The organism is Pseudomonas syringae pv. tomato str. DC3000, from assembly GCF_000007805.1.
GTDB lineage: Bacteria > Pseudomonadota > Gammaproteobacteria > Pseudomonadales > Pseudomonadaceae > Aquipseudomonas > Aquipseudomonas avellanae.
Genome location: NC_004578.1, coordinates 2,734,192 through 2,791,290, shown reverse-complemented (window position 1 = coordinate 2,791,290; position 57,099 = coordinate 2,734,192). Strand labels below are relative to the sequence as shown.

Here is a 57,099-nt window from a genome sequence, read left to right as displayed (position 1 = left end):
GGCCTTACGACCTGATCATCGTCGACCCGCCCTCCTTCCAGAAAGGCAGTTTTATGCTCGACAAGGACTACCAACGGGTCCTGCGTCGCCTGCCCGAATTGCTTGAAGAGGACGGGCAGGTGCTGGCGTGCATGAACGACCCCGCGTTGGGGCCGGACTTTCTGATTCAGCACACCGCAATCGAAGCGCCCTGCCTGCGCTTTGAGCAACGCCTCGAAAACCCGCCGGAATTTCCGGATGCACGAGTCGACGGCGGCTTGAAGGCGCTGGTGTTCAAGGCTGAAGGCTTGAGTCGCACCGGCTGGGCTTAAGCCCCGTAGCAATGTTCAAGCCTTCAAGCCGGCTCTGATCATGCGACAACCTGTGCGTATTTAGCAGATCACGCACTCAGGCGCGAGATCACATCGTTGAGGCCCGCTGAAAGCCCTTTCAGTTCATGGCTGGCGTTCTGCGTGCGTTTGACGTTGTCCTGATTGGTCACGGCAATGGCGGTGATTTCAGTCAGGTTGCGCGAGATGTCTTCTGCCACAGAGGTCTGCTCTTCGGCAGCCGTGGCGATCTGGCGATTCATGTCGCGGATGTTTTCCACTGCCACGGTAATGCGCTGCAGCGTTGCGCCTGCATGGGTGACCTGCTCGACACTTTCTTCGCTGCGCGCCTGACCGCCCTGAATGGCCTGCACCGCATCGCTGGCACCGGTCTGCACTGAACTGATGATCTGATTGATCTCGGCCGTGGACACCGCAGTACGCTGTGCCAATGTGCGGACTTCATCCGCCACCACAGCAAAACCGCGCCCGGCATCACCTGCTCGTGCAGCTTCGATGGCAGCGTTGAGCGCCAGCAGGTTGGTCTGATCAGCGATACCGCGAATCACTTCCAGCACCTTGCCGATGCGACCGCTGTCTGTTTCCAGGCGTTGAATGACGTTGGCGGTAGAGGAAATTTCGCTGCGCATCCGGGTGATGGTGTCGATGGTCGACTGCATGACCCTCTCGCCGTCCTGCGCGCTTTGGTCTGCTTCATCCGCAGCACGTGCGGCGTGTGCAGCATGGCGAGCCACTTCCTGAGCCGTGGCGGACATCTCGGTCATGGCGGTAGCCACCTGATCGGTACGCTCGAATTGCTCGTGAGTGCCTTGGGCCATCAATTCGGCAATGGCATTCAACTCGCCGCCGGCGGTGTCGAGGTCGGTGGTGCTGCGCTTCAGGCGGCTGAAGGTATCGGCGAGAAAGTCACGCAGCGTGTTCGCTGCAACGGCCAGGCGGCCAAGTTCGTCCTGGCGCGTCACGTCGACCCGCGCAGCAAACTTGCCTTCACTTAACTGGGCGACGTATTCGATAAGCATGCGAATCGGCGCAACCAGGTTGCGGTTGACAATCCACAGCGCCAACAAGCCGACCAGCAGCGCGGAGACCAGCATCACCACGGTGCCAGTCAGGATCGTCCGGTCCGCTTGCTGGCTGATCGCAATCGACTGAGCATCGCTGGCCCTGTGCAACTCACCGACCAGCCTGGCCATCTGCTCGCTGGTTGGCCGGTCTACCCCTTTGACCGCGGCATCACCAACGGTGGCATCGTTGCCCGCCGCGATGAACACATCACGGCCGCTGCGATAGGCCGTGCCCAGCGTGCGGTGTGCCTGTTGCAAAGCCTGTACTTCATTTTTCAGCGATGCGTCGGCGCCTTCCAGATCGGCCAAAAGGCCCAACGTGCCTTGGACCTTGCGCTCCTGCTCCTCGAACTTCGCCCAGAACGTGTCCCGATCCGCCGGGGCCTTGCCGCGCAGCAGAACGTTTTTCCACTCCTGAACCTGAACCTTGAACTCCAGGTTGGCTTCATCGATCAACTGCGATGCACGGACCGGACCTTCAATGAGGCTGCGATAGGACTGCACGTTGCCGGAAAGAAAGTTGAAGCAGGCCAGCGCAATAATCAGCACCAGCACAAGGCTGCCGCCGAGCAAGCCCAGGATTTGAAGCCTCAGGGATTTGGACATCGTGATGATCTCTGGAGAAAAACGGGTCTGCGCCAGCGCGCAGAATATGACAAGCCTCATCTCTTACGACCGAGCTAGACAGCTCGGCATGTATGGCTCTATGAGATCATCATCGGCTTCCGCCAATTTTTCTTTAAGAACAGCGACGATCGGTAGAGATGTCAGAGATACGTCAAAAAAACGCCAAAGAAAGAGTAAAGCCCCTAGCCCGCCTGCCCGAACACCTGGCTGGGCCTTCGCAGCAACGGATCAAACGGGTTGATCTTCGCTCCGATCGCCGTTGCCTCGCGCTTGAGCAGTTCTACCACGGTCATCAGGCGGTCAGACCCTAACCGGTCGGTGATGGTCGCGACGCTGAGCGCCGCCACGGCACGACCGTTGCGGTCAAGGATCGGCACCGCCAGCCCGGCCATGCCTGGCAGCGCGCCGGTGTTGCGCCCCGCATAACCGAGACGTCGCACATTCTCGACCTCAGAGCGCAGAAACACCTCGTCATACAGATGAAAATCCTTGAGCCGTGGCAGGTTGTAAGCGATGACCGTTTCGCGTTCGTCCTCTGGCAGAAACGCAAGAATCGCCAGGCTGCCCTGCCCCACACCCAGTGCGACTCGGCCACCGATGTCGCCGGTAAAGGTGCGGATCGGGTATGGGCCTTCGCTGCGGTCCAGGCAAATGGCATCAAAACCACTGCGCGCGAGCAGAAACAGCGAGTCGCCCAGCGATGCCGACAGACGCAACAGGCTGGGCCGCACCACGTCGCGCAGGTTGCCGGTATTGCCCGCGCGCGCCGCCAAAGCGAAGAACTCGATGCTCAAGCGATAGCGCTTGCTGAGCAGGTCCTGCTCGACCATGCCTTCGTCCATGAGGCTGCGCAGCAAACGATGTGTGGTGGGTTGTGACAGACCGACCCGCTGGGCCAGTTGCGTAACCCGCTCGCCACCTTCGCCGCACTCGCCCAGGCAGCGCAGTACGGCAAACAGGCGCGAAACAGCCCCGACACCCACCTCTGCAGGCGCACTATTCCGATCAGCGGAATTATTCATGGCTATACCTCATTAACTTTCCACTCATAGAACTAATTAAAAGAAAGATGTTATTCAGTGAAATTCCTTGTTGAGCCCACCTTAGCCTTCGTCCTACTCTCAGTCCACAGGGGCGATTTGAACAATCATCGGTAGCCGACTCAGAGCGAGCACCAACGTCCACAGAACTGCATGACTTCATTTCGCATCTGCCCATGACAAACGCGTGCTTCGGCGCGCATGCACAAAGGTGGAAGCAGGCATGGCATTTCTGCAGCTCGAAGGTCTCTCCAAACGCTATGGCTCTATAGACGCTGTGGTTGCCACCCACCTGAGTGTGGACAAGGGCGAATTCGTTTCACTGCTCGGCCCTTCCGGCTGTGGCAAAACCACCACGTTGCAAATGATCGCAGGCTTCGTTGAGGTCAGTGACGGGCGCATCGTGCTCGACGGCCGTGACATCACTCATGCCAAACCGAGCAGCCGAGGGCTTGGCGTGGTGTTTCAGAGTTATGCGCTGTTCCCGCACATGACCGTGGCCGACAACGTGGCGTTCGGCCTGCGTATGCGCAAGGTCGCCAAAGCAGAATTGCAACAACGGGTCAGCAAGGTACTCGCGCTGGTGCGTCTTGATCAGCACGCCGAGCGCTACCCCCGCGAGCTGTCAGGCGGACAACGGCAGCGGGTCGCGCTGGCCCGGGCGTTGGTGATCGAGCCGCCGGTGTTGCTGCTGGATGAGCCACTGTCGAACCTGGATGCCAACCTGCGCGAAGAAATGCAGTTCGAGATTCGCCGTATTCAGAACGAAGTGGGCATTACCACGCTGATGGTCACCCACGATCAGGCCGAAGCCCTGTCGATCAGCGACCGGGTGGTAGTCATGCAGGCCGGGCGCATCACTCAGATCGACGCGCCTTACACGCTTTACGAGCACCCGCGCACGCGCTTTATCTCGGGCTTTGTCGGCAAGGCCAACATGGTGCAAGGCGATCTGGACAGCAGCGGCACCCCGCAGATTCGCCAGTTGCCCGGTGACGGCGCGCTGACCCTGAGCCTGCGCCCGGAGAAAATCGACCTGGTCGCACCCGGTTGCGGGCGTCTGTCAGGCCGTATCACCACGCGCTACTTCCTCGGCAGCCAATGGCTGTATCGCATTCAGACCGGCATCGGTGAACTGACCGTGGTGCGTCGCAACGACGGGCAAGCCCCGCTGGAGCAAGGCGCAGCAGTCGGCATGGACTGGCCGGCCGAGTTGCTGCGTGTACTGGATGCCGACGAGGTGCGTGCATGAGTCTGTTGACCGAAATGCGTCAGGGCGGTCGCGGCTACTGGCTGTCAGCCCCGGCACTGGCGCTGTACATCGGCCTGCTGGTATTGCCGCTGGGCCTGACCCTGCTGCTGTCATTCAACGTGTTCGACTATCAGGTCGGGGTGAAAAGCGACGCCTACACGTTGGCCAATTACACGGCGGTGCTTACCGATTCGTATTTCTATGAAATCTTCCTGCGCACCTTCTGGATCAGTGCGCTGGTCACGCTGCTGTGCGTGCTGATAGGCGTACCGGAAGCCTACATTCTGAGCCGTATGGGCGCCCCGTGGCGCTCGATTTTCCTGATTCTGATCCTCACGCCATTATTGATTTCAGTGGTGGTCCGGGCCTTTGGCTGGAGCCTGTTGCTGGGCGCTGACGGTCTGATCAATCAGGCCATCCAGTTCATGGGCGGTCGCCCGGTGAAACTGCTTTACACGCCTTTCGCGGTGATCATCGCGCTGGTGCACGTGATGCTGCCGTTCATGATCATTCCGGTCTGGACCTCGCTGCAGAAGCTCGACCCCACCGCCGAGCAGGCCGCGCTGTCACTGGGGGCCAGTCAGGCCAAGGTGATGCGCCTGATCGTCCTGCCACAGGTCATGCCCGGTGTGTTGTCCGGCTCGTTGATTGTCTTCGGCCTGGCGGCCAGTTCGTTTGCCATTCCCGGCCTGCTCGGCGGTCGACGCCTGAAGATGGTCGCCACGGTGATCTACGACCAATACCTCTCGGAACTCAACTGGCCGATGGGCGCGACCCTGGCGGTGGCGCTGCTGCTGGTCAATCTGCTAGTGATGCTGTCCTGGAACCGCATGCTCGAAGGCCGTTACAAGAAAACCCTGGGGGAATGATCCATGTCCAAGAACGGTCCGTTGGCCCTGTCGTTTCATGCCTTGGTGGTGATCTTCATGATGGCCCCGCTGGTCGTGGTGTGCCTGGTGGCGTTTACCCCGGAAAACACCCTGAGCCTGCCCACCACCGACTTCTCGCTGCGCTGGTTCAAGGCAGTGTTCGAGCGGGCCGACTTTATCGACTCGTTCTACAACAGCCTGTTGCTGGCGTTCGTGTCGGCGACCCTGGCCACGCTGATCGCCGTGCCCGCTGCGCTGGCAATCACCCGGCATACATTTCCGGGGCGTAACTTCTTCAATGCCCTGTTTCTTTCGCCAATCATCATTCCGCACCTGGTGCTGGGCGTGGCAATGCTGCGCCTGTTCGCGCTGATGGGCGTGAACGGCAGCTTTACCTGGCTGATCTTCGCCCACGTGCTGGTGATCACGCCCTACGTGTTGCGTCTGGTACTGGCAGCGGCAATCGGCATCGACCGCAGCGCCGAACAGGCTGCCGAGTCGCTGGGTGCAAGCCGCTTCACGCTGTTTCGGCAGATCACCCTGCCGATGATCCTGCCCGGCGTGGCTGGCGGCTGGTTGCTGGCGTTCATCAACAGTTTCGATGAAGTCACGTTGTCGATCTTCGTCACCTCACCTGCGACGCAGACCCTGCCGGTGCGCATGTACGTCTACGCCACCGAATCCATCGACCCGATGATGGCCGCCGTGTCGGCGCTGGTCATCGCCCTCACCGCCGCCACCATGATCCTGCTTGATCGGGTCTATGGGCTGGATCGTGTGCTGGTCGGCAAACACTAACCCGGAGCTCGGTTATGGCATTGCTCAAGCGACTGGTCGAACGCGACCGCCCGGCCCTCTCTTTCACCCTCGATGGGATGCCTGCCAGTGGCCTGCTGGGTGACACCTTGCTAACGGCAGTGCTGACCGCCAGCGAGCACCTGCGTGGCAGTGATTTCAGCGCTGAACCGCGCGCCGGGTTCTGCATGATGGGTGCCTGCCAGGACTGCTGGGTGCGGCTGGGTGATGGCCAGCGGGTACGTGCCTGCTCGACGTTGCTGGAGGCCGGTCAGGCAGTGATTCGCGAACCGGGGCGACGGGCATGAGCGCCGGCAACGTTGCGATCATCGGCGCAGGCCCGGCAGGCATTCGCGCCGCGCAAACGCTGCTGGCTCAAGGCATCAAGGCGTGCCTGATCGATGAAGGCCTGCGCGGTGGCGGGCAGATCTATCGCCGCCAGCCGGAAAACTTCCAGCGTTCGGCCAAGGCACTTTACGGCCTTGAAAGTGCCAAGGCTGTCGCGGTCCACCAGACCCTTGATACGCTGGCAGAGCAGATTGACTACCGCCCGCAAACGCTGGTCTGGAACGCTGAAGACCACCGACTCGATACGCTGCGCAACGGCATGGCCGACAGCATTGATTTCAGCCGACTGATCGTCGCCACCGGTGCCACCGACCGCATTCTGCCGGTTCCAGGCTGGACCCTGCCCGGTGTTTACAGCCTGGGGGCGGCGCAGATCGCCTTGAAATATCAGGGCTGCGCGATTGGCGAAAGCGTAGTGTTCTGCGGCAGCGGCCCGCTGTTGTATCTGGTGGCCTATCAATACGCAAAGGCTGGCGCGAACGTGGTGGCGGTGCTCGACAGCGCGCCGTTTTCGGCCCAGTGCAAGGCGCTGCCTGCGCTGCTGGGCCAACCGGCGACGCTGGCCAAGGGCGTGTATTACCGCGCTTGGCTGAGCGCCCGGGGCATCCCGGTTCATCAGAATGCGCAACTGACGCGCATAGAGGGCGAACAGCGCGTAAACGGCATCCACTGGGCGCGCAACGGCACGCCAGGCCACCTGACCTGCGATGCGGTGGCGTTTGCCCATGCGCTGCGCAGCGAGACCCAACTGGCCGATCTGCTGGGTTGCGAATTCAGTTGGAGCCCTTTGAACCGTGCCTGGCTGCCTACCCGCGATGACTGCGGGCGCAGCAGCGTGGCAGGCGTGTACCTGGCAGGCGATGGCGCCGGAATCATGGGCGCCGATGCGGCGGAAATGGCCGGAGAGCTGGCCGCTCTTGGCCTGCTGCAGGACTGCGGTGTCGAGGTGGACGGCCTGCGTGTCAATGAGCTGAAAGCCGGATTGCGGCGCATCGAACGCTTTCGTCATGGCCTGGAAACAGCGTTTCCGTTTCCCGAAGACTGGGCCGCCAAGGTGCCGGATGAAACCGTGGTGTGTCGCTGCGAAGAAGTGACCGCAGGCGAGATTCGCAGCACCGTGCAAGACGGTCACTGGCAGATCAATCGGGTCAAGGCCATGTGCCGGGTCGGCATGGGCCGCTGCCAGGGCCGCATGTGTGGCCTGGCAGCGGTCGAGATCATTGCGCGTGAGAGCGGACGCCCGGTACAGCAGGTCGGTCGCTTGCGCGGCCAGGCCCCTATCAAACCGCTGCCGTTCGGCGTGGAGGTGCAGTCAGTGGACAGGCAGTCCGTGGAGAGGCAACCATGAGCTCGCTGATTGAAACCGATGTGGTTGTCATCGGCGGCGGCATTGTCGGCTCGTCGGCAGCCCTGAGCCTCGCACTCAAAGGCCAGTGCGTTGCCCTGCTGGAGCGTGATTTCTGTGGCTCGCACTCCAGCGGCGTCAACTACGGCGGCGTGCGCCGTCAGGGTCGGCCCCTGTCGCAGTTGCCCCTGTCTCAACGGGCGCACCAGATCTGGGGCGGCCTGCGTGAGTTGATCGGCATCGACGGTGAATACCAGCGCTCCGGCCATCTCAAGCTGGCGCGCAGCGAACACGACATGAATGCCTTGCGTGCCTATGCGCAAGCCAGTCAGGGTTTTGGCCTGGACCTGCAATTGCTGGATCGCGAGCAACTACGCGCCCGTTACCCCTGGGCGGGCGATGTAGCCGTCGGTGCGTCGCTGTGTGCTGACGACGGACACGCCAATCCGCGTCTGGTATCGCCCGCCTTTGCCCGCGCCGCTCGCCAGGCAGGAGCGCAAGTGTTCGAGCAAGCAGCGGTGAGCGAGGTCAGCCATGACGGCAGCGCTTTTATCGTCAGTACTGCCGATGGCCTGAAGGTGCGGGCACCCTGGCTGCTCAACTGCGCAGGTGCCTGGGCTGGCGCGCTGGCGGCGCAGTTCAACGAACCGGTGCCAATGTATTCGGGGCATCCAGCAATGCTGGTCACCGAACCGCTGCCAATGTTCATGGACGTCAGCACCGGGGTCGAAGGCGGCGGCATCTACGCCCGGCAAGTGGCGCGCGGCAATTGCGTGCTCGGCGGTGGTCAGGGCTTCGCGATTGACCCGGCACGCGCCAGACCCGGCCAGGCAGCGGTGCTCGACATCCTGCGCAATGCCGTCGAGCTTTACCCGCCGCTGGCCGGTGCCCAGGCCATCCGCACCTGGAGCGGCACCGAAGGCTACTTGCCGGATCGCGAACCGGTACTTGGGCCAAGCCTGACCCAGCCCGGTCTGTTGCACGGTTTCGGTTTTGCCGGAGCAGGTTTCCAGATCGGCCCGGCGGCAGGCGAAGCGCTGGCCGAATGGGTCTGCACGGGCGCGTCGCTGATCTCGCTTGAGACTTTTTCGATTGGCCGGTTCCGGCAACCACCCATTCCACTCACCGCTAATGCACCCGTTTCGAACGTCATCCCATTGCACAGAGGAAGGTCGTCCCTATGAAAAGCACCAAACGTCTCGCCCTCACCGGAGTGTCTTGCCTGCCATTGGCAGCCGCCCTGTTCTGTATGCCTGCTCAGGCCGAAACCACGTTGTACCTGGGCATGAACGGCGGGACCATGGAGCGGCTGTATGCCGATCAGGTGCTACCCGCGTTCGAGAAAGCCAACAACGTCAAGGTGGTCATCGTGCCCGGCACCTCGGCCGACATCCTCGCCAAGGTCCAGGCCAGCAAGGACAACCCGCAGATGCATGTGATCTTTCTCGACGACGGCATCATGTATCGGGCCATTTCCATGGGGCTGTGCGACACCCTGCAACCCAGCGACAGCCTTGCCGACCTGCCGGCAAAAGCCAAAATCAAGGAACAGGCCGCGGCCGTCAGCCTGGGCGTGACCGGCCTGGCCTATAACACGCGCATGTTCAAGGAAAAGGGCTGGAGCGCGCCGACCTCGTGGATGGACCTGGCGGATAAACGCTTCAAGGACAAGGTGGTGTTCCAGTCGCTGGCCTCGTCGACCTTCGGCCTGCACGGTTTTCTGATGTTCAACCGCATTCAGGGCGGCAGCGAGAAAGACGTCGAGCCGGGTTTCAAGGCCTGGCCAAAGACCGTCGGCCCGAACGTGCTGGAATACATTGCCAGTTCGGCGAAGATCTCCGAGATGGTGCAGACCGACGAAGCCGCGCTGTTCCCGTTGACGCCCACTCAAGTGACCGCTTTGAAGATCAAGGGCGTGCCGGTGGAATACGCCTCTCCCAAGGAGGGCGGCGTGGTCTTGAACGTGGCTGAATGCGCAATCGCCAAGAACAATCAGCCTGAGCTGGCGCAAAAGCTCGCGGCGTATCTGCTGACCCCGCAAGCGCAGGCACCGGCGCTGGAGTTCGGCGACCAGATCCCGTCCAACCCGAAAACCCCGACCACCGACAAGACCCGCCCTCAGGTCGAGGCGATGGAAAAGTACCTGGAAACGGCGGTGACTATCGACTGGGATCAGGTCAATCAGATCCGTCCGGAGTGGAATGCGCGCTGGAGCCGCAGCATCGAGCGATAGGAAGTTGCTGACCTGAGCGCCGCTCGGCAAATTATTTCAACTTATTACTGCATAGGGGAGTCCCACCGTTACGCCCTCTTCTCAAGGCGCATTCAACGATGGTTCTTTCTCTATGAGTTTTATTGTCTGCATGAGCGTGCTGGGCGTGCTGTTGATGCTGCTGGCGCTCACCTCGTCCTATCTGCGCTGGATGCCGGTCACCACCTCGGCGGTGTGCCTGGCCTTCGGCTTCGGTATCGGCCCGCTGGGGCTGGATATCATCAACCTGGACTTCAAGCAATCCCGCGAGTGGCTGGAATGCCTGACCGAAGTCGCGGTGCTGTTTTCGCTGTTCGGGACCGGCATCAAGTTGCGCCTGCCGCTGAACTGCAAAGCCTGGCATTCGGCGTACTGGCTGGCCGGCCCGGTGATGCTGGCGACCATTGCCGGCGTCAGCGTTGCGGCACATTACATTTTCGCTATTGATTGGGGCGTGGCGCTGCTGCTCGGCGCGATGCTGTCGCCGACCGACCCGGTGCTGGCCGGGATGGTGCAGGTCAACAGCGCGCAGGATCAGGACCGCTTGCGCTTTGGCTTGTCCGGCGAAGCGGGTCTCAACGATGGCACAGCATTTCCGTTCGTGATCTTTGCCATGCTTTACCTGAGTTCAGGCGGCGTGACGGGCGACTGGGCGCAGCACTGGTTGCTCAAGGACCTGATCTGGGCGGTTCCGGCCGGGTTGCTGATTGGTTTTGGCATGGGTCGCGGCGTCGGGCACCTGATGATTTTCCTGCGCATCAAAAATGCCGACAGCACCACCTCGCCCAATGACTTTCTGGCACTGGCGCTCATCGCACTGGCCTATGTGGTTGCCGAGGGCTTCGGTGCCTTTGGCTTTCTCTCGGTGTTTGCCGCAGGCTTCGGCTTGCGCCAGGCCGAAATGCGCGTCACCCGCTCCGAGTTGCCTTCGGAGCACGTCGCCCAGCCTGTGCTCGGCCACATGACCGCCGCGTTGGACCAAGGCACCGTTGCCAAGGCCGATGACCTGAGCGATTCGCAACTGGCCGCCGGGGTGATGATGGGCGATATGCTGGCGTTCGGCAGCCTGGTGGAGCGCGCAATGGAAGTGTTGCTGATTACCTTGCTGGGCGCGGCCTTGGCATCTTACTGGGACTGGCGCGCCATCGGCCTTGGGCTGGCGCTGTTCTGCGTTATTCGCCCGGCAAGTGTGTGGCTGCTGGTCAGTCAAAAGTTGCTCAATGCCAGACAAAAGGCGTTGGTGGGCTGGTTCGGCATTCGCGGCATCGGCAGCCTGTATTACCTGTGCTTTGCCCTGTCACATGGCCTGGCCGACGATGTCGGCAACGTCGTGATCGGCATGACGCTGTCGGTGGTGGCGCTGAGTATTCTGCTGCACGGCATCAGTATTCAGCCGCTGCTGGAGCGTTACGAGCGCAGCACAGCGGCCAATCCGGACAAATGAACGCCGCTGAAGCAAAGTGCCATAGAGCAGGTCGATGAGCGTATTGGAACAAGCAATTGGACTGCGACATTTCGACTCGGTTAGCGTGGCGGCATGCTGCGGATACAGGCTGACTGTGCAAACCATGAGGCGTGCAGCTAATATATCGATCAATCGAGGCATTCTGCCAGCCAACTCGAGCAGCGCCAGGCAAAAGAGCTGAACCCTTGTAGCGCGCTGGCCTCCAAACCCCGAACGCAGCTCTCCAACGATTAGAAGGTGAAATGTCAGAACCCGTCCTGATGGACCGCTTTGCACGCAAGGTCGATTATCTGCGCATGTCGGTGACCGACCGGTGCGATTTTCGCTGCGTGTACTGCATGGCCGAAGAGATGACGTTTCTGCCTCGGCAACAGATCCTTTCACTGGAAGAAATCCACCAGGTGGCCGAGCGTTTCGTGGCGCTGGGCACGCGCAAGATTCGCCTCACCGGCGGGGAACCGCTGGTGCGTGCCGGCGTGGTCGGGCTTTGCGAGAAAATCGCCGCCCTGCCTGGCCTGCGCGAACTGTGCATGACTACCAACGGTTCGCAACTGGACAAGCTGGCCGCCCCCCTGTTCAAGGCCGGCGTCACCCGACTGAACATCAGCCTGGACAGCCTGGACCCGCAGCGCTTTCGTGAGCTGACCCGCACGGGTGATCTGCACAAGGTCATTGCCGGGATCGATGCCGCCAACGCAGCGGGCTTCGTGCACACCAAGCTCAACTGCGTGGTCATGCACGGGCGCAATGACCACGAGATCAACGACTTGCTGGCCTTTGCCATCGATCGCAATCTGGATGTCTCGTTCATCGAAGAAATGCCGCTGGGCATCATCAGCGAGCACAGCCGTGCCGAGTCTTTCTATTCAAGCGATCAGGTTCGCGAGCGCATCGCCGAGCGCTACACGCTTATCCCGTCCACCGACTCGACTCAGGGGCCATCGCGCTACTGGCGTCTGGCGCAAGCGCCGGGCATACGCATCGGGTTTATCTCGCCGCACAGCCACAACTTCTGCGGCACCTGCAACCGCGTGCGACTGACCGTCGAAGGTCGGCTGCTGCTGTGCCTGGGCAACGAACATTCGGTGGACTTGAAAGCGGTACTGCGCGCCACCCCCGGCCAGCCGGAGAAACTCGAAAAAGCCATCATCGACGCCATGCAGTTGAAGCCCTGGAGCCACAACTTCACCCATGACGACGGCGTACAGGTGGTGCGTTTCATGAACATGACGGGCGGCTGATCAGCGCGCCCTGCCTGTGCGTCCGGTTATTTGCCGGTCTTGCGAAAGAACAGCGTGATCTGCCCGACTTCAACGCCCAGCTTGGTCATCGATGAACGATTGGCCAGCGTCTGCTCGTCGATCATGTACATCCAGTCGTCCAGGCTGACGTCGTACACGGTGCCGTCCACCGGCAACCTGAGCACATAATTCCAGTGGAAGCTGTTGCCCGCCACCTCGCCATACGCCTCACCGACAACATCGCCCGCCGTACCCTTCCAGCGTCCCGGACCGTCAGGTCGCAAGCGCCATTCGCGAACCTGTTTAGTGCCATCGCTGTAGCTGAACGCCTCGTGCATGACCAGCACTTCGCCTTCACTGTGCCCGTCGATCACCACGGTGAAGCGCTTGGTCACTTCGCCGGAACGCTTCTGGAACATCCCCCAGGCCTCGACGCGCCCGGTAAAGTATTTGCGCAGGTCCAGCTTCGGCGTTTCCTGGCTGTAATGACTCACCGGCACACCACCACAGCCGCTCAGCACAAGGCCCACACACAGCATCAACATCCACTTTTTAAGCATGCGCCCTCCTCGATGGGTCATGAGCCGGTACTGCCGAGCAACTGCTCGCGCAGTTCGGGGTTACGGGTTTTGGGGTCAAGCCAGATAGAAAAGAACGCCTTGGCGAACTGGCTGTCGGGCACCACATGCTGGAGTTTGTCGCCGACATAGAACCGCGCTTCGCGGCCCGGCAGATAAACACCGGTAATCTTCATGCCCGGCTGAACGTCGACAAATGACTGATTCATTTGCTCACGCCATGCCGCCAGTTGCTCGGTAGTCACGCGTGCCCCGGAGATGCGCTTGATTTCATCGATACTGGCATCGACCAGATCTTCCCGGTCGATGTTGCGATGGTAGGTCAGTTCAAGCGCCATCGGGGCATCTGCCACGAAAGGTTTGGCCGGGCTGAGCAGCCTGGCGGTGTACACACGAAAGCCGAACAGGGTCAGCTCGCCGCCACCGACAACCTGGGCATTGGGCAACACCTCACGCCAGTCCGCCGCAGCGCTGCCGCTGAGCAGTATCACCAACCATAACCATCGTGGCGCACGCATCGGCAACCTCTATACAGGCGCTGCCATGACATCAATGGCAGGCAGGGAACGGGAAGCCAGACGCGCTGACTCATGGCCTGAATCTATACCAGCAAAATCACTTTGTGCAACCGGCATGGCGGCGGCCCTTCTCGACGCTGAAAAACGAAAAAACCCGTTCCCGATCAGAGTCGGGAACGGGCCTGAAGATTCAAACTCAGTTCGATTTAAACCCAAATGGCTCAAGCGACCTGATGGGACGGCGCATGACGCCGGGTCTTCTGCCATTCGCCTTGCAGCGCCTGCAGCGTGTTTTCCATGAACGTGCGATCAGCGGCGGCTTTCTTGCCAACATAACCCTGACCGCGACGGAACATCTTCAACGCAGTGCGCATCTGCGGGTGAGCGTCACGGAATTCACTTTCCTGAGTGAATGGCGACATGGCGTCGACATGAACTTCACCCGAATCGGCAATCCATACAATGTGGTTGTCCAGCGTATCCTTGCGCGCGGCAAACAGACGAGCCAGTTCAGCAATAGTCGGTTGTTTGTTGATATTCATGTTGATGCTCCTTCGCTCGTAGGCTGTTCAATAATTGATACATCAAGTTCACATGCCAGACGCTTATCCACACAACACGATTGAGTGTTCTTCGAAGACAGTTCCAGCCCTCAAGGACATGCAGGTAGCCTTGATGAAAAGCCGCTACACAACGGCATCAGTGTAGAGAGAAACAGCGAGAAGACATCACGAAACCCAAAGACCTGGCCCAGGATCATCAATCGATCCATTACAAGCATCATGAGGACATTTCGCCAGCTTCTCGCCCCTATCGACGACAAATGCCAGTTCAGCTCCATCAATCTGCCTTGTGGGCAGCCTACATCCGGGAACATCTCGACGGCTTGCCGAGCCTGTTCAGTACCTCTTTGCAGCGCTCCCGATCAGGGAGACAGCTGCATAATGCAAGGGCAAATGCAGCGCGTCAACGATTATGTAGTGATTATTTTTAGTCACTACATAATCGTATGCGGGGCTGGGGGTTAGGTGAAAAGGTGACTGGAGGGTCACGATCACAGGACGACATTTCGAGACTTTGGCAGTGGATCTGCTCACGAAAAGCCTGATGGAACGTCAAGATCATTCGGCTGAAATGTGGCTTTCGCGAGCAAGCTCACTCCCACCATGATCATTATTTAGTGAACACACAAAAAAGCCTGAAAGCTCACGCTCCCAGGCCTTTGAACATCAAGCAAAACCCTATCGTCAGCTCACCCTGAACCGTCCCACCAACCCCTGCTGCTGCTCCGCCAATCGAGCCAGTTCGCGACTGGTCACGGCGGTCTGCTCGGCACCCGCACTCACTTGAATGACCAGCGAGTTGATGTCGTCGACGTTGCGGTGGATTTCTTCGGCCACCAGGCTTTGTTCTTCGGCGGCCGAAGCAACCTGGATGTTGCGGTCGCTGATGCTGGCGATGCCTTCGGCGATTTCTTCCAGCAGTTCGCCGGCGCGCACTACGCTACTGGCACCCGCCTGCGCTTTACCCAGGGTTTCCTGCATGGACGTAGCGGCGCGTTCGGAGCCGGACTGCAGGTTGGCGATCATGTTCTGAATGCTGACCGTAGACTCCTGCGTTTTTTTCGCAAGGTTGCGCACTTCGTCGGCAACCACAGCGAACCCACGCCCCTGCTCGCCTGCGCGCGCGGCTTCGATGGCTGCGTTGAGTGCCAGCAGGTTGGTCTGGTCGGCGACACCACGAATCACATCGAGCACCGAGGAGATGGCGTTGCTCTCGCCCTTGAGCTCGCCAATGATCTGCGAGGTCTGCTCTGCCTGAAGCGACAGCCCTTGAATCAGGCTGATGGTGTTTTCGATCTCGGCCTTGCCCTGCACCGTGCTGGTGTTGACCCGCTGCGACATCGCGGCAGCGTCGGTGGTGCTGCGTGCAACGTCTTTGACGGTAGCGCTCATCTCGCTGATTGCAGTGGCGACCTGATCAGTGCCCTGGCGTTGTTGCGCCACGTTCTGGCTGGTCTGCAAAGCGACCGATGAAGACTGCTCGGCGGCGGTGGCGACCTGTGCGGTGGCGCTGCCGATTTCGCCGATGACTTCGCTGATCTGTTGCGCCATGTTGTCCAGGTTGCGCGAGATCTCGCCGAACTCGTCCTTGCCGGTGTAACAGGTTCTGGCGGTGAGGTCACGGGTGGATAGCGCAATCAACGTACGGTTGACATCGACAACGGCGATCTTGATGTTGCGGATGATCACCGAGGCCAGCCAAAGCACTGCGATCAGCATCGCGATAACCGTGGCGATCGCTACGTAAAGGCTGCTTTCCGCCGTGCTGCGTGCGTCACTGGCCAGGCCCACAACGGTCTGACCCAGTTCGGCTTCAACCTTGGCCATCAGGTCTATGCGGCTGGTGGACAGGTTGAACCAGTCTTCAGGTTTGATATTGAGCGGATCGCCCAGCGGCGTATCAAAACCCAGGCGTTGCAGGCGCGCCACTTCAAGTGATCCCGGCTGTTGCAGAACATCGTTCAACCTGGTCTTGAAAGCTTCCGGTGACCAGCGTTGAAAGGCTTCGTAGTAACCTGAGAACTCCCCCAGGTTACGGCTGAAGCGCGACAACAGCGCGGCGTCGAATCGATTCTGGTTGAATGCCAGGCCGAGCAATACACGCTCGCGCCCGGCGCGCTCTTTCATGTCGACAAACTGGTTGAGAGAACTCAAGGCACGCAGTATTTGCGGGTCTTCAATACTGGCTTCCAGCGAATAGTTATAGCCGATAAGCGTTTTGATGATATCGGTGAAACGGGTGCCGGACTCGGTATTGTTGATCGCCAGCCCATCCACCTTGAGGCGCAGCGCGATCACGTCATCCAGTGCACGCAGCACGTTGGCCGTGCCTGGAATATCCTGGGTCGATTGCGCCCGCATCTCGCCCATCGCCTTGTCTGTTTCTTGGCGAAAGGTTTTCAGCTTGTCTTGCATGGACTTGCCGCCGCTGCCCAGAAACACGCCACTGGCCCCGCGCTCGCGCTGCAGGGTGGTGACGACATCACTCAATTTCTGTGCTGCGTTGGTGGCGGTGACGGCGAGACTGTTCTCGCCGAACGTCTCGCTTTTGTCGGCCACGAAGATACCTGCAAAGGCCAGAAAGCCCAACAGGGGAAACATTAAAATCAGCAGTAATTTAATACTCAAAGGAGCATTTCTAAGCATTACAGACCTCAGGACTCGCAGACTTTCTATAAAAACGATCTGTGACTTAACGTTCTATATCAATCGACGTTTTTTATAGCCAGAGATGATTCAGTAATTAGCCTGCCGTAGCCTGTATTGCTTCCGTCCAACTGTGTCGGCTGCGATGTGCCAAGCTTTACCCGTTATTTATCTGGATGACTATTACTCAGCAGGACGGTATGAATGCGTTTGATGAGGGACCGATACCTGAGCCCGGCCCCTCATCATTTGTGGTCCATTAACGCAAGTTTGTCTTCGCCAACTCCAGCACTTCACTGCCGCGCCCGCTCATGATCGCGCGCATCATGTACAAGCTGAAGCCTTTGGCTTGAGCCAGTTTGATTTTCGGCGGGATGCCCAGCTCTTGCTTGGCGGTAACAACATCGATCAGCACCGGGCCGGGATGATCGAACGCCTTGCGCAAGGCAGCAGGCAACTCTTCGGCGTTCTCCACGCGTAGGCCGAGAATGCCTGCGCCCAAGGCGATGCCGGCAAAGTTGGTTTCATGCAGGTCGGTGCCGTGGGGCACGTAGCCGCTGGCTTTCATTTCCATGTCGACGAAGCCCAGCGAGCTGTTGTTGAACACCACCATTTTGATCGGCAGATTCAACTGGCGAATGCTCAGCAGGTCGCCCAGCAGCATCGACAGGCCGCCATCGCCGCACAACGCGACCACTTGGCGGTCCGGGTGCTCGGCCTTGGCGCCTAGCGCCTGAGGCAAGGCGTTGGCCATCGAGCCGTGGTTGAACGAGCCCAGCAGGCTGCGCTTGCCGTTCATGTGCAGGTAGCGCGCGGCCCATAGGGTTGGCGTGCCGACATCGACGGTGAAGATTGCGTCGGCGTCGGCCTGTTCATCGACCAAGCGCGTGAGGTATTGCGGGTGAATCGGCGTGCCGTTGGGGGTCGGCGTAGCCAGTTCGTCGAGGTCTTCACGGGCCTTGGCGTAATGCTTGAGGGCTTTGTCGAGGAAACGGCGGTCGGTGTGCGGCTTGAGTTTTGGTTGGAGAGCGTCGAGGGTTTCCCGCACGCCACCGACCAGACCGAGCGCCACAGGCGTGCGCCGGCCCAACTGCGTGGGGTCGAGGTCGATCTGGATGATGTTGGCTTTTTCGGGGTAGAAATTGCGGTACGGAAAGCTGCTGCCGAGGATCACCAGCGTGTCGCAGGACAGCATGGCGTGGTAACCGGAGCTGAAACCGATCAGGCCGGTCATGCCGACATCGAACGGGTTGTCGTATTCGACGTGCTGCTTGCCGCGCAAGGCATGAACAATGGGTGCGCCCAGCGTGTCAGCCAGCGCGAGGATCTGCTCGTGAGCGCCCGCGCAGCCTGCGCCGCACAGCAAGGTTACGGCCTTTGAGTCATTGAGCATGTTGGCCATCGACTGCAAGTCGGTGTCCGCCGGGACGACAACAGGCGGCGTGGCCTCGACCCATTTCGCGGGTACATCAGGTGATTCGCTGAGCGCTACATCACCGGGTAGCACGATCACGGCAACGCCCTTCTGGCTGATCGCCGCACGCATGGCACGCTCCAGCACCCGAGGGAACTGTTCGGGGTTGCTGACCAGTTCAACAAAGTGGCTGCATTCCTTGAAAAGCTCCTGCGGGTGGGTTTCCTGAAAGTAATCGAGGCCGATTTCCGAAGACGGAATATGCGCTGCAATCGCCAGCACCGGCACGCGATTGCGATGGCAATCGTACAGGCCGTTGATCAGGTGCAGATTGCCCGGCCCGCAGCTGCCTGCGCAGACCGCCAGCTTGCCACTGGACGCCGCTTGGGCACCGGCAGCGAAGGCTGCAACTTCTTCGTGGCGGGTGTGCATCCAGTTGATCGAGTCGATGCGCTCCAGGCTGTCGGTCAAACCGTTGAGGCTGTCACCAGACACCCCCCAGATGTGGGAAACACCTGCCGCTGCGAGGGTTTGCGCAAGATGGTCGGCGATGGTCTTGGACATTTGGGGTTCCTTGTCGAGGCAATAAAAGGTTCAGATATACACGCGCAGCGCTCTGCCACGCCTGTTGTGGTCGACCCGATGATTTCTCGACAGTTCAGAAAACCTGAGCCCTGTTCAGGGCTCGGTCAGGCAGCCTGCGCCGCAGACTACGGTTGGCAGACGGCTCAGGCGTGCGGGTTGCCCGTTGCCTTGGCGGGGACTGCATATTGCGGCTTGAGCTTGCCCTCGCTGTCGAGCAGCCAGGCGTCGAGAATTTCCCGAACCACTGGCCCTGCGACACGACCACCCGCCTCGCCGTTCTCGATGGTCACCGACACCACGATTTTCGGATGATCAGCCGGGGCAAAACCGACGAACAAGGCGTTGTCGCGGTTACGCTCCAGCGTCTTCAGACGGTTGTAACGCTCGCCCTGCTTGATCGCGACCACCTGCGCCGTACCGCTCTTGCCGGCGATGCGGTATTGCGCGCCCTTTGCGGCGTCACGGGCGATGCCGCGCGGGTCGTGCATGACCATCTGCATGCCGGTATTGACCTGATTCCATTCGTTGGGGTCGCGCAGCACGATGTTTGGCATCGGGTGCTCATCGACAGGCACCTCGTGGCCCACTTCCATTGCCAGGTGCGGACGGTGCCAGACACCTTTACTGGCGATCAATGAGGTGGCCTGCGCCAGTTGCAACGGCGTGACCTGCATGTAGCCCTGGCCGATACCGAGGATCACGGTTTCGCCGGGGAACCACGCCTGGCGCCGCGTCGCGCGCTTCCACTCGCGGGACGGCATCAGCCCGGCGGACTCCTCGAACATGTCCAGCGAAACCTTCTGGCCGATGCCGAACATGGTCATGTAGTCATGCAGGCGATCAATGCCCAGCTTATGCGCCACGGTGTAGAAGTAGGTGTCGTTGGAGCGCATGATCGCGGTGTCCATGTCCACCCAGCCATCACCACTGTGGTTCCAGTTGCGGTACTTGTGATCGAAGTCCGGCAGCTGGAAATAGCCCGGATCGAAAACCTTGGTCGATGCATTGACCACGCCGCTGTCCAGGCCGGCAATCGCGACTTCAGGCTTGACTGTCGAGCCCGGTGCATAAAGGCCGCGCAGCACCCGGTTGAACAGCGGCCGGTCGATGGAATCGCGCAGCGCGGCGTACTGCTTGAAGCTGATACCGGTGACGAACAGGTTGGGGTCGAAGCTCGGTTTGCTGACCATCGCCAGCACTTCGCCGGTTTCCGGGTCCAGTGCAACCACCGAACCGCGCCGGTCACCCAGCGCGTTTTCCGCCGCAGCCTGCAAGTGCGCATCCAGGCTCAGCGTGATGTTCTTGCCCGGTATCGGATCAGTGTGTTTCAGCACCCGCAACACACGGCCTTGCGCGTTGGTTTCAACTTCTTCGTAGCCTACATGGCCATGCAGTTCGGACTCGTAGAAGCGTTCGATGCCGGTCTTGCCGATGGATTGCGTGCCGCGGTATTCGTTGTCGAGGTGCGACGCCTCTTTTTCGTTGATGCGCCCGACATAGCCAATCGAATGGGCAAAATGATCGCCCAGCGGATAGTGCCGAACGAACTGCGCCGCCACGTCTACGCCCGGCAGCAGGTATTGATTGACCGCCAATATGGCGATCTGCTGTTCGGTCAGTTCATACAGCAGGGTCGCGGGCTCGAACGGGTGGCGAACTTGCTTGAGTTCCTTGTCGAACAGAATCCGGTCCTCGTCGGGCAGTTCCAGCAGGGTCATCAGCTCATCAATCACCTTGTGCCAGTCCCCGGCGCGCTCGCGGGTCAGGGTCAGGTTGAAACTGGGGCGGTTGTCGGCCAGTACCTCGCCGTTACGGTCGAAGATCAAACCGCGCTCGGGCGGGATCGGCAGCACGTGCACCCGGTTGTTTTCAGAGATGGTCGAGTGGTAGTCAAACTCGGTGACTTGCAGAAAGTACATGCGTGCGATCAGGCAGGCAGCCAGCACAGCGACCAGTACCGCACAGGCGATCAGACGCTGGTTGACCAGCCGCGTCTCTTTTTCGTGGTCTTTCAGGGGGATTGGATTGGGCATTTCTACAGCTTCTCGGTGAAGGGCAAACAGCACAAACGAACGTGTAAATGAATATTTCGGCGCGCACCATAGCAAGAAGCGGCTGATTGCAGGCGATTGAGCCGACAATCGCCGGATGAAAAATCTGTCAGAAACGGCTCACGCAGGCGTGGTCTGTGCAGTGTTGGAGGCTTCGCGGGCCTGCATGATGCGTGGCAGATTGGTCTCGATCCAGGTCGCCAGGGTTTCGACCTGCAAGGCGACTTCTTCGCCCATCGGCGTGAGCCGGTACTGCACGTGCGGCGGCACCACGGGCAGCGACTTGCGACTGACGAAACCGTCCTGTTCCAGGTGTTGCAGGGTTTGCGCGAGCATTTTCTCGCTGACCCCGCCGATCTTGCGCCGTACCTCGCTGAAGCGATGCATGCCACCGCGCAAAACCACCAGCACTAGCACGCCCCAACGGCTGCAAACGTGGTTGAGCACAATCCTTGAAGGGCAATCGTTGGCCAGCACTTGCCCCTGACGAACGAACGCCAGCATGGACTCGACCGTTTCAGACTGTGGATGCGAGGCAGACTCACTCATGACACTTACCTTTTTGTACGTACTTACGAAAGGTAAGCATCATGACTATGCTGACGCTTCCTTTCAACCTGATTCAGGAGTCATTCCATGATCGTTGTCACCGGTGCCACTGGCCAGCTTGGCCGTCTCGTCATTGAACAACTGCTGGCGCGTGTCCCTGCCGAGCAGATCGTTGCCGCAGTCCGCAGCCCGGAAAAGGCCACTGACCTTTCGGCAAAAGGCGTTCAGGTTCGTCACGCCGACTATTCGCAGCCTGCAACGCTGGACAGCGCGTTTGCCGGTGCCGACAAGGTGCTGCTGATTTCATCCAGCGAAATAGGCCAGCGCTTTTCTCAGCATAAAGCGGTCATTGATGCGGCCAAGCGCTCCGGGGTCAAACTGCTCGCCTACACCAGCGTTCTGCATGCCGAGGCCTCGACGCTGGGCCTGGCCAAAGAGCATGTCGAAACCGAAGCTTACCTGCGCGCCAGCGGCCTGCCGTTCGCCCTGTTGCGCAATGGCTGGTACACCGAGAACTACACCGCCGGGGTGCCTGGGGCGCTGGCACATGGCGCCGTGATGGGCTGCGCCGATGAGGGCCGTATCAGCTCGGCTTCGCGCCTTGATTACGCTGAAGCTGCGGCGGTGCTGCTGACCTCCGGAGAGGATCAAAGCGGTCGCGTGTACGAACTGGCAGGTGACGAGTCCTACACCCTCGCAGAATTTGCGGCTGAGCTTTCAAAGCAGGCCGGCAAGACCCTGCCCTACGTCAACCTGACGCAAGCCGAGTTTGAAGCGGCATTGATTCAGGCAGGTCTGCCCGATTTTGTCGCCCGCTTGCTGGCCGATTCCGATGCGGCAGCCGCCAAGGGCGCGCTGTTCGATGACAGCCGTCAGTTGAGCAAACTGATCGGCCGCCCTGCCACACCGCTGTCAGCAACCATCGCCGAGGCAGTGCGGGGCTGAGCGATGTAAACCTGATCGAATGATTTCAAACGGTGAAGGTCCCAGTTATGACCAAAGGCATCAAGCCTGAACCAAAGACTGGGAGTCTTCACATGAACAGCAAATCATTGATCGCCTGCATGACCTTGCTCGGCTGCTTCTGCGCCGTCACCCTGCCGGTTCACGCGGCAGAGGCGCCAGAACCGAAAGTGACCGAGTCCAAGGACAACGTTCACGAACTGGAAGTGGGCTCCCGCGTGCCGGAGAAGTACCGCCGAAGCGATCTTGAGGTCAAGGACTGGAAAAGCAAGGGCCTGGAAGCGCCCGCCAAGGAAAGCGAGTGGGTGAAGATCAATGACAAATATGTGCGATTCCAGAAGGTCAATGGCCAGATAATGGATATCGTGCCGGTGAAAAAATAAGGCTCGGATACGCCCTGCATGAGCCTGCCTGGGTGACGCAAAGCATCACACCTGCGTCGCCCTGACTCATCCGTTAAGCTACCCTCGTCACTGCGCAGACGGGAGACCCGCATGAACAGCATCCACCCCGAAAACTCGACCGCGACACCTTTATTCTGGCGCGACGAGCAGTTGCCGTTCATTGAGGCGCGCTCGGTAGAAGACGGCCGGCGGGTCTGTTATGCACCGCATTCACACGAGATCTTTTCCATCGGTGCAATTACCGCCGGGCAAAGCACTTATCTGCACGAAAAGACTGCACAGCGCGTCGCGGCGGGCACTGTGGTGCTGATGAACCCCGGCGATGTGCACGCCTGCAACCCGATCAACGACCAGCCGTGGTCGTACCTGATGCTTTATGTGGACAGCCACTGGCTGAGCGATATTCAGCACGACGCCGGGCTGGATGCTAAATACGGATTTCAGCCCCTGTCGCACACCCGCAGCAATAACCCGGTGCTGTTCGGCGCAGTGACAGCGCTGTACCAGACGCTGATCGATGCCAAGGCCGACACCCTGCAAAAACACTGCGCCGCCGTATCGTTCTTCACGCTGATGCTGGAAACACTGGGCGATGCACCAGCACTTGCCCGCCGACCTTCCCCGCGAGTCACCCGCGCCGCCGACTACATCAACGACAACTTCACCCAGCCTATCAAGCTCGCCGATATCTGTTCAGCAGCCAACCTCTCGGCGTCGTATCTGATTCGCTCGTTCGAGCAGCACTACCACCTGACGCCCCACGCCTACCTGCTCAATCGCCGCATCCAGCACGCACAAACCCAGTTGAAAAGCGGCAAGATGATTGCCGACGTTGCACAGGAAACAGGCTTTGCCGATCAGGCACATCTTCAACGCGAGTTCAAAAAGCACCTGGCTGCAACGCCAGGACAGTATCGGTTGTGATGACCCGCGTCAGATCACCAGATACAGCGCGCAACCGACCAGCAGCAACGCCATGATCCGGTTGAACACGCGCACGCGTGCCGCGCTGCGCAAGTAGTGGCTCAGGAAACTCCCGGCAAAGGCCCAGCAGCCCAGTGACAGGTAGCACACCACGCAATAGATGGCTGCAAACTGCCAGATCAACAAAGCCTCGCCATTGGCGACAAAAACGCCCATGCCTGCGATCGACGCCAGCCAGGCTTTGGGGTTGAGCCACTGCATGATCGCACCCTGCAGCATCGACGGACCGCTGCCCTGCTCGCCCACACTCAATCGCCCGCTATCGGTCGCCAGCCGGAACGCCATGTACAACAGGAACGCCACACCCGCCCATTGAATGATTCGGGTCAGAAAGGGCCATTGCTGCAAGGTTTCGTGCAGGCCGAAGCCGATAAGCAGCAACAGCAGGGTAAAACCCAGCGTTGCACCCAGCACATGGCGCATGCCGGGCCAGAACCCGTAGCGTGCACCGGCACTCAACGCCACGATATTGACCGGCCCCGGCGTGATGGACGACGCCAGCGCAAACGCTGCCATGGAAATCAGCAGACTCATGGAAAACCCCTCGAATACAATCAGAAATGATCGAATCAAGGTAGTGACGGCGACTCGCGGCGTATTGAAGGAAATTACCCTTAATCCGGTTTCAGTCATCCGCCGCGCTCGGCATACCGCCTAAAACCATTGCTTTTTTGTCCGCTTGGCTTACAAATGCAGTGTCGTCAGCCTGTAACCTCACTGCCACCTTCTCTGCGAGCCCGCTCCATGTCCAGAACCGTTGCCATTGCCTTCGCTTGCCTGCTTTCCTCCACGGCCCAGGCTGCCTGCCCTGCTGCGACCCCGGTCGACACCGCGCGCTGGATCTATGAAAAGCATCAGGATTTCTACCTCAATGGCAAAGGTGCGGCCGACTACCTGTCCAAACCTCTGTTGAGCCTGCTCAAGAAGGACTGGGCGTGCCAGAACGGTGATCAGTGTGCGGTCAGCGCCAACCCGTGGACCGACGCGCAGGATGGCGACGTGCAGAAGCCGATCGACTGGAAGCTGGTGTCCAACTCCGATAAACAGGCGGTGGTCGAAATGACCTACAACCTGGGTTACAAAGACGCCCCGCAACAGCCGGTGACCAGCCAGACGACACGCCTGCTGCTGGCTAAAAATGCCAGCAGTTGCTGGGTGCTGGACAACCTGCAAGGGCCGCAAGGTGTCGCGCTGATGCAGACCCTTGAACAATTCCCCTACGAAGGTGATTGATCGTGCTTGAAACAATTCGTCATTCTCGGTATCACAGCTACCTGAACCCGAAGAGCGAGCACCATGAATACCTTTGAGCAATCGATTATTGAGGCTGCGCAGGCCGCCACGCCCAATAACACCGATGCCGAACGCGAAGCCGCAAGAGTTGCCGCCACGCAGGCAGTCGCCGATATCATGGCCAGCCGCAGCGGGCTGGACCGTACGCTGGCGTTGGCTGAACTGCTGGACTCCTACTCAGAGCACGACGAGCAGGATGAGGATTAGCGCGGCGCCTGAAAAATTTATTTAACTCAGGCATTAAAGAAATCTATTCAGATCGCCGACAACTCTCTTGGGTGAGTTCGCTGGAACCGCCCTTTCATTTAGTGCGCTCGGATGCGACCTATCAGGGGAACCATCCGTGCAGATCGAGCAACTTGAAGACATTCAGGCTTACGTCAAGCGCACCGCAGACGACCTTGAACGCGTCTCGGCCAATATGGCCGGGCATCTTCTGTACCTTGAACGCACGTCTCGTCCGCACGAAGCCCAGGAAGTCAATGACCGGATCATGGGCCTGCGTGCCTCAGTGGATGGCCTTCGCGGCGTTTTCGGTCACTGATGGCTTACACGTCCCCGGCCTGCGATAACGGCCGTGCTACCTCTTCGAGTGACTTGCGCTCGGCAGCCGCGCCCCAGATCGACTGCACCAGCGCCGCCAGCAACATCAACCCCGCCCCGATCAGATAGCCGATAAACACATTGCTGCGCTCTCCGGTGTCGATCAGTTCCCCGAACAGCGTCGGGCCGATCATGCCGCCCAGCCCGGTACCAAACGCATAGAAAACCGCAATCGCCAACGCGCGAATTTCCAGCGGGAAGGTTTCGGCCACGGTCAGGTAGGCCGAACTGGCCGCTGCCGAGGCAAAGAAGAAAATCACCATCCACGCGATGGCCTGCTGGGTAACGTCCAGCAGCCCTTGCTGGAACAGATACCCACTGATTGCCAGCAGCACACCGGACAGGCCGTAGGTCAGGCTGATCATTGTCCGCCGCCCGACCACGTCAAACAGCCTGCCCAGCAGCAGCGGACCGCAGAAGTTGCCCAGCGCCAGTGGCAGCACGTACCAGCCAACCCGCTCGGCAGGTACGTCATAGAAGTCCGTCAGTACCAGCGCATAGGTGAAAAAGATCGCGTTGTAGAAGAACGCCTGTGCGGTCAGCAGCGTCAGGCCCACCAGCGAGCGCTGACGAAACGTCACCAGCAGGGTTCTGGCGACCTCGCCCAGTGGCGTGTGGTCGCGCACATGCAAACGTAAGGGCTTGCTCGTGACGGCAGGCAGCACATGGCCTCGGCGCTGTAAATCTGCCTCTATCTGCTCAACGATTTTCGTCGCCTGCGCTGACTGGCCGTGAATCAACAGCCAGCGCGGGCTTTCCGGCAGCCACAGACGCATCAGCAGCACCAGCAGCCCCAACACCGCGCCGATCCCGAAACACAGACGCCAGCCCAGTTCCGCGCCCACCCACAGCGGGTCCAACAAGACAATCGAACCCACCGCGCCCAGCGCAGCACCCAGCCAGAATGTGCCGTTGATGGTCAGATCGACCCAGCCACGGTAGCGGGCCGGGGTGAACTCCTGGATGGTCGAATTGATTGCCGTGTACTCGCCACCAATGCCCATGCCGGTCAAGAACCGGAACAGCATGAAACTCCAGACGCTGAACGAAAATGCCGTGGCGGCGGTGGCACCGACGTACAGCAGCAAGGTGATGAAGAACAGCTTGCGCCGACCGAGGCGGTCCGCCAGCCAGCCAAACAGCAGTGCGCCGAGCACAGCCCCGGCGATGTACGCAGCACCCGCCAGGCCGATGTCGCTGTTGGTGAGGTTGAGCGCCGGGCTGGCCTTGAGCGCGCCGGCTACCGAACCTGCGAGGGTCACTTCCAGGCCATCGAGCAACCAGGTGATGCCTAGCGCAATCACTAGCAGCGTGTGAAAGCGCCCCCAGGGCAAGCGGTCCAGACGGGCCGGCAAATCGGTCTCGAAGACGGTGCCGTTTTTAGGCGTGATGGGCATGTTCGGCTACCTGACGGCTGACGTGGGCGTCAGGGTTCAGAGTCGCCCACGCCGATCAAGTTCAGCTCACCCAGAACCACAACAGCGTCAGGTTGGCAGCCGAGATCAGGCCGAACAGACACCAGGCGGCCGTCTTGACCAGCCGGCTGTTGACGAACGGCCCCATCAACTGCGGATCGCTGGTAAAGCGGATCAGCGGCCAGAGCGCAAACGGCAGTTGCAGGCTCAACACCACCTGACTGAGCACCAGCATCTTGCCCACTGAACTGTCGCCCAGCCAGATCACCCCGATCAACGCCGGGATCAGCGCCAGCGCTCGAGTAATGAAGCGCCGCTGCCAGCAGGGAATTTTCGCCTGCAAAAAGCCCTCGAGCACCACCTGCCCGGCGATGGTGCCGGAAAATGTCGAGCTCTGCCCAGCCGCCAGCAAAGCCACACCAAACAACACGCTGGCGATCGCACCGCCGACCAGCGGGTCGAGCAGGTGATAGGCGTCCTGAATCTCTACCACGTCAGTGTGGCCGGTCTTGTGAAACGCTGCGGCGGCGAGGATCAGAATCGCTGCGTTAATGAGTAGCGCCAGGCTCAGCGAACCGATGGTGTCCAGGCGCGCATAACGAATGGCGCTGGCCTTGCTGGCGACATCCATGCCGTTGACCCGCGTCTGCACCACCGAAGAATGCAGGTAAAGGTTATGCGGCATGACAGTGGCACCCAAAATGCCGATGGCGATGTACAACGGCTCCTGGCTGCTAAGTACATCCCAGCTCGGTCGCAAACCGGCGACCACATCCGGCCAGAACGGCTTGATGAGGATCAGTTCGACGGCAAAGCAACTGGCGATAGTCACGATCAGCCCGAGTACGATGGCTTCCAGACGGCGGAAATTGGCGCCCTGCAGGGCCAGCACGATCAGCGTGTCGAAGGCAGTCAGCGCCACGCCTGTGGTGATGGAAACCCCCAGCAGCAGATGAAACGCCAACGCCGCGCCCAGCACTTCGGCCAGATCGGTGGCGATGATCGACAGTTCCGCCAGCAACCACTGGCCCTTGGCGACGTTGCGGCTATAGCGAGCCGCAGACAACTGCGCCAGATCGCGCCCGGTGGCGATGCCCAGACGCGAGCAGAGGTTTTGCAAGACCATGCCTGACAGGCTGGCCAGCACCACCACGAACAGCAACGAGTAGCCGAAACGCGAGCCGGCTTCAATGGCCGTCGCCCAGTTACCCGGGTCCATGTAGCCGATCGACACCAGCAGGCCGGGGCCGACGAACAACATCATTTTGCGCAGCAATGAAGCGTTGGGCGGGATGGCGACGCTGTCGGTGGTCGCCGAGGGGCAGAACGGCGCGGTGGCAGTGGTGGGCAGTTTGTACGTCACGGGAACCCGGCAGGCAGAAGAATGAAGAACCTCATCCTAAGGTTTTGCGACACATGTTGATACATCCTTGTTGGCTTCATGATTTTTGTCATGCGCGGGGTCATTCATCGTTTGAAATATCGTCTTCGCGAGCAAGTTCGCTCCACGCCTGCGGGCAGAAGGCTGAAAACACCGTTTTCCGGGTTTTTCAGGACTTGTGTGTAACGCTGGGCGCGTCAGACTCAGGCGCCCGAAACTGCGCCAGGCCAGCATCACGCGATAAAAACGCTCGAAATATGTCTGACTAAACAATCATTCATCTTTTAGGCGTGAATAACCGCATTAAAAGACCAATCATTACAAATTGTAAGGAGTATCATTCCCCCTCTAACAAGCACTCGGGACGGCCATTGATGAATCCATCACCTCAAACCGACGACGCTACAGCCGCGCCGCTTCGGGCTGCGTTCATCTCGGCTCGCATCGACAGGCTGCCGGCGGTTGCCACCATCTGGCGGTTGGTTGCCCTGCTGTCAATCGCCGGTTTTTTCGAGCTTTACGATCTGTTCCAGACGGCGTACATCAGCCCCGGCCTGGTTCGCGACGGGATCTTTGCCACGGGCAGCCAGGGTCTGTTTGGCTTTTCCGATCAGGCGGCGTTTGCCTCGGCGACCTTTCTCGGCCTGTTTTTCGGTGCCAGTCTGCTCAGCCCGATTGCCGACCGTTACGGTCGCCGCGCCATCTTTACCTTCGCGTTGATCTGGTACACCGTCGCGACGGTGATCATGGGCCTGCAAACCTCGGCGCTGGGCGTGATTGGTATGCGTTTTATAGTAGGCATTGGCCTCGGGGTCGAACTGGTCACCATCGACACTTACCTGTCGGAATTGGTACCCAAACGCATACGCAGTTCGGCGTTTGCCTTCGCGTTTTTTATCCAGTTTTTATCGGTCCCCAGCGTTGCGCTGATGTCGTGGTGGCTGGTGCCTCAGGCACCGTTCGGTTTTTCTGGCTGGCGCTGGGTGGTGATCGGCAGTGCCGTGTTCGCCCTGTTTGTCTGGTGGCTGCGCTCGGCGCTGCCGGAATCACCTCGCTGGCTGGCGCAGCAGGGCCGCTTCGACGAAGCAGAACGGATCATGGATGGCATTGAGGCTCGCTGTATCAAAGAACACGGCAAGCCGCTGGATGAGCCACAACCGGACAGCGTCGCAATCGAAGGCAAAGGCCGCTTCGCCGACATTTGGCAACCGCCCTACCGCCGTCGTGCATTGATGCTGATCGTGTTTCACGTCTTCCAGGCTATCGGCTTTTTCGGCTTCGGCAACTGGCTACCTGCCCTGCTCTCCGGGCAAGGCCTCAGTGTTACGCACAGCCTGGGTTATGCGTTTGTCATCACGCTGGCCTATCCGCTGGGTCCGCTGTTGTTCGTGAAGTTTGCCAATCGTTTTGAAAACAAATGGCAGATTGTCGGTTCAGCTCTGGGGGCGATGATCTTCGGCAGCCTGTTTGCGTTTCAGACCAGCGCCGCGGGCCTGGTCTTGTGCGGCATCATGATCACGTTCTGCAATGCGTGGCTGAGTTTCAGTTACCACTCGTATCAGGGCGAGCTGTTCCCGACCAACATCCGTGCCCGCGCGGTGGGCTTCTGCTACTCGTTCAGCCGCCTGTCTACGGTGTTCAGCAGCCTGTTGATCGGGATTTTTCTCGACCACTTCGGCACGCCGGGGGTGCTCGCCTTCATCGTCAGCAGCATGCTGATCGTGATGATCACCATCGGCCGCTTCGGCCCTCGCACACGCAACCTGGCGCTGGAGCAGATAACCCATCGCTAATGCTGAACGGTCGCATCCCAAAGGAAGGGCTCAAGCCTGAGCCCACTCCACGTCGGTCACACCGAAGTGTTCGGCATACGGTTTCGACACCCGGGCGACCTTCTCCAGTCGATATTTGGGTATTCGCGCGAGCCCGGCATCGACACTTGCGTAATGCCATGCTTCAGCATTGTCCATATTCTCGGTTCGTATATAAAAACTCTTGAACGAACCATTTAACAGATAATCAATGCGGTAATGTTTTGGAAGTGCCATTGAAAGCCTGATCCTTTTTTCAGCAGTGGCTTGAAGTATAGGTGACCCAAACCCATGCGAAAAAATTCATTCTTTTTTTGCTAGATGCGATCAGCGAACATTTTCCCGCCCTATATCGGCAAGCCCCAATTGCGCTCGCGCAACGCTGTTCCTTGAATGATCAGCGCTGTCAGCGGGATGTTACAGCGCCGCTGAATCAAAGCACCGGCACAACGCAGGAAGTTGAATAAATACTCCAATTGAATGACCTATCGAATGGCGGCCGCTAACCACCTCAGCGTGCGGGCATCAAACCGTTGCAGTGACCTTTCAATGTATCGCCTGACGATTGTCGAAGTGACGCAACATACAAACAACAGGCGTCACTGGATTGAGCGCCCTGTCAGACGCTTAGCTTTCGCGACAGAAATTCACGAATGTAGTCGGCCACTTCGGGCGCATGGGTTTCCAGCGTGAAGTGACCTGCATCCAGAAGATGCACTTCAGCATTTGGAACATCCCTGAGATAGGCCTGCGCGCCCGGCGGGATAAAAGCCGGATCGTGCCTGCCCCAGACGGCCAGTAAAGGCGGCTGGTGTTTGCGCAAGTACGCCTGGAATGCAGGGTAAGCCGCCACGTTGCTGCGGTAGTCCAGAATCAGGTCAAGCTGAATCTCCTCGGCGCCTGGCCGCGCCATGTACAGGATGTCCAGGTTATAGCCGTCGGGCGCGAGCTTCTCGGGGTCGGCACCGGTGCCGTACTGCCAGTCGCGGATTGTCTCCGGCGACAAAGACGGGCGACAGGCCTCGCGATTGGCTGCCGAGGGGTAGCGCCAGTAAGCCTGCCACGGGTCCCATTGATCACTGAAGCCCTCCAGATAGGCGTTGCCGTTCTGGGTGATGATTGCCGTCACTTTTTCCGGGTTCGCTGCGGCAAGGCGCAGACCGGTTGGCGCGCCGTAATCGAATATGTACAAGGCGTATTGGCTCAGTTGCAACGCTTCGGTAAAGCCTTCGATCACCTTGTAAAGGTTTTCAAAGCTGTACTCGAACTGCCCGCGCGGCGGCGCTTTGGTGTTGCCAAAACCGGGCAAGTCAGGCGCAATCAAACGGTACTGAGTCGCCAGCAACGGCATCAGCGTGCGGAACATATGGCTGGACGTCGGGAAGCCGTGGAGCAGCAGAAGCACCGGGGCATCCTTACGGCCGACTTCACGATAGAACACCTCTACATCGCCGACTTGCCGAGTGTGAAACGTGACACGGAAGGCATCATCGAAGGCCATAGTCTTTTCCTGGGTCAAAGGACTGTTTGGGTAAGAAGCAGCGCTGACCAGCGAAGCGCCAATAACAGATGCCGCGCCGATGACAGAGCCCTGTAAAACCTTGCGCCGACTGAAGGCAGATGCCGCACCTGTGGAGCCGGCTGAATCGGAATTGCTCATGTCAGAACCTGGTGTGAATGAAGTGACGTCAATCCTAGTTGTTGCAATAGCTATCGAGAATGGCCAAAAAACTCAATTCACTCTTTCCGTTTCTGCAAAGCTGCTAGAGTCTCGACCACATATCGGTACGAAGAACGTTCACGATGGATCGCATTCAGGAAATGACGCTGTTTGCCGCATTGGCCGGGCAGACCAGCTTCACCGGTGTCGCCCGACACGTTGGGCTGTCTACCGCTACCGTGACACGCGCAGTGGCCAGCCTGGAAAGCAGGCTGGGCATTCTGCTGGTGGTGCGCACCACCCGTAACATGCGCCTCACCAAGGCCGGGCAACGCTTCGCGGAGGATTGTCGCCGCTTGCTGGCCGACCTGTCTGAAGCGGAAAACGCTGCGGCGGGTGTGCATGCGCTGCCAGCCGGCACGTTGACGGTCACCGCACCGCAAATGTTCGGCGCGTTGCATGTCACGCCGGTATTGACCCGTTTTCTCAGTGAGTACCCGGCAGTGGATATTCGCGCCATTCTGGTGGACCGGGTCGTGTCCATGCTCGATGAGGGAGTCGATGTGGCGGTGCGCATCGGTGCGTTGCGCGATTCGTCCTTGACGGCCATCCGTGTCGGCAGCGTGCGGCGCATGGTCTGCGCATCGCCTGTTTACCTGACGCAGCATGGCACGCCCCGGCACCCTGACGATCTGCAACAGCACGCCACCATCTCGACGTCGGCCCCGGAACGGCCACCCCACTGGGCGTTTCGAGTCGATGATCAGGACTACTCGGTGAATGTCGCCTCAAGGCTCAGCCTGACGTCCTTCCAGGCGTCGATCAATGCCGCGTTGCAGCATTGGGGGCTCACTCAGGTGCCGCACTACCAGATACGCGAGCACCTGCACAACGGCAGACTCGTTTGCGTACTGGAAGATTTTGAAATCGCTCCCGAACCGGTGCACGTCGTCTACTCGGAGGGCCGCCGTGGCTCTTCCAGGGTAAGGTCGTTCGTGGATTTCTGCGTCAGTGCCCTGAGGGAAGATCTGCAGTTTGAAGCTGCAGGGTGAATGAACGCAGCCAGACAGCGGTCATTCACCCACACCGACACCCTTCAGGGTTGCCAAAGCGCCTGTTCGCCGCTCAGTTTACGGTCCAGGAAACTCGCCGCACTGATCAGCGCCAAGTGACTCAGGGCCTGCGGCGTGTTGCCCAGATGACGGGCATGGCCGTCGAACTCTTCGGCATACAAACCCAGCGGGTTGGCGTAACGCAGCAACTGCTCGAACTCCAGGTGCGCCTGCTCTACCCGACCGGCGCGGGCCAGGCATTCGACATACCAGAACGAACAGGCCACAAACGCGCCCTCCTCACCTGCCAGGCCATCATCATGGTCGTCATCATTGCGGTAGCGGAACACCATTCCGTCACGCACCAGCGCAGCTTCGATGGCGTCCAGTGTCGCCAGCCATTTCGGGTCATTGGCACCGACGAAGCGCACCAGCGGCATCAGCAGCATCGAGGCGTCCAGATTGCGGCTGCCTTTGTACTGCACAAAATGACCGAGTTCTTCGTTCCAGAAGTTGTCCCAGATGTCGTTCTGGATATCTTCACGGACCTTGTTCCAGCGCTCGAATGGCCCTGACAGTGAGCGTTTAAAGGCTAGGCGCAGTGCCCGGTCCAACGCGACCCAGCACATCAGCCGCGAGTGCAGAAAGTGCTGGTCGCCACCGCGCATTTCCCAGATACCCACGTCGCGGTCGTTCCAGTGTTCGCACACATAATCGACCTGGCGCACAACGTGCTGCCAGCCGTCATGGGAGATCGCGTCGCCGTACTTGTTGGCCAGGTACACGGCGTCCATCAATTCGCCGTAGATATCCAGTTGAACCTGCTTGTACGCCTCGTTGCCGATCCGCACCGGCTGCGCACCGCCGTAACCGGTCAAGTGATCGAGGTGCTCCTCGGGCAGTTCTGCGTGGCCGTCAAGGGCATACAGAATGCCGAGCTTCTCGGTCTGCTCGCAGCAGTCGTCCAGTCGCCCGCGCACCCAGCCCATGAAGGCATTGGCCTCATCGGTGTAACCCAGGCGCATGAACGCGTACACGGTGAATGAGGCGTCACGGATCCACGTGTAACGGTAATCCCAGTTACGCTCGCCAGCTTCGGTTTCCGGCAGGCCGAACGTCGCAGCGGCAACAATGCCGCCATGCTTGCGCGAAGTCAGCAATTTGAGCGCCAGTGCCGAACGGGTGACCATTTCGCGCCAGCGGCCCTTGTACTGCGACTGTCCGGCCCAGCGCCGCCAGAACTTCAGGGTGTCATCGAAATAACGCGAGCACTTGCCTGCAGCAACATTCGGGTCGTCGATGCCACCCAGAATGAACTCGATGGTCTGGCCTTTGTGCATGTGAAACTCGGCGACGGCGTCGTGCTGTTCCAGGTGCAACGGCGTAGCTGCTGACAAGCGCATGCCCGGCTGCCCTTGGGCCTCGAAACAGATGTCCTGACCATCGACGCGCGCTGTGGTGTCGGCACGGCTGTAGTCCATGCGCACGCGGCAACGCATGCGTATCGTGGCCTCGCCAAAACGCACCTGAACCCGGCGCACGATGCGTGGCAAGTCGTCTTGATCCTCGCCGATCGGCATCAGATCAGTGACTTCCACCACTGCCTGCTCGGCAATCCAGCGGGTTTGCAGCACATTGGTGTCCGGCAGATAGATCTGCAGCCTTCTGGCGTCCGGCAGGTCAGGCGCCAGTTGAAAGATCCCCGCGTCGGGGGTGTCCAGTAGCGCGGTGAAGATCGACGGGCTGTCGAAGTCCGGCCAGCAACAGAAGTCGATACTGCCGGTGTCGGCAATCAACGCAGCGCTGCGCATGTCGCCGATAATGCCGTGGTCTTCGATACGGTTTTGTGCTTCTTGCGGACGATCAGCCATTGCCACGGAACTCCGGATAGAGGGTCATGCCGCCATCGATGTACAGGGTGGTGCCATGCACGTAATCCGAGGCGTCGGAGGCCAGCCACAGCACCGCATTGGCGACGTCTTCCGGCTCACCGATGCGCCCGTAAGGGATCAGCTTGAGCATTTCCTTTTCGGCGTCGCCCTTGCGTGCGTCGGCATTGATCGGCGTGCGGATGGCGCCCGGCGCGACGCTGTTGACGCGGATTTTCAGCTCGCCGACTTCCTGGGCAATACTGCGCATTAGCAGGTCGACTCCGCCCTTGGAGGCGGCGTAATTGACGTGCCCGGCCCACGGGATCAACTGGTGCACCGAGCTCATGTGAATGATCTTGCCCATCGCCCGCGACACCTCCGGGCGCATGCCTTGCTTGATGAACTGGCGCAACGCAGCGCGGGCGCAAAGAAACTGCCCGGTCAGGTTGACGTTGATAACGGTGTTCCAGTCTTCCAGGCTCATGTCGACGATGGCTGCGTCTTTCTGCAGGCCCGAGTTGGCGACCAGAATGTCCAGCGCGCCAAAGTGCTCCACGGTCTGCGCAAACAGACGCTCGACATCTTCCTCTTTCGACACATCAGCCCCGACAGCAAGCGCACGACCGCCCGCTGCACGAATCTCTTCAGCCAGCTTCTCGGCAGGTTCAGCCTTGGAATTGTAATTGATCACCACCGCTGCACCGGCGTCCGCCAGCGCTCGCGCGGCACCCGCGCCCAGACCGGAACTGGCGCCGGTGACGATTGCGACTTGTTGCTTGAGTGAGATATGCATCTGAATTCAGCCTCGGAGTAAGCACCCTAGTGCTGACTGACGAGGCTGAACGTAAGTTCAGTGCAGATTATTGCTGGTTCAGGTTACGGCGCAGGGTTGGGCTGCGAGGTGTGAATGGCCTCGATTGCTTCGATGACTTCATCGGACAGCGTGACGTCGATGCTCTTCAGGTTGATCTCCAGTTGATCCAGCTTGGTGGCACCAATGATGTTGCTGGTCACGAACGGGCGGCTGGTGACGTAGGCCAGGGCCATCTGCGAAGGGTCCAGACCGTGTTCGCGGGCCAACGCAACGTACTTGGCAGTGGCGCTGACGGCCTGCGGATTGTTATAACGCTGAAAGCGCTCGAACAGGGTCAGGCGACCATCGGCCGGGCGTGCGCCATCCAGGTATTTACCCGCCAGCACACCGAACGCCAGTGGCGAGTAAGCCAGCAGACCGATCTGTTCGCGAATGGCGATCTCTGCCAGGCCGACCTCGAAAGTTCGGTTGAGCAGGTTGTAGGGGTTCTGGATCGACACGGCACGCGGCAGATCAAGGGTTTCGGCCAGGTGCAGAAAACGCTGGGTGCCCCATGGTGTTTCGTTGGACAGGCCGAAGTGGCGAATCTTGCCTTCCTTGACCAGATCCGCCAGTACCGACAGGGTCTCCTGAATCTCGACCGCCTTGTCATCCGGGTCATGGGTATAGCCCAGCACGCCGAAAAAGTTGGTCTTGCGATCCGGCCAGTGCAACTGGTAAAGGTCCAGATAATCAGTGTTCAGGCGTTTAAGGCTGGCCTCAAGCGCGGTGGTAATGTTCTTGCGGTCCAGGCGTGGATTGCCATCGCGGATGTGCTCCATGCGGCCGGGGCCCACGACCTTGCTGGCCAGCACCCAGTCACTGCGGTCGCCGTACTTCTTGAAGTACTCGCCAATGATGCTCTCGGTCTTGGTGTAGGTCTCGCTGCGCGGCGGCACCGGGTACATTTCGGCGGTGTCGAGGAAGTTGACCCTGGCCTCTTTGGCCATGCGGATTTGCTCGAATGCTTCAACCTGGGTGTTCTGCTCGCCCCAGGTCATGGTGCCCAGGCAGATGGCGCTGACCGACAGGTCGGTTTTGCCCAATTTACGAAATTGCATCGATGTCTCCGATCGGTTCAGAAGAATACGGTGTGAAACAGGGCTCCCATAAAACGCCGACTGGTCATGCACTGCAACACTTTTTATCTAACGATAACCCTGTGCCTGAAGATCAAACAGCGCGGCGTAGCGCCCTGCGGCGGCGATCAGGCTGTCATGGTCACCGCGTTCCAGCACCCGACCGTGTTCCAGCACCACGATGTGCTCGGCGTTGCGCACGCTGGAAAAACGATGGGAAATCAGCAGCGTCATGCGGCCCCTGGCGTATTCACGAAAATGCTCGAACACTGCGGCTTCTGCGCCAGCATCCAGCGCCGCAGTGGGCTCATCGAGAATCAGGATATCGGCGTCGCGACGCATGTAGGCGCGCGACAGGGCGATTTTCTGCCACTGCCCGCCGGACAGCTCCTGACCGCCCGCGAACCAGCGGCCCAGTTGGGTGGCGTAGCCCTTATCGAGCTGCTCGATGAACTGCGCGGCCATGCCTTGCGCTGCGGCTTCGCGCCAGCGGGTTTCATCGTGAAACGCCTGGGTATCGCCGACACCGAGGTTCTCGCCGACCAGAAACTGATAGCGGATGAAGTCCTGGAAGATCACCCCAATGCGCGAACGCAGCGCGTCTTCGTGCCATTCCTGCAGGTCGCTGCCATCCAGCAGAATGCGGCCCTGATCGGGTTGATACAGCCGCGTCAGCAGTTTGATCAGCGTGGTTTTGCCCGAACCGTTTTCGCCCACCAGCGCCACGCTGCGACCCGGTGCCAGGTGCAGGTCGATGTTTTCCAGTGCCGCACGGCGGGTGCCTGGGTAGGTGAAGCTCACATTTTCGAAACGCATGCCGTCACCGGGCAGCACGCCCTGCGTGAGGCTGCCTGTTGGCGGGGTGACCGGCTGGCCGAGGTAGATGTACAAATCAGCCAGGTACAGCCCGTCTTCGTACAGGCCGCTGATTGCGCTGAGGCTACTGCTGACCGCGGCTTGCCCCTGTTTGAAGAGCACCAGGTACATGGTCATCTGACCCAGCGTGATCCGCCCGTGCACGGCATCGACCACCACCCAGGCATACGCCAGATAGAACGAGGCAGTGCCCAGCAAGCCGAGCAGAAAGCCCCAGCCGTCACGGCGCACGGTCAAACGGCGGTCTTCGGCGTACAGCCGTTCAAAGGTGTCGCGATAGCGCTTGAGCAGCAGCGGCGCGAAGCCGAACAGCTTGACCTCCTTGATATAGCCTTCGTGGGAAAGCAGTGTTTCGATGTAATTCTGCCGACGGGTTTCGGGTGCACGGCGGGTAAACAGCCGAAATGCATCGCCGGAAAAATGCGCCTCAGCAAAGAAGACCGGCAGCGCACCCACCACCAGAATCAACAACGCCCAGGGCGAAAAATGCACCAGCAGCACGGCGAAACTGATCAGGGAAATAAGGTTTTGCAACAGGCCCAGCGACTTGGTCACCAGCGCCAGCGGCCGGGTCGAGGCTTCACGCCGGACACGCACGAGTTTGTCGTAGAACTCCGAATCCTCGAACTGGGACAGTGACAGGGTCTGGGCTTTCTCCAGAATCAACGTATTGACCTTCTGCCCCAGCAGCACCCGCAACAGCGCCTGCTGTACCGACAGCCCGCGTTGCGCACCGGCCAGCAGCGCCAGCACGCCCGCCTCCAGTAACACATAGCGCAACACCGGCCATAACGGCGCGTCACCCGTGCTGGCGTGCAATTGCATGGCGCTGACCACGGCATCGACGATACGCTGCCCCAGCCAGGCGGCCAGCGCAGGCAACAAGCCTGCAACCAGCGTGGCGAGGATCAGGCCGACGGACAGCGCACGGGAAGTGGTCCAGACCAGATGCATGGCCCGCAAGGCCTGCTGCAGAAAAATCGTGAAGCGTTTTAAAACGGGCATACGTCAAATAAGTCCTGAAGAGCCTTGAATAAAGGGCTGAAACCACGAGATTTCTCGCCAAGTCGCACCCTCGAAATCGGACGCAGAGCGTCCGGTCTTGATAATGCAGCGCGACGCAGATGTGTGATCGCTTTTCCGGGCTCAAGCTCCCTTCGGCGCGCGCAGCACGCAGCGTTCGCGGCGGTCGTCCACGCGTTCGGCGAACCAGGCGGTGGTCAGGTTGCGGGTGATTTTCGGGCTTTTCAGGGTAATGCCCGGCAGGATGGCTCTTGGCAAGGGCTTGCCCGCGGCCCGGTCCGCCAGCGCGAACACCTTGCTGTAGAGGTCCGTCTCCTCGAATTCCAGGGTATCGCCCTGCTTGAGCTGGTTCCAGATCTGCGACTTGTTCATGCCCAACCGGTCACTCAGGGTACGCACGGCCAGCTCGGTGGAACCGGGTGAAGTGGAATCGAAACGGATCAGGTCGCCATCGAGCGCCAGTTCGATGCCGGTCGCGCGGCTGACCGCATTCTGAAATGCTGCATTGCGGCTGGCGTACCAGCCCGCATTGAAGTCGGCGAAGCGATACAGCGACTGGGTGTAGCTCACCGGGTAACCGAGCAAGTGGGCCACGCCGAAATACATACCGCCACGACGAGTGAACACCTCGCGCCGAATAGAACCATCAACCGCGTATGGATAATCCTCGGCGTGCTTTTCAGCAAAGGCGATGCTGACCTGCATCGGGCCGCCGGTCTTGACCGGGTTGAAGTTGCCGAACAACGCCTGGCCCAGCGGCACCATGCCGATGAAGTCATCAAAAATGGCGCTGAGGTCTTTTTCGGTATGAGCCGAATCGAGCCGCTTGCCGTAGGTCTTGCCATCCGGCGAGCGCACGCGCAGCGCGGTGGCGATCAAGGCATTGGGGATATGCAGCCGCGCGGCGCGCCGGTCGATTTCAGCACGCGCGATGCGGCCCATGTTCGGCACGGCCGGATCAACCTGAAAGGTCGACTCCTGCTCGGTCACGGCCAGCACCGAACACAGGTTTTCAGTGCTCAGCGGAATTTTCTGCGCGGCAAACGCGGCCTGGATATCCGTCGCCCAGGCCTGTCGATCCGTGACAGTGGCAGGTATCAGCCGCACGATCTTCGCGCGCGCCTGTTCCGGGCTCAGCTCAGGTTCCTGAACACGCTGGGTGCCGCAACCGGCCAGCACCAACAGCCCGGCGCTCAGCATGAGCGATTTGCATAGCCTTCTATTCAATCCATGACTCCTGGCAGATTCGCGCTTCAACGCACTGTTCACTTCAGAAGACGTTTTACCTTAAAAGGCTTTTACTTCAAAAAACCGACCAGTCGACCCTCGCGCTGAGTTTTTCCAGCGCAGCCATACCGACAAGGGAATTGCCCGCTGCGTTCAACGCAGGAGACCACACACAGACCGAAGCGCGCTCCGGCACAATCGCCACAATCCCGCCGCCAACTCCGCTCTTGCCGGGCAGACCGACGCGATAAGCAAAGTTGCCGGCTTCGTCGTAAAGACCGCTGGTGGCCATGATCGAATTGACCTGAGTGGCCTGGCGTGCGGTGAGGATCTGCACGCCACTGTGGGCGCAAAAACCCTGATTGGCCAGAAAACCGAACGCTTTCGCCAGATCGATGCAATTCATGCTCAGCGCACAATGGTGAAAATAGCTGCGCAACACGTCTTCTACATCGCCGTGGAAATTGTCGAAGGATTTCATCAGATAAGCCGCCGCCGCGTTGCGCGAACGGTGCTGGTATTCGGATTCGGCCACCTTGGAATCGGAAGTGATCGAGCGGTTGCCGCACAGGCGACGCACGAAATCGCGCATCGACAACGACGGGGCGGCAAAACGCGCCTGATTGATGTCGCAGATCACCAGTGCACCGGCATTGATGAACGGGTTGCGCGGCCTGCCCTGCTCGAACTCCAGCTGCACCAGCGAGTTGAACGGCTGGCCGGATGGCTCGTGGCCAAGGCGCTGCCAGATGTCCTCGCCGGAATGGCCGATGGCCTGCACCAGGCTGAATACCTTGGAAATGCTTTGAATCGAAAACAGCGTCTCGGCGTCACCGGCGCTGAACACCTGGCCGTCGTTGCCATACACCGCGATGCCCAACTGATCAGGCCGCACCCCGCCCAGCGCCGGAATGTAATCGGCCACCTTGCCCTGACCGAGCAAGGGTCTTACTTCATCGAGGATTTCGTTCAGCAGGTCGTGCATGTGTGCGCCCCTTGTTTTGGGTGCGCACACTACACCAACCCTCGGCGCCTCGCATCACTGCATTGCAGGCTCACTCCCTGTAATCGGTGCCGCTGCGCTCCAGCTCGCGAATCAATGCATTCCAGTGCCGCGCAACCCCCGGCCCATGCCCGTCCTTGATGACCTTGGCCTGCTCTTCAACCCTGGCGATGACTTCCTGCGGAGGGAACACCAGTTCGTCATTACCCGCCGACTGCGCGGCGATCTGAATGTTGCAGGCGTACTCCAGAGCATGAAGCTGCTGAAAGGCATGTTCGACGCTCACGCCACCGGTCAGTAACCCGTGGTTACGCAGGATCATCACGCTCTTGTCACCCAGATCGGCGACCAGTCGTTCGCGCTCGCTCAAGTCCAGCGCAATGCCTTCGTAGCCGTGATAGGCCACGCGCCCGGAGAAGGCAATCGAGTGCTGGGAAATCGGCAGCAGCCCGCCTTTCTGCGCCGACACCGCAATACCGTCACGGGTGTGAGTGTGCAACACCGCTTGCAGGTCATGACGTGCCGCGTGAATGGCGCTGTGGATCACGTAACCGGCGTAGTTGATGCCCAATCCGGTCGGGTCATCGACAATCGTGCCGTCGATATCGACCTTGACCAGATTGGACGCTGTGATTTCATCGAACAGCAGGCCGAAGGCGTTGATCAGAAAGTGCTCGTCCGGCCCCGGCACCCGCGCCGAGAAATGCGTGTAGATGTGATCGGTCCAGCGCTTGAGCGCCGCCAGACGATACGCCGCCGCCAGCTTGACCCGGACCTCCCATTCCTGTGGCGACACCCGGTCGCGCACACTGCCGCCACCTGACGGCGTGGTCTCTGGCTGGATCGGCAAAGCGCTGACGTTGCTCATGGTATTGCTCCTGAAAGACTGCAAACGATCAACAAGACTAGGCGCATCACAAATCAATTAATAATCACATTTACTTCTAAGCTAATTATAAAAAATAAGAATATTAGAAAGCGTGACTCTGGTGGCAAGGCTGTCTGAATATGCGAGCTATCCTTATGCTCTAAAGTTATTTAAAAAATATTTTATATAGCGATATGCTGCAAAAAATCTCATTTACGTCTTGGAGCTGCGCATGTCAAAAACCGTCCTGTTTCTTCCCCGCTTGAGTCGCCTGGCAGCCGCCATCGGTCTGGGTGCCGCACTGTTGACTGGCTCGCTGATCGCCCCTGCCAGCGCACAGGCTGAAGGCGAAATTCGCATTGCCGAGCAGTTCGGTATCGTCTACCTGCTACTCAACGTGGTGCGCGATCAACAACTGATCGAGAAGCACGGCAAGCAAGACGGTCTGGAGATCAAGGTGGACTGGACTCAGTTGTCCGGTGGCTCGGCGGTCAACGATGCGCTGCTGTCAGGCTCCATCGACATTGCCGGTGCCGGCGTTGGCCCGTTGCTGACCATCTGGGACCGTACCCATGGCAAACAGAACGTCAAGGCGGTCGCTTCGCTGGGTAACTTCCCGTATTACCTGGTGAGCAATAACCCCAACGTCAAAACCATTGCCGACTTCACCGAAAAGGACCGCATCGCCGTACCGGCAGTCAGTGTTTCAGTGCAGTCACGCTACCTGCAATTCGCCGCTGCCAGACTCTGGGGCGACAAGGAATACGCACGGCTGGACAAGTACACCCTGAGCCTGCCCCACCCTGACGCCGCCGCCAGCCTGATTGCGGGCGGGACCGAGCTGACCGGGCACTTTTCCAATCCGCCGTATCAGGATCAGGAACTGAAAAACCCTAACGTGCATGTCGTACTCAATACCTATGACCTGTTAGGCCCGAACTCGCCCACGGTGCTGTTCGCCACCGAGAAATTCCGTAACGAGAATCCGAAGACCTACAAGGCATTCATTGAAGCGCTGAGCGAAGCCGAAGCCTTCGTCAACAAGGACATTGGTGCAGCAGCCGATACTTACCTGCGCGTCACCAAAGCGAAGATCAACCGCGCCGAGCTGCTCAAGATCATTGACCAGCCGGAGTTCCAGTTCACCATCACGCCGAAGAACACCTACCCCTTGGCCGAGTTCCTGTACCGCGTGGGCGCGATCAAGAACAAGCCAGCGTCGTGGAAGGATTACTTCTTTCAGGATGCCACCCCGTTGCAGGGCAGTTGAGAAGGAAACGCAGAGCGTCACACAATTCTGCGATTCAGTACGCTTGCGGCTCGACTTGAGTCACCTTTTCGCCCCTCGGCGACTGACTTTGAAGGATCAAAGTAAGCAAATGTATGGTCAGCCCACCTCCTGCAATCGCAGTTCGATGAGCGGTAAAGCATGCTTGCGCTAATGTATCCGGGCTCATTCTGGGCAATTTCGCTGCCCGGCCCTTGATGAGTATTCGCCGCCTTACTGTCCTCAAAAATCCCTAAAGCCTCGAAGGCTGCATTGCTTATCAGGTTTTCAGTCTGGCCATGAGCTGTTTATCGTCATCATCACTGCGTCGCAAAAGCCGGTACGCCTATGTCCTACTCAGATCATTGATGCGTTGTAAGTGCTACCTCGTCTGAGCACCGCCCATACGATTCTTGCCAGCTTGTTCGCTAAAGCACATGCCACCTTGTTCGGATGCTTGCGTGCCAACAAGTCTCTTACCCACTGCCCAAGGGCATCATCGCGGCGTTCTATTCGAATCATGAGCGCTCGAGAACCTTGCACCAACAGGGTTCGCAGGTGCCTGTCACCTCGCTTGCTGATACCCAGCAATACGGGTCTCCCGCCTGTAGAGAACTGTCTGGGAACCAGCCCCAGAAAAGCGGAAAGGTCTCGTGAGGCTCGAAAATTGGAAGCGTCACCCAGATCCGCTACAAATGCGCTGGCGGTAATAGGACCAATGCCAGGAATCGTCATCAAGCGTGTACCAGCATCGTCTTGCGCCAGTTGCTGCTTGATTTGCGCATCACAGGCCTTTATTTCGGTATCAAGGCGATGAATATCCTCCAGCAAATGCTCCATGACCCTTTTGAACTGCAGCGGCAGGTCGCTACGTGAATCGTCAATCAGCTCAGGCACTTTGGCGATCGCTGCCTTGGTGGCTGGCAAGGCAATTCCAAACTCAAGCAAAAAACCATGCACCCTGTTGATGGCTTCAGTACGGTGGCAAACCAGTGACTGGCGAAGACGATGTTGTACAGAAAGTACCTGCTGCTCCACAGTCTTGACGGCAACGTAATGAGTACGTGGTCTGGAGGCCGCCTCGCATATAGCTTCGGCATCGATGAAGTCATTCTTGTTGCCCGTCACGTAGGGCTTCACATGTTGCGGAGCAATCAACTTCACCCGGTGCCCCAGCGAGGCGAGTTTCCTGGCAAGCCAGTGAGAGCCACCGCACGACTCCATTGCAATGGTGCAGGGTTCAATCTGAGCCGCAAACTGCAGAAGGCGATTGCGATTGAAGCACTTGCGTAATACTTGGTGGCCGCCTGCATCATGGCCTATGAGGTGAAAACTGTTTTTACCAATGTCGATGCCTAAGAGCTTGAGGCCGTTTTTCATGAGTGATCTCCTCGACGTTAGAGAGAAACCCGGAAAGTGTAGACACTCCGGGTTTCTCGGATCGGGCTGACCATCTCATTATCCCGGCTCCGTTTCCGGCCCGACTTCGTCGGGTTCCTTCGTCCTGACACTGATCCGGGGGTCGCCGCAACGTGCCATCCATGGCACGGTGCGGCTAGCTCGGCGTCCTGCCGAGCTACCCCCGGATCAGTGTCAGGACTCAGCCGTCACCTACGTCGCACTCTGCGTTGTCAGTGCCATCGTGATAAAAAAGCGCTTTCGTTTATGTGCAGTAACTATGCGCACGGCATGCCTCTGTGTTGCAGCACAGATGTGACGCGGAGCGCTACGAGCTGCCGGCCAATCAAATTACCAGTTATACGTCACCTTCCCGTAGTAAAACGCCCCGCTATAACCGTAAGGCGAGAAGGTGCTGTAGGCAAGGTTGCCGCCGCTTGACGAGAAGTCGTTGAGTTTCTCGGGGTACTTGTCGGTGACGTTGTCGCCGCCCAGTGTGAAGACCCAGTTCTTGAGTTTGTAGTCGGCAGCGAGGTCCAGCAACCAGGCAGCGCTGAAGGTCTGGTCGTTGACTTTGTCGGCCTGGTAGCTGGTGAACTCGCCGTAGCGCACCAGATTGGAGTGCAGCGCCCAGTTGCCGAACGTGAGGTCGTTACCCAGCGTCAGTTTATGCTGAGGTGTGGTGTCGCCGAGCAGACCGATGCGTTCCCTGCGGTCCACCCGAACCAGGTTCACGCCCAACTGATTGAGGATCGCCGGGTTGTCTTTCACATCCGTGACTTTGGTGTGGTTGTAGTTGTAGCCCACCGTGCTGTTCCAGCGCACGCCGTTGTCGAACTGGTAGCGATAATTGGCCACCAGATCCACGCCGTCGGTGCTGGTGTCGGTGGCGTTGGTGAAGTAACGCGCGCTGGTGTAGTTGATATCGCCCACGCCATTGGCGCGCAGGTAGTTGATCGCGGTGTTGTTGAGCACCAGGTTGGACGACAGCGAGATGCGGTCCTGAATGTCGATGCGGTAGACGTCGGCCGTCACGGTCAGGCTATCCAGCGGTTGCAGTACCAGGCCCAGGCTGTAGTTGCGCGACTTTTCGGGTTTCAGGTCTTCTGCGCCCAACAACTGCGCAACGTTGCTGCCGGCCGGGAACGTACCCGCTTCCTGAATGGTGCTGCCGATCAACTGTGACGAGGTAAACGTGAAGTTCTGCTGGGCCAGCGATGGCGCACGGAAGCCCGTCGATACGCTGCCACGCAGGGCCACCTGCGGGGTGAAATCGTAGCGGGCCGAGAGCGAGCCACTGACGTTGGAGCCGAAATCGCTGTAGTCCTCATGGCGAACGGCGGCCGACACACCCAGTTTTTCGGTCAGGTTGGTCTCAACGTCCAGATACTGGGCGAAGTTGTGTCGCGAGTAACTGCCCGCATCGGCAGCGCGAAAGCCGCCCAGCCCGGAACTGCCGGTCTGGAAATACGACTCCGCCTGCCCCGCCTCGATCTGATAACCCTGACGCAGGTATTCCGCACCAAAGGCGACCGACACCGGGTAAGGCAGCCACGTTGCGTTGAACTCCCGCGACAGGTCCAGGCTTAGCTGTTTCTGGTCGTTGGTCAGCGTGCCGTTATCGAACGAGCGCGGCGTGTTCAGGCCCAGTGACGTGTTGATGGTTTTGGTGCGCAGCTCATAAGAGTTTTTGCCATAGTTGGCAGACAGGTCGTAATGCCAGTCATCCGCCAGCTCACCGCGCAAGCCGGTGACAAATGTGGTGTCTTCCAGCGTGCCGTGAATCAGCGGCAAATAACCGTTTGGATAAATCGCCGCAATGTTGTTCGAGGCATTGCTCGGTCGATAGAACGCAGCCGTTTCGCCGCGGCGCTTGCTGTAGCCCCCGAAGCTGTAGAATTCCGCCGCATCGTTGAAGCTGTATTCGGCGTTGTACTGCAGTTTGCCTTCGTGGGTTTCCGGCTCGCCCTGACGGAATACCTGCTGACCATACGTGGTAGAGCCGATGCTCGATGCGCGCAAATCATCGCCCGCGCGGTTGGTGTAGTCGTTGTTGGCGCCTTCACCCGAGAGGTTCAGCGTACCGTTGTCGCCCAGCGCAAAACCGGTATTGCCGGAGACCTGACGCTGGATACCGTCGCCCTTCTTGTACTGGCCGTATTTACTTGAAATCGAACCGCCGTGATCAGCGCTCTTGAGGATGATGTTGATCACCCCGGCAATCGCATCCGACCCGTAGCGCGCCGAAGCACCGTCGCGCAGTACTTCGATGTGGTCGATGGCCGACAGCGGAATAGCGTTGAGATCGGCAGGTGCCGAGCCGCGTCCGACCGCGCCACCCAGGTTGACGAAGGCCGACGTGTGGCGGCGCTTGCCGTTGACCAGCACCAGCACTTGATCCGGCGACAGGCCGCGAAGTTGCGCCGGACGGGTCAGCTCCGCACCGTCCACCAGGCTTGGCCTCGGAAAGTTGATCGACGGAATCAAGCGCGCCAGCACGGTGCCCAGTTCGCTGGAGCCGGAACTGCGCAGGCTATCACCGGAGATCACGTCGATGGGCGACAGCGACGCACTGGCGGTACGCTCCTGCGCGCGGGTGCCGGTGACAATTACCGTGCCCAGCGTGGACGCGCCCTGATTGTTTTGTTCATCTGTTGTTTCTGCGGCGTAAGCGTTTGCGCTGATACCGGCGACACTCAGCAAATTGGCTGAAAAAATCGCCGTGGCCAGCACGTTGCGTTTGAAGTTCCCCATACCACTACCCCTTGAAAATCCCTGATCCAGAAACGTGCGTTCTGGTTACAACGAGCGATCCGTGCGGCGGACGGTGGCGATCATTACAGTGTTTGATTGATAGTCCGGTGGCCCGATGCTTTATAGCTTAATGACATTGATCGAAAGTTTTAAATATCATTAATGCATAAGCATCTACATTTGTGTCACGCTGGAAACATCCTTGAAAAACACCCAAAAAAAGGCCGCACCTGCCTGAGGATGCGGCCCAAAACGGTTGAAGCTGTATGAGGGAAAGGCCGGTTATTTAGCGGTGATCACCGACAGTTTGGTAATCCCGGCACGCTCGATGGAGGCCATTGCCCGCGCCACTTCGCCGTAGTTCACGCCATTGTCGGCCTGCAACTGCACGCGCACCTCCGGGGCCTTTTCTTTGGCGGCCTTGAGATTGGTTTCCAGTAAGTCCGGCTGGATTTCATCCTTGTTGATGAACAGCTTGCCCTGCCCGTCGATACTCACCACCAGCGGGTCTTTCTGCTCTACCGGTGCAACCGATTCGGTCTTGGGCAGGTTGATCGGAATCGAGTTGGTCAGCAGCGGCGCGGTGACAATGAACACCACCAGCAGCACCAGCATCACGTCCACCAGCGGTGTGACGTTGATCTCGCTCAGCACTTCATCGGTGTCTTGCGTGGAAAAAGCCATCTCAGGACGCCTCCTTCACTTTCTGCGCGGCCTGCCCGGCGCCAGCGCCGGACTTGAGGACCGGATGAAGCAGCACGCGGAACGCACTCTTCTGCGCCAGGCTGTAGAAGTCGTGGGCAAAGTCGTCCAGGTCGGCAGCGGTCAGTTTCAAACGACGCAAAAAGTAGTTGTAGACCAGCACCGCAGGCACCGCGACAGCAATACCGACGCCGGTTGCCACAAGCGCCGCACCAATCGGGCCGGCGACGGTTTCAAGGCTCGCAGAGCCTGCAGCGCTGATCCCCTTGAGGGCCGACATGATGCCCCAGACCGTCCCGAACAGGCCGATGAAGGGCGACGTGCTGCCAATACTCGCAAGAATTGCCAGACCGGTTTCCAGCGAACGGCGCTCACGGACGATTTGTTGGCGCAGGGCACGTTCAAGACGGTCCTGATGATTGATCGACTGGCTGAGGTCGTTGGCCTGCGCGCCGTCCGGCACCTGAATGGCCGCATAACCGGCGAGCGCGACGCGGGCAGCAGCGCCCGGTTGCTCCTGGGCCAATTGCGCGGCGGAATCCAGGCTCGATGCAGCCCAGAATTGCTTATGGAACTTGCGGTCCTGGGCTTTCAAGCGGGAGAACTGCACGCCCTTGAGCAACGCAAGACCCCAGGTGGCAACGGAGAAAATCACCAGCAGCCAGATGACCGCGTGTTCGATGGATTCAAAAGGCGAAGCAAGTAGGTTCATGGCGCAGCTCTCTTTATGAACGAAGTCTGAACAAGGCATTGGGTGTGTCGCGATGCGCCTTTGGTTCAGGTAGCTCGCCGGGTCAATCGAATGTCGTGGTTGCTGGAACTTGAAACGTTATTTGATCTTGAAAGCTATTTGATCTTGAAATCAATCGGCACGCTGACCCAGCCATCCTGGGCGACGTCGCCCTGTTTGGCGGGTACGAAACTCCAGCGTTTCACCGCGGCCAGCGCTGCGTCATCCAGTTGATCGCGGCCACTGCTTTTCTGTATCTGAATCTCGCCGGGCTTGCCGCTGGCCAGTACATGGACGCGCAACAGCACGGTGCCTTCCCAGCCGCGACGCATGGCCAGCGACGGATATTCCGGTGCCGGATTGCGCAGGTAGCCCGCGCTGGCCGAGGCCGGGGTCACCGGTTTCGGCGCAGGTGGCGCAGGTGGCGCGGGCGCAGCAACGGGTGGCGCAGGCACAGGTGGCGCCGGTGGTTGCTCTACCGGCTTGGCGACAGGCTTGACCACCGGCTTAGGCGGCTGCGGCTTGGGTTTGGGAATCGGTTTGGGCGGTGGCGGCTTGACGGCCAACTCGTCCTCGACAGGAGGCGGCGGCTCGACCACCGGCTGTACAACCGGCTCTGGCGGTGGCGGCGGAGTTTCAACCACAGGTGGCGCGGGCTGAGAGAACTCGATGGTCATCGGCGGGATTTCCGGCGGCACGACCGGCAGTGCAGGCGTCGGGTTCTGGCTCAGCCAGTAAACGACCGCGCCGTGGAACACCAGCGCCAGCGCACCGAGCAGAATGGCTTCGCGCCGCCCGAGGATCGGTTTGGGGGTGCTGTGCAACCTCGACAACGCCAAAGGCCCACGGAAAGGACGCCCCAGATCGACCAGGTCGCCACCTGGCGTCTGGCGCCAGAGCACATCATGTGCGCTGGCTGCGGTCTGGACATTGCCCATTGATACACTCCTGCATTTTCATGATAAAAATCCAGGTTCTGTTGGTATCAGTCACCTTTCCAAAGTTGATGTGGCAAGGCAATGATGGCTGAAGGAGGCTTGTTCCTGAAAAGAATATTTGGTTCGCTGGTTAGATCGATAGTGAATATACCAGACGGGTACGGACGCAATGAGAAAGTGTGCGCAAGAATAATAGCGTGCCCACGGACGTGGGCACGCAGTTCTGGATGCTCTGCGTCCGACCTTGACTACGCAGGTCGGCGCAGGGGCAGCAGGATCAGATCCGGAAGCTGCCGACCAGTTGTTGCAGACGAGCTGCTTGTTCTTCCAGGGAGTTGCAGGCTTCCAGAGTCTGGCGCAGGTTGTCGACGCCCTGTTGGTTGAGGGTGTTGATGTGGGTGATGTCGACGTTGATCGACTCAACCACCGAGGTCTGTTCCTCTGTTGCAGCCGCCACCGACTGGTTCATGCCGTTGATCTCTTCGATACGGCGGGTCACGCTGCCCAGACGCTCGCCGGCCAGGTTGGCGATGCCCACGCTGTCCTCGCTCTGACGCTGGCTTTCAGTCATGTTGACCACCGCTTCACGAGCGCCGACCTGTAACTCTTCAATCATCTTTTGCACTTGTTGCGCCGAGTCCTGAGTGCGGTGTGCCAGGTTGCGCACCTCGTCAGCCACCACGGCGAAACCGCGACCCGCCTCACCGGCGCGTGCGGCCTCAATAGCAGCGTTAAGCGCCAACAGATTGGTTTGCTGGGAAATGCTGGTGATCACTTCGAGAATCTGCCCGATGTTAGCAGTCTTGCCATTCAGGCTCTCGATGTTCACACACGACTCGCTGATCTTGCCGGACAGCTCGTTCATCGCCTTGATGGTCTGCTGCACCACGCCCTGGCCGTCGCTGGCCAGCCCGCTGGCATCGCTGGACTGTTGCGAGGTGCGTGCCGCGTTCTGGGCGATTTCCTGTGCGGCGGCGCCCAGTTCGTTGATCGCAGCGGCCACGCTTTCGGTGCGATTGGCCTGCTGGTCGGAGTTGCTCATCGAGGCGTTGGAGACCTTGACCACTCGCGTGGCGACTTCGCCCAGTTGCGCTGCGGTGGAGGCCACTTCGCGAATCGAGGTGTGAATACGCTCGACAAAGTGGTTGAACGACTCTGCCAATGCGCCGAACTCATCGTGCGAAGTGATGGCCAGACGCTTGGTCAGATCGCCCTCACCGTCAGCGATATCGCGCATCGCACGGCCCATCTGGTGCAGCGGCTGCATAAGCACGCGGATCAACGGGCCCAGCAGCAGAATGATCACCATCACCACAACGACCATTGCCGTGATGGCCGAGGTGCGGAACTCGGTGAGCATGGCGTAGGCAGAATCCTGCTCCAGCACCAGCGCCACGTACCAGTTGGCGGTCGCCACGCCCTGAACCGGCGTGAACGAGATGATCTCGGGCTGTTTGCCAGAATCGATTTCAGTCACGCCCGTGGCGATTTTCGGTGTATTTACCGGGTAGGCTTCATTGATGTTCTTGAGCACCAGCTTGCTGTCCGGATGCACCAGAATCTTGCCTTCGGCGCTGACCAGAAACGCATAACCGTGACCATCGAAGTTCAGCGAGTTGATGATTTTGGAAACGCTGTCCAGCGAGATGTCAGCACCGGCGACACCGGCAAGCTGGTTCTGAATCTTGACCGGCGTGGCAATGGTCATGACCAGTTTGCCGGACGACGCTGCAATATACGGTTCGGTAACGATGGTGCCCGGCGCATTTTGTGCGGCCTTGTACCAGCCCCGTGCACGCGGGTCGTAATCTGCAGGGCGATTACCGGCCGGCACCGAAAACATCACGCCTTCGGTGCTGCCAAAATAACTGAGCTGGAAGTTGTCGCTGTACGTTGGCAGGCCAATGGCACGCTGCAACTGCGGCAGCTCCTTGCCGTCCACGGCGACTTGCTGGGACATCGATTGCAGCAACTGAATGCGGCTTTCCAGCCATGTCTGAATGTTCTGCGTGGTCAATGTACCCAGTTGTTGCAGCTCCGACTTGACACTGGATTTGAGCGACTGACGTTGTCGATAGTCATTGATGACAATAAATACGCTGAACGCAACAACCACGATAAGCGCGGCGGCCAGAAGGATTTTCTTGCTGAAGCCCAGATTTTTCATAGCGCTAACTTCCACGGCAAAAACCAATAGGGACGATCTTTGAATCGTCGATCAAACTTCACAACTTTGCCGTCTTTTCCACGCAACAGAATCCACAACGGATCGAGTGCCAAAAATTTTCAAGCATGCTTGTCTGTCGTATCGGCCGGCATCGCCAAGTCCTTGATTATTTTTTTTCGACACGTGAGACCCGCCTCCCACAATCAGCGGCAAAACGTGCAGAGCACAGAAAACTGACTATCTTTGAAGTCATCCCCGCCCTGCAGAGGATGGCTTTGCCATGCTGAGTATCGAAAAGCTTTTTGACGATTTGCACAGTCTCCCGAGTATTCCAAAGGTGGCTCAGGACCTGATGCTGCAGTTTGATAACCCCTCCTCCAACCTCGAAAGCATCGCCCGCAATATCGAGAAAGACCCGGTGATCGCGGCCAAGGTGCTGCGTTTGGCCAACTCGGCAAGGTTTCGCGACTCGCGGGACTCCTCAAGTATCGAAGACGCCGCCATGCGTCTGGGCTTCAACACCTTACGCACCCTGGTCATGGCCTCGGCAGTGACGGGTGCGTTCAAAGCCGGGCCGAGTTTCGATCTCAAGGGGTTCTGGCTGAAAAGCTTTCAGGTTGCCGGGATCTGCCGAATGCTGGCCAAACAGACCGGTGTCGACCCGGAAATTGCCTTCACCTGCGGGGTCATGCACAACATTGGCGAACTGTTGATCCAGACCGGCGCCCCGGATGTTGCCGAGCGCCTGAACAACGCAGCCAAGGCCGGCACGCCGGGGCGTGCAGCCAATGAAACGCTGCAACTGGGTTTCGGCTACCCGCAAGTGGGTGCCGAGTTGGCCCACCGCTGGCATTTGCCGCAGGTAATCCAGCAAGCCATCGCCTATCAGGCCAAGCCGCTGGAGGCGCCAGACGACGCACCGTTGCCGCGTATCGTGGCGCAGGCCGTGATCATCTCGGATGCGCTGGAAACTAATGGCGGTGCCACGCCCGACGCGCAAAAAGCTTCAGACGGCCCGCTGATGGAAGGCATCGACCTGAACGCACTGTTTGCCGGGCTGCCCGCCGTGCTGGAAGCCGACAAGGCGTTTTCGGAACTGCTGAGCTGAACCCACGTCACTGGCTCGTAAACGCTCTCTTCAAACAACGGCGCTGCACTGTTCGGAACCACCGGCATGACAGCGCCAAAACGCCTTTATCTGTATATCCATACAGATAAAACTTGCCCCTCGTTCGTTCAACGTCCATCCTTGCCGCCTCACACCGGTAATCGACGACGGTAGTCATGCGGCTGTTTCTTTGCGAAAAACCTTCCCAGGCCAAGGACATTGCGGCTGCGCTTGGCGCAACCCGCCGTGGCGATGGCTGCTGGGTCGGTGCCAGCGCAACCGTCACCTGGTGCATCGGCCATTTGCTCGAAACCGCTCCGCCCGATGCCTACGATGCGCGCTACAAACGCTGGGTGCTGGAAGACCTGCCCATCGTGCCCGAGAAGTGGAAGATGCTGGTCAAACCCAGAACGGCCAGCCAGTTCAAGGCCGTCAAGCGGTTGCTGGGCGAAGCGAACGAGCTGGTAATCGCCACCGACGCTGACCGTGAAGGCGAAATGATCGCCCGCGAACTGGTCGAGCATTGCCGCTATCGCGGACCGATTCAGCGTTTGTGGCTGTCGGCGCTGGATGACGCCTCCATTCGCAAGGCGCTGGCAGCGCTCAAGCCCGGCGCCGACACCTTCAGCCTGTATCACTCGGCATTGGGCCGGTCCCGCGCAGACTGGCTGATCGGCATGAACATGAGTCGTCTGTTCACGTTGCTGGGTCGCCAATCGGGCTACCAGGGCGTATTGCCAGTCGGCCGCGTGCAAACCCCGACCCTGCGCCTGGTAGTGGACCGGGATCGCAGCATCGCAGATTTCGTGCCCGCGCCCTTCTGGGCCATCGACGTCAAACTGCTGCACGAAAATCAGGCGTTCATCGCTCAATGGCGCGCTCCGTCGGACGCCTGTGACGATCAGGATCGCTGCCTGAATCAGCCACTTGCGCAACAGGCTGCCGACGCCATGCGCCATGCTGCCAGCGCACGGTTGGTCAAGCTGCGCACCGAGCGGATGCGCGAAGCCGCACCCTTGCCTTTCGACCTAGGCACCCTGCAGGAAATATGCTCGAAAAAACTCGGCCTCGGCGCGCAGGAAACCCTTGATATCGCCCAGTCGCTGTATGAAACCCACAAGGTCATCACGTATCCGCGCAGCGATTGCGGCTACCTGCCGAACAGTCAGCATGGCGAAGCGGCGGGTATCATCACTGCGCTGGGCAAGACCGATCCCGCGCTGGCCGGCCTGCTGCCGCACCTAGACCCGCAACGCCGCTCCCGCGCCTGGAACGACGCAAAAGTCACTGCTCACCACGGCATTATCCCCACCGCGGCGGTGCGCGGCGTCGAGCGCCTGATCGGCAAGCCGCGCGCGGTCTACACCCTGATCAGGGCGCGCTATCTGGCGCAGTTTCTGCCCAACCACGAATATGACCGCACCCAGGCTGACTTCGACTGCGCAGGCCAGGCGCTGCGAGCGGTGGGCAAACAGATCGTCGAGCCCGGCTGGAAACGCGCCATGCCCGAAGCCCTGGCCCCGGCCAAAGGTCGCGAAGCGCCTGCGCCGCAGCCCTTGCCTGCGTTGTTTCAGGGCTGCGAATGCGCCGTCGCCGACGTCATCCTCAAAGATCTCTGGACCCAGCCACCCAAGCCCTTCACCGAAGGCGACCTGATCAAGGCCATGAAAAACGTCGCCAAGCTGGTAGAAGACCCGCTGCTCAAGCAAAAACTCAAGGACACCACCGGCATCGGCACCGAAGCCACTCGAGCGGGGATCATTCAGGGGCTGCTGGACCGCGGCTATCTGACCAAACAAGGCAAGGCGTTGTGCGCCACGCCGGCAGCCTTCAGCCTGATCGACGCCGTCCCGCGCGCTATTGCCGACCCCGGCACCACGGCCATATGGGAGCAGGCACTGGACATGGTCCAGAGCGGCGAAATGAGCCTTGAAGAGTTCGTCGCCAAGCAGGCAGCGTGGATGAGCAAGCAGGTCAGCCGCTGTGTCGGCATGCGCATGACCATCAGCGGCCCGGCCAGCCCGGCAGGCGTTGCGCCGCCGTGGAAGAAAAAACGCAAGACCGCCAAGCGCGGGGCTGCGACCTCGACCAAGGCAGCGAACGCTGCCACAGGCACCGCAGCGAAAAAGCCTCGGCGCGCCGCCAAACCGACGGTCAAGGGCTGAGCGGCAGGATGATGCCCAATCAGCTTGAGCTCTACACATTCAGACGTTACAAACAGGTGTTACACATGTCAGATCGCGAAATCATCGTCCCACCTACCCTGCAGTCAATCATGGACCGCGCCGGTTACGCACCGGCAGTCAGGGTGGGTGACACGCTGTACTGTGCCGGCCAGGTAGGACGCACCCGGGACATGGAAGTCATCCTCAACCCGGAGGCACAGTTCATTGCCTGTTGGGAGAACCTGCGCACGGTGCTGGCCGAAGGCGGCTGCACGTTCGACGATATCGTGGACATGACCACCTATCACGTTGCCATGAGCGAACATATGCCGGTGTTCCGCGACGTGAAGAATCGCATCTTCCCGCGCGGTCAGTGTGCCTGGACCTGCATCGGCGTTGCGGAGCTGGCACATCCCGGCCTGTTGCTGGAGATCAAATGCATCGCGGTCAGGCGCAGCGCCTGACACCGCGATCAAAGGCTGGAGCGCAGCGGTATCTCATGGCGTGACGATTCAGGCTGAACACTGTCGAGGCCAACCATCTCGTCATGCGCCACCGCCTGGGTCATGAACAGTTTTACGTCAGGCACCGCCGAAAGCACCTTGCGCGCCTCTTCCAGCGAAGCAACGTGCAGGGGCTCGCCGGTCGAGCCCTGTACCGGCACAGACTTGCCGTTCACCAGTGCGTGGAGCACGTAGGAACCGCCTTCCATGGAGATCAGATCGAGTTCATCAACCTTCTTGTCCTTTACGTGTTTTGTCAGGTCTTGAATGTTCAAAGTCACACCTCCGTTGGCGTTCTGGAAGTCAGCGCCTTGTAGAAGTTGAGCCTTGATATGGCCGAACGTTCCTTCGTATTACAAGCCTGCGTTCTGGCTCAACCAACGTTCGTACTATTTGCCCAACAGCAGCGCCGCATCGAAACCCATCCGCAAGTTGCCCCAGTGGCGTCCTTCAAAGAAAAACGGCACGTCGATTTCGGTCATGATCTCGCCGGTGTCACGCAAGTAGGTCTGTAGCAGGAAGCGTTGTTTGTTACTGGCGGCACGCAAACCTATGGGGTCGGAGAACATCCGTTTGTTGCGGCACACGGGCAGGTCGATGGCGCGGTCGCCGGTCGGTTTCAGTGACACCCAACTGTTGTTGACCGGGCAATAACCTTTGCTGTCGACGATAAACGTGACTTTGCCGCCCCGCGTGCCTTTGGTCAGCTTGTCGCATTCTTCCTGGCAGATCTGCGCGAAACGGTCGGTGTAGCTGGTCGTGTATTGTTTAGGGTCGGTGCCGGGAATCAGCTTGTAGCTCTGATCGAACAGGTTGACGCCTTGTTTGTGCAGTTCCGCCAGGCGTACCTGCAAAATATCCCGGCACTGGCTGGCGCGAGTGATCGCAGCGTCCAGTTCGCCATGCCCAAGCACGAAACGCCCCAGCAGGGCCTGAACCTGCTCGGCGACACCGGACAGGTCACGGGTTGCGGTCGCGGAGTGCTGCATGCGCTGATCGATCGCCTGGCTGTCGGAGTAGATGCGCGTTACCCGCTCGTTGATGCCGGTGTTGGTCGTCGCAAATTGCTGGATATGCGTGGCAATGTCGGCCAGCTTGTCATTGGTCGACTCGAAATCACCGATCATGCTCTCGAAATGGCCGGATGCACGCTCTACCACCCGTTGGGTTTCCCGAGCGCTGTGGCTGATCTGGATGGTCTGTTCGTGAGTGGAGCTGACTTCCTGAAGCATCGCATCGATGTTCCGGGAAATATCGTCAGTCGCTTTACTGACGTTCTGCGCCAGGGTGCGCACCTCGTCCGCCACTACGGCAAACCCGCGCCCGCTCTCCCCGGCTCGCGCCGCTTCGATGGCGGCATTGAGCGCCAGCAGGTTGGTTTGCGAAGAAATCTGCTGGATCAGCCCGACGATGGATTTGATGCTCGATGAACGCTCGTTCAACCCCGACACCAGCGTACCGAACTCATTGA

51 protein-coding genes (2 of these 51 cut by a window edge) are annotated in these 57,099 nt (G+C 59.6%); 22 read left to right on the top strand and 29 right to left on the bottom strand.

Annotation, left to right across the window (positions count from 1 at the left end; translation table 11 throughout):
- On the top strand, nt 1-311 hold the final stretch of the coding sequence (locus tag PSPTO_RS13095; protein WP_011104060.1) for a class I SAM-dependent methyltransferase. The gene continues 652 nt to the left of window position 1, outside the view; 311 of the gene's 963 nt are visible here — the last part of the coding sequence; its start codon lies off the left edge, out of view; it ends in the stop codon at nt 309-311.
- 68 nt (nt 312-379) lie between these two features.
- Here PSPTO_RS13095 and PSPTO_RS13090 read toward each other — a convergent pair whose 3' ends face one another.
- Nucleotides 380-1,999: a methyl-accepting chemotaxis protein gene (locus PSPTO_RS13090; protein WP_046463594.1), complete on the bottom strand. Its 1,620-nt coding sequence runs from the start codon at nt 1,997-1,999 to the stop codon at nt 380-382.
- A gap of 203 nt (nt 2,000-2,202) precedes the next feature.
- Entirely contained in the window at nt 2,203-3,042 is an 840-nt protein-coding gene (locus PSPTO_RS13085; RefSeq protein WP_011104058.1) for an IclR family transcriptional regulator, read from the bottom strand.
- Between the two features lie 241 nt (nt 3,043-3,283).
- Between PSPTO_RS13085 and PSPTO_RS13080 the strand changes: the two genes are divergently transcribed.
- From PSPTO_RS13080 to moaA, 9 genes are all read left to right on the top strand, one after another.
- The gene (locus PSPTO_RS13080) at nt 3,284-4,312 is read left to right on the top strand and encodes an ABC transporter ATP-binding protein (RefSeq protein ID WP_011104057.1); all 1,029 of its coding nucleotides are present in this window, start codon (nt 3,284-3,286) and stop codon (nt 4,310-4,312) included.
- On the top strand, nt 4,309-5,181 hold the full coding sequence (locus PSPTO_RS13075) for an ABC transporter permease (RefSeq protein WP_007246654.1): 873 nt from the start codon (nt 4,309-4,311) through the stop codon (nt 5,179-5,181). The genes PSPTO_RS13080 and PSPTO_RS13075 overlap by 4 nt, the downstream gene beginning before the upstream one ends.
- A 3-nt stretch (nt 5,182-5,184) precedes the next feature.
- A complete protein-coding gene (locus tag PSPTO_RS13070; RefSeq protein WP_003383453.1) occupies nt 5,185-5,979 on the top strand; it encodes an ABC transporter permease in 795 nt (264 codons plus the stop codon).
- Between the two features lie 14 nt (nt 5,980-5,993).
- Nucleotides 5,994-6,284, top strand: a complete 291-nt coding sequence (locus tag PSPTO_RS13065) for a (2Fe-2S)-binding protein (RefSeq protein ID WP_007246655.1) — start codon at nt 5,994-5,996, stop codon at nt 6,282-6,284.
- Complete coding sequence (locus tag PSPTO_RS13060) at nt 6,281-7,672, top strand: NAD(P)/FAD-dependent oxidoreductase (RefSeq protein ID WP_011104056.1); 1,392 nt, start codon at nt 6,281-6,283, stop codon at nt 7,670-7,672. The genes PSPTO_RS13065 and PSPTO_RS13060 overlap by 4 nt, the downstream gene beginning before the upstream one ends.
- On the top strand, nt 7,669-8,853 hold the full coding sequence (locus PSPTO_RS13055; RefSeq protein ID WP_011104055.1) for an NAD(P)/FAD-dependent oxidoreductase: 1,185 nt from the start codon (nt 7,669-7,671) through the stop codon (nt 8,851-8,853). Before PSPTO_RS13060 ends, PSPTO_RS13055 begins: the two co-directional genes overlap by 4 nt.
- Complete coding sequence (locus tag PSPTO_RS13050) at nt 8,850-9,902, top strand: ABC transporter substrate-binding protein (RefSeq protein WP_011104054.1); 1,053 nt, start codon at nt 8,850-8,852, stop codon at nt 9,900-9,902. Before PSPTO_RS13055 ends, PSPTO_RS13050 begins: the two co-directional genes overlap by 4 nt.
- A gap of 112 nt (nt 9,903-10,014) precedes the next feature.
- Nucleotides 10,015-11,364, top strand: a complete 1,350-nt coding sequence (locus PSPTO_RS13045; protein ID WP_011104053.1) for a cation:proton antiporter — start codon at nt 10,015-10,017, stop codon at nt 11,362-11,364.
- 263 nt (nt 11,365-11,627) lie between these two features.
- Entirely contained in the window at nt 11,628-12,626 is a 999-nt protein-coding gene (gene moaA, locus PSPTO_RS13040) for a GTP 3',8-cyclase MoaA (RefSeq protein WP_011104052.1), read from the top strand.
- Between the two features lie 26 nt (nt 12,627-12,652).
- Here the strand turns inward: moaA and PSPTO_RS13035 are convergent, their stop codons facing one another.
- The 7 genes from PSPTO_RS13035 to PSPTO_RS13005 all read right to left on the bottom strand — a co-directional run bounded on the left by PSPTO_RS13035 (nt 12,653) and on the right by PSPTO_RS13005 (nt 21,530).
- Nucleotides 12,653-13,186 (bottom strand): DUF3833 domain-containing protein, encoded by a 534-nt coding sequence (locus PSPTO_RS13035; RefSeq protein WP_011104051.1) that lies wholly within the window; start codon nt 13,184-13,186, stop codon nt 12,653-12,655.
- A 17-nt stretch (nt 13,187-13,203) separates the two neighbouring features.
- Nucleotides 13,204-13,722, bottom strand: coding sequence for a chalcone isomerase family protein (locus PSPTO_RS13030; RefSeq protein WP_011104050.1), 519 nt, complete (start codon nt 13,720-13,722; stop codon nt 13,204-13,206).
- 221 nt (nt 13,723-13,943) lie between these two features.
- Nucleotides 13,944-14,264, bottom strand: coding sequence for a hypothetical protein (locus PSPTO_RS13025; RefSeq protein WP_005617613.1), 321 nt, complete (start codon nt 14,262-14,264; stop codon nt 13,944-13,946).
- Between the two features lie 705 nt (nt 14,265-14,969).
- A complete protein-coding gene (locus PSPTO_RS13020) occupies nt 14,970-16,886 on the bottom strand; it encodes a methyl-accepting chemotaxis protein (protein ID WP_046463596.1) in 1,917 nt (638 codons plus the stop codon).
- Nucleotides 16,887-17,190: 304 nt separating this feature from the next.
- Nucleotides 17,191-18,909, bottom strand: coding sequence for a ubiquinone-dependent pyruvate dehydrogenase (gene poxB / locus PSPTO_RS13015; RefSeq protein ID WP_011104047.1), 1,719 nt, complete (start codon nt 18,907-18,909; stop codon nt 17,191-17,193).
- Nucleotides 18,910-19,073: 164 nt separating this feature from the next.
- Nucleotides 19,074-20,963, bottom strand: coding sequence for a penicillin-binding protein 2 (gene mrdA, locus PSPTO_RS13010; protein WP_007246667.1), 1,890 nt, complete (start codon nt 20,961-20,963; stop codon nt 19,074-19,076).
- Between the two features lie 138 nt (nt 20,964-21,101).
- Entirely contained in the window at nt 21,102-21,530 is a 429-nt protein-coding gene (locus tag PSPTO_RS13005; protein WP_011104046.1) for a winged helix-turn-helix transcriptional regulator, read from the bottom strand.
- Between the two features lie 87 nt (nt 21,531-21,617).
- Between PSPTO_RS13005 and PSPTO_RS13000 the strand changes: the two genes are divergently transcribed.
- The 3 genes from PSPTO_RS13000 to PSPTO_RS12990 all read left to right on the top strand — a co-directional run bounded on the left by PSPTO_RS13000 (nt 21,618) and on the right by PSPTO_RS12990 (nt 23,821).
- The gene (locus tag PSPTO_RS13000; RefSeq protein ID WP_011104045.1) at nt 21,618-22,475 is read left to right on the top strand and encodes an SDR family oxidoreductase; all 858 of its coding nucleotides are present in this window, start codon (nt 21,618-21,620) and stop codon (nt 22,473-22,475) included.
- A 92-nt stretch (nt 22,476-22,567) separates the two neighbouring features.
- Nucleotides 22,568-22,876: an RcnB family protein gene (locus tag PSPTO_RS12995; RefSeq protein ID WP_011104044.1), complete on the top strand. Its 309-nt coding sequence runs from the start codon at nt 22,568-22,570 to the stop codon at nt 22,874-22,876.
- A gap of 111 nt (nt 22,877-22,987) precedes the next feature.
- Nucleotides 22,988-23,821 carry an AraC family transcriptional regulator gene (locus PSPTO_RS12990; protein WP_011104043.1) on the top strand — a complete coding sequence of 278 codons (834 nt, stop codon included), beginning with the start codon at nt 22,988-22,990 and terminating at the stop codon, nt 23,819-23,821.
- Nucleotides 23,822-23,830: 9 nt separating this feature from the next.
- Here the strand turns inward: PSPTO_RS12990 and PSPTO_RS12985 are convergent, their stop codons facing one another.
- Nucleotides 23,831-24,415, bottom strand: coding sequence for a LysE family translocator (locus PSPTO_RS12985; RefSeq protein WP_010205556.1), 585 nt, complete (start codon nt 24,413-24,415; stop codon nt 23,831-23,833).
- Between the two features lie 210 nt (nt 24,416-24,625).
- Here PSPTO_RS12985 and PSPTO_RS12980 point away from each other — a divergent pair, with 210 nt between their 5' ends.
- From PSPTO_RS12980 to PSPTO_RS12970, 3 genes are all read left to right on the top strand, one after another.
- Complete coding sequence (locus PSPTO_RS12980) at nt 24,626-25,114, top strand: DUF3828 domain-containing protein (protein ID WP_010205558.1); 489 nt, start codon at nt 24,626-24,628, stop codon at nt 25,112-25,114.
- Between the two features lie 63 nt (nt 25,115-25,177).
- The gene (locus PSPTO_RS12975) at nt 25,178-25,381 is read left to right on the top strand and encodes a hypothetical protein (RefSeq protein ID WP_005617589.1); all 204 of its coding nucleotides are present in this window, start codon (nt 25,178-25,180) and stop codon (nt 25,379-25,381) included.
- A gap of 136 nt (nt 25,382-25,517) precedes the next feature.
- Nucleotides 25,518-25,718, top strand: coding sequence for a hypothetical protein (locus tag PSPTO_RS12970; protein ID WP_010205561.1), 201 nt, complete (start codon nt 25,518-25,520; stop codon nt 25,716-25,718).
- A 4-nt stretch (nt 25,719-25,722) separates the two neighbouring features.
- Here PSPTO_RS12970 and PSPTO_RS12965 read toward each other — a convergent pair whose 3' ends face one another.
- Together PSPTO_RS12965 and PSPTO_RS12960 are read right to left on the bottom strand one after the other, a co-directional pair.
- Nucleotides 25,723-27,174: an MFS transporter gene (locus PSPTO_RS12965; protein WP_011104041.1), complete on the bottom strand. Its 1,452-nt coding sequence runs from the start codon at nt 27,172-27,174 to the stop codon at nt 25,723-25,725.
- A 61-nt stretch (nt 27,175-27,235) separates the two neighbouring features.
- A complete protein-coding gene (locus tag PSPTO_RS12960) occupies nt 27,236-28,543 on the bottom strand; it encodes an Nramp family divalent metal transporter (protein WP_161797789.1) in 1,308 nt (435 codons plus the stop codon).
- 404 nt (nt 28,544-28,947) lie between these two features.
- Here PSPTO_RS12960 and PSPTO_RS12955 point away from each other — a divergent pair, with 404 nt between their 5' ends.
- A complete protein-coding gene (locus PSPTO_RS12955; protein WP_007246679.1) occupies nt 28,948-30,366 on the top strand; it encodes an MFS transporter in 1,419 nt (472 codons plus the stop codon).
- A gap of 30 nt (nt 30,367-30,396) precedes the next feature.
- Here the strand turns inward: PSPTO_RS12955 and PSPTO_RS12950 are convergent, their stop codons facing one another.
- Entirely contained in the window at nt 30,397-30,621 is a 225-nt protein-coding gene (locus PSPTO_RS12950) for a DUF6555 family protein (protein WP_003381855.1), read from the bottom strand.
- A gap of 382 nt (nt 30,622-31,003) precedes the next feature.
- Nucleotides 31,004-31,885 carry an alpha/beta fold hydrolase gene (locus PSPTO_RS12945; protein ID WP_011104038.1) on the bottom strand — a complete coding sequence of 294 codons (882 nt, stop codon included), beginning with the start codon at nt 31,883-31,885 and terminating at the stop codon, nt 31,004-31,006.
- Between the two features lie 302 nt (nt 31,886-32,187).
- On the opposite strand from PSPTO_RS12945, the gene PSPTO_RS12940 reads away from it, so the two are divergent.
- Nucleotides 32,188-33,096: a LysR family transcriptional regulator gene (locus PSPTO_RS12940; RefSeq protein ID WP_011104037.1), complete on the top strand. Its 909-nt coding sequence runs from the start codon at nt 32,188-32,190 to the stop codon at nt 33,094-33,096.
- Nucleotides 33,097-33,140: 44 nt separating this feature from the next.
- Here the strand turns inward: PSPTO_RS12940 and PSPTO_RS12935 are convergent, their stop codons facing one another.
- From PSPTO_RS12935 to PSPTO_RS12905, 7 genes are all read right to left on the bottom strand, one after another.
- Nucleotides 33,141-34,967 (bottom strand): glycoside hydrolase family 15 protein, encoded by a 1,827-nt coding sequence (locus PSPTO_RS12935; RefSeq protein WP_011104036.1) that lies wholly within the window; start codon nt 34,965-34,967, stop codon nt 33,141-33,143.
- Nucleotides 34,960-35,760 carry an SDR family oxidoreductase gene (locus tag PSPTO_RS12930; protein ID WP_011104035.1) on the bottom strand — a complete coding sequence of 267 codons (801 nt, stop codon included), beginning with the start codon at nt 35,758-35,760 and terminating at the stop codon, nt 34,960-34,962. The genes PSPTO_RS12935 and PSPTO_RS12930 overlap by 8 nt, the downstream gene beginning before the upstream one ends.
- Before the next feature lie 83 nt (nt 35,761-35,843).
- The gene (locus tag PSPTO_RS12925) at nt 35,844-36,881 is read right to left on the bottom strand and encodes an NADP(H)-dependent aldo-keto reductase (protein ID WP_011104034.1); all 1,038 of its coding nucleotides are present in this window, start codon (nt 36,879-36,881) and stop codon (nt 35,844-35,846) included.
- An 87-nt stretch (nt 36,882-36,968) separates the two neighbouring features.
- The gene (locus PSPTO_RS12920) at nt 36,969-38,780 is read right to left on the bottom strand and encodes an ABC transporter ATP-binding protein (RefSeq protein ID WP_007246686.1); all 1,812 of its coding nucleotides are present in this window, start codon (nt 38,778-38,780) and stop codon (nt 36,969-36,971) included.
- Nucleotides 38,781-38,921: 141 nt separating this feature from the next.
- Entirely contained in the window at nt 38,922-39,998 is a 1,077-nt protein-coding gene (locus PSPTO_RS12915) for a DUF1615 domain-containing protein (RefSeq protein ID WP_011104033.1), read from the bottom strand.
- 103 nt (nt 39,999-40,101) lie between these two features.
- Nucleotides 40,102-41,010, bottom strand: coding sequence for a glutaminase B (glsB, locus tag PSPTO_RS12910; protein ID WP_003381839.1), 909 nt, complete (start codon nt 41,008-41,010; stop codon nt 40,102-40,104).
- 70 nt (nt 41,011-41,080) lie between these two features.
- Nucleotides 41,081-41,896 (bottom strand): class II aldolase/adducin family protein, encoded by an 816-nt coding sequence (locus PSPTO_RS12905; protein WP_007246688.1) that lies wholly within the window; start codon nt 41,894-41,896, stop codon nt 41,081-41,083.
- A gap of 232 nt (nt 41,897-42,128) precedes the next feature.
- Between PSPTO_RS12905 and PSPTO_RS12900 the strand changes: the two genes are divergently transcribed.
- Nucleotides 42,129-43,166 (top strand): ABC transporter substrate-binding protein, encoded by a 1,038-nt coding sequence (locus PSPTO_RS12900; protein ID WP_011104032.1) that lies wholly within the window; start codon nt 42,129-42,131, stop codon nt 43,164-43,166.
- Between the two features lie 354 nt (nt 43,167-43,520).
- Here PSPTO_RS12900 and PSPTO_RS12895 read toward each other — a convergent pair whose 3' ends face one another.
- The 6 genes from PSPTO_RS12895 to PSPTO_RS12870 form a co-directional block, all read right to left on the bottom strand.
- Nucleotides 43,521-44,543 carry an IS110-like element ISPsy7 family transposase gene (locus PSPTO_RS12895; RefSeq protein WP_010213088.1) on the bottom strand — a complete coding sequence of 341 codons (1,023 nt, stop codon included), beginning with the start codon at nt 44,541-44,543 and terminating at the stop codon, nt 43,521-43,523.
- A 369-nt stretch (nt 44,544-44,912) separates the two neighbouring features.
- A complete protein-coding gene (locus PSPTO_RS12890; protein ID WP_007246690.1) occupies nt 44,913-47,315 on the bottom strand; it encodes a TonB-dependent receptor plug domain-containing protein in 2,403 nt (800 codons plus the stop codon).
- A gap of 282 nt (nt 47,316-47,597) precedes the next feature.
- Entirely contained in the window at nt 47,598-47,999 is a 402-nt protein-coding gene (locus PSPTO_RS12885) for an ExbD/TolR family protein (protein WP_005771285.1), read from the bottom strand.
- 1 nt (nt 48,000) lies between these two features.
- Nucleotides 48,001-48,729: a MotA/TolQ/ExbB proton channel family protein gene (locus PSPTO_RS12880; RefSeq protein WP_010203861.1), complete on the bottom strand. Its 729-nt coding sequence runs from the start codon at nt 48,727-48,729 to the stop codon at nt 48,001-48,003.
- Nucleotides 48,730-48,863: 134 nt separating this feature from the next.
- On the bottom strand, nt 48,864-49,685 hold the full coding sequence (locus tag PSPTO_RS12875) for an energy transducer TonB (RefSeq protein WP_005771282.1): 822 nt from the start codon (nt 49,683-49,685) through the stop codon (nt 48,864-48,866).
- A gap of 277 nt (nt 49,686-49,962) precedes the next feature.
- Nucleotides 49,963-51,852: a methyl-accepting chemotaxis protein gene (locus tag PSPTO_RS12870; RefSeq protein WP_011104030.1), complete on the bottom strand. Its 1,890-nt coding sequence runs from the start codon at nt 51,850-51,852 to the stop codon at nt 49,963-49,965.
- Nucleotides 51,853-52,132: 280 nt separating this feature from the next.
- Here PSPTO_RS12870 and PSPTO_RS12865 point away from each other — a divergent pair, with 280 nt between their 5' ends.
- From PSPTO_RS12865 to PSPTO_RS12855, 3 genes are all read left to right on the top strand, one after another.
- Entirely contained in the window at nt 52,133-52,960 is an 828-nt protein-coding gene (locus PSPTO_RS12865) for an HDOD domain-containing protein (protein ID WP_011104029.1), read from the top strand.
- 176 nt (nt 52,961-53,136) lie between these two features.
- Nucleotides 53,137-55,125, top strand: a complete 1,989-nt coding sequence (locus PSPTO_RS12860) for a DNA topoisomerase III (protein WP_011104028.1) — start codon at nt 53,137-53,139, stop codon at nt 55,123-55,125.
- A gap of 65 nt (nt 55,126-55,190) precedes the next feature.
- Nucleotides 55,191-55,589, top strand: a complete 399-nt coding sequence (locus tag PSPTO_RS12855) for a RidA family protein (RefSeq protein WP_007246697.1) — start codon at nt 55,191-55,193, stop codon at nt 55,587-55,589.
- Nucleotides 55,590-55,597: 8 nt separating this feature from the next.
- Here PSPTO_RS12855 and PSPTO_RS12850 read toward each other — a convergent pair whose 3' ends face one another.
- Both PSPTO_RS12850 and PSPTO_RS12845 read right to left on the bottom strand, forming a co-directional pair.
- Entirely contained in the window at nt 55,598-55,909 is a 312-nt protein-coding gene (locus PSPTO_RS12850; protein WP_011104027.1) for a DUF6482 family protein, read from the bottom strand.
- 108 nt (nt 55,910-56,017) lie between these two features.
- On the bottom strand, nt 56,018-57,099 hold the 3' portion of the coding sequence (locus PSPTO_RS12845; RefSeq protein ID WP_007246699.1) for a methyl-accepting chemotaxis protein. The gene runs 715 nt beyond the window's last position; only the last 1,082 of its 1,797 coding nucleotides appear in the window; its start codon lies beyond the right edge, outside the window; its stop codon occupies nt 56,018-56,020.

What these genes read in the sequence shown, in the direction of transcription:
- PSPTO_RS13090 (WP_046463594.1), bottom strand. Translation starts at nt 1,999, where the DNA reads ATGTCCAAATCCCTGAGGCTTCAAATCCTGGGCTTGCTCGGCGGCAGC.
- PSPTO_RS13085 (WP_011104058.1), bottom strand. Translation starts at nt 3,042, where the DNA reads ATGAATAATTCCGCTGATCGGAATAGTGCGCCTGCAGAGGTGGGTGTC.
- PSPTO_RS13080 (WP_011104057.1), top strand. Translation starts at nt 3,284, where the DNA reads ATGGCATTTCTGCAGCTCGAAGGTCTCTCCAAACGCTATGGCTCTATA.
- PSPTO_RS13075 (WP_007246654.1), top strand. Translation starts at nt 4,309, where the DNA reads ATGAGTCTGTTGACCGAAATGCGTCAGGGCGGTCGCGGCTACTGGCTG.
- PSPTO_RS13070 (WP_003383453.1), top strand. Translation starts at nt 5,185, where the DNA reads ATGTCCAAGAACGGTCCGTTGGCCCTGTCGTTTCATGCCTTGGTGGTG.
- PSPTO_RS13065 (WP_007246655.1), top strand. Translation starts at nt 5,994, where the DNA reads ATGGCATTGCTCAAGCGACTGGTCGAACGCGACCGCCCGGCCCTCTCT.
- PSPTO_RS13060 (WP_011104056.1), top strand. Translation starts at nt 6,281, where the DNA reads ATGAGCGCCGGCAACGTTGCGATCATCGGCGCAGGCCCGGCAGGCATT.
- PSPTO_RS13055 (WP_011104055.1), top strand. Translation starts at nt 7,669, where the DNA reads ATGAGCTCGCTGATTGAAACCGATGTGGTTGTCATCGGCGGCGGCATT.
- PSPTO_RS13050 (WP_011104054.1), top strand. Translation starts at nt 8,850, where the DNA reads ATGAAAAGCACCAAACGTCTCGCCCTCACCGGAGTGTCTTGCCTGCCA.
- PSPTO_RS13045 (WP_011104053.1), top strand. Translation starts at nt 10,015, where the DNA reads ATGAGTTTTATTGTCTGCATGAGCGTGCTGGGCGTGCTGTTGATGCTG.
- moaA (WP_011104052.1), top strand. Translation starts at nt 11,628, where the DNA reads ATGTCAGAACCCGTCCTGATGGACCGCTTTGCACGCAAGGTCGATTAT.
- PSPTO_RS13035 (WP_011104051.1), bottom strand. Translation starts at nt 13,186, where the DNA reads ATGCTTAAAAAGTGGATGTTGATGCTGTGTGTGGGCCTTGTGCTGAGC.
- PSPTO_RS13030 (WP_011104050.1), bottom strand. Translation starts at nt 13,722, where the DNA reads ATGCGTGCGCCACGATGGTTATGGTTGGTGATACTGCTCAGCGGCAGC.
- PSPTO_RS13025 (WP_005617613.1), bottom strand. Translation starts at nt 14,264, where the DNA reads ATGAATATCAACAAACAACCGACTATTGCTGAACTGGCTCGTCTGTTT.
- PSPTO_RS13020 (WP_046463596.1), bottom strand. Translation starts at nt 16,886, where the DNA reads ATGTTTCCCCTGTTGGGCTTTCTGGCCTTTGCAGGTATCTTCGTGGCC.
- poxB (WP_011104047.1), bottom strand. Translation starts at nt 18,909, where the DNA reads ATGTCCAAGACCATCGCCGACCATCTTGCGCAAACCCTCGCAGCGGCA.
- mrdA (WP_007246667.1), bottom strand. Translation starts at nt 20,963, where the DNA reads ATGCCCAATCCAATCCCCCTGAAAGACCACGAAAAAGAGACGCGGCTG.
- PSPTO_RS13005 (WP_011104046.1), bottom strand. Translation starts at nt 21,530, where the DNA reads ATGAGTGAGTCTGCCTCGCATCCACAGTCTGAAACGGTCGAGTCCATG.
- PSPTO_RS13000 (WP_011104045.1), top strand. Translation starts at nt 21,618, where the DNA reads ATGATCGTTGTCACCGGTGCCACTGGCCAGCTTGGCCGTCTCGTCATT.
- PSPTO_RS12995 (WP_011104044.1), top strand. Translation starts at nt 22,568, where the DNA reads ATGAACAGCAAATCATTGATCGCCTGCATGACCTTGCTCGGCTGCTTC.
- PSPTO_RS12990 (WP_011104043.1), top strand. Translation starts at nt 22,988, where the DNA reads ATGAACAGCATCCACCCCGAAAACTCGACCGCGACACCTTTATTCTGG.
- PSPTO_RS12985 (WP_010205556.1), bottom strand. Translation starts at nt 24,415, where the DNA reads ATGAGTCTGCTGATTTCCATGGCAGCGTTTGCGCTGGCGTCGTCCATC.
- PSPTO_RS12980 (WP_010205558.1), top strand. Translation starts at nt 24,626, where the DNA reads ATGTCCAGAACCGTTGCCATTGCCTTCGCTTGCCTGCTTTCCTCCACG.
- PSPTO_RS12975 (WP_005617589.1), top strand. Translation starts at nt 25,178, where the DNA reads ATGAATACCTTTGAGCAATCGATTATTGAGGCTGCGCAGGCCGCCACG.
- PSPTO_RS12965 (WP_011104041.1), bottom strand. Translation starts at nt 27,174, where the DNA reads ATGCCCATCACGCCTAAAAACGGCACCGTCTTCGAGACCGATTTGCCG.
- PSPTO_RS12955 (WP_007246679.1), top strand. Translation starts at nt 28,948, where the DNA reads ATGAATCCATCACCTCAAACCGACGACGCTACAGCCGCGCCGCTTCGG.
- PSPTO_RS12950 (WP_003381855.1), bottom strand. Translation starts at nt 30,621, where the DNA reads ATGGCACTTCCAAAACATTACCGCATTGATTATCTGTTAAATGGTTCG.
- PSPTO_RS12945 (WP_011104038.1), bottom strand. Translation starts at nt 31,885, where the DNA reads ATGGCCTTCGATGATGCCTTCCGTGTCACGTTTCACACTCGGCAAGTC.
- PSPTO_RS12940 (WP_011104037.1), top strand. Translation starts at nt 32,188, where the DNA reads ATGGATCGCATTCAGGAAATGACGCTGTTTGCCGCATTGGCCGGGCAG.
- PSPTO_RS12935 (WP_011104036.1), bottom strand. Translation starts at nt 34,967, where the DNA reads ATGGCTGATCGTCCGCAAGAAGCACAAAACCGTATCGAAGACCACGGC.
- PSPTO_RS12930 (WP_011104035.1), bottom strand. Translation starts at nt 35,760, where the DNA reads ATGCATATCTCACTCAAGCAACAAGTCGCAATCGTCACCGGCGCCAGT.
- PSPTO_RS12925 (WP_011104034.1), bottom strand. Translation starts at nt 36,881, where the DNA reads ATGCAATTTCGTAAATTGGGCAAAACCGACCTGTCGGTCAGCGCCATC.
- PSPTO_RS12920 (WP_007246686.1), bottom strand. Translation starts at nt 38,780, where the DNA reads ATGCCCGTTTTAAAACGCTTCACGATTTTTCTGCAGCAGGCCTTGCGG.
- PSPTO_RS12915 (WP_011104033.1), bottom strand. Translation starts at nt 39,998, where the DNA reads ATGCTGAGCGCCGGGCTGTTGGTGCTGGCCGGTTGCGGCACCCAGCGT.
- glsB (WP_003381839.1), bottom strand. Translation starts at nt 41,010, where the DNA reads ATGCACGACCTGCTGAACGAAATCCTCGATGAAGTAAGACCCTTGCTC.
- PSPTO_RS12905 (WP_007246688.1), bottom strand. Translation starts at nt 41,896, where the DNA reads ATGAGCAACGTCAGCGCTTTGCCGATCCAGCCAGAGACCACGCCGTCA.
- PSPTO_RS12900 (WP_011104032.1), top strand. Translation starts at nt 42,129, where the DNA reads ATGTCAAAAACCGTCCTGTTTCTTCCCCGCTTGAGTCGCCTGGCAGCC.
- PSPTO_RS12895 (WP_010213088.1), bottom strand. Translation starts at nt 44,543, where the DNA reads ATGAAAAACGGCCTCAAGCTCTTAGGCATCGACATTGGTAAAAACAGT.
- PSPTO_RS12890 (WP_007246690.1), bottom strand. Translation starts at nt 47,315, where the DNA reads ATGGGGAACTTCAAACGCAACGTGCTGGCCACGGCGATTTTTTCAGCC.
- PSPTO_RS12885 (WP_005771285.1), bottom strand. Translation starts at nt 47,999, where the DNA reads ATGGCTTTTTCCACGCAAGACACCGATGAAGTGCTGAGCGAGATCAAC.
- PSPTO_RS12880 (WP_010203861.1), bottom strand. Translation starts at nt 48,729, where the DNA reads ATGAACCTACTTGCTTCGCCTTTTGAATCCATCGAACACGCGGTCATC.
- PSPTO_RS12875 (WP_005771282.1), bottom strand. Translation starts at nt 49,685, where the DNA reads ATGGGCAATGTCCAGACCGCAGCCAGCGCACATGATGTGCTCTGGCGC.
- PSPTO_RS12870 (WP_011104030.1), bottom strand. Translation starts at nt 51,852, where the DNA reads ATGAAAAATCTGGGCTTCAGCAAGAAAATCCTTCTGGCCGCCGCGCTT.
- PSPTO_RS12865 (WP_011104029.1), top strand. Translation starts at nt 52,133, where the DNA reads ATGCTGAGTATCGAAAAGCTTTTTGACGATTTGCACAGTCTCCCGAGT.
- PSPTO_RS12860 (WP_011104028.1), top strand. Translation starts at nt 53,137, where the DNA reads ATGCGGCTGTTTCTTTGCGAAAAACCTTCCCAGGCCAAGGACATTGCG.
- PSPTO_RS12855 (WP_007246697.1), top strand. Translation starts at nt 55,191, where the DNA reads ATGTCAGATCGCGAAATCATCGTCCCACCTACCCTGCAGTCAATCATG.